We start from the raw sequence: 55,873 nt of genomic DNA, 5'->3' as shown, positions 1-55,873 counted from the left end.
GCCGTCGAAGGACGCCTTTCCGTCGTACGCCTTGAACTGAAGGGGCGCCTCGGGCGGAGCCACCAGGTAGCGCTCGGTCTTGCCGGACTCGGTCAGCAGCGCCCGCAGCTCGTCGGCGTAGTACTCCGCGAGCGTCTCCCGTTCGGCGGGCAGCACCAGCCGGTAGGGGTCGCCGCTCTCCTTCAGCTGTCCGGCCGCCGCCTCGATCAGCGGATCGGCGCCCGCGCGCGGTTCGACGCGCAGCACGACGGTGCCGCGTCTGCCGGGCGTGAGGGTCACGCCCTCGATCGCCTCCAGGGGCACACGGCGTTCCCCCAGGGCCTGGAAGAGCTTGGGTGTTCGAATCCCCCGTTCGTAGCGGATGAGCACGGAGTCGGACTCGAACTCCCAGGCGGCATGAAATCCGGCCAGTACGTCACCCATGCGGCTCATCGTATGCGGCACGAGCCTTCCCGTCCCCTCCCCGCGCAAACCGGAGTATCTGCGCCTCTACGCGCGTCCGGCCGCCGTCGCCGCGGACAAACCCGCCCGGCATGTGTCGTCTTCGTCGGCGCAGGCCACCGTGCGGTATGCGCCAACCCCGATCCCCGCGAAGTTCCGCAGGCTGTCCGTGCCGGGCACGAAGTAGCCGCTGTGCCCCTGGGCGTCCCGCGCGGACAGCACCCGTGCCCCGAAGCCGGCGGACACCGGATCGGCGCCGTGCCCGAGGCCGCCGACCTCCAGGTACGGCACGTCCTGGATCCAGTCGTCGGCGTCCCGCATCGCCCACACCCGGGCGGAGGTGTCCAGGCGGGAGGCGTTCTCGGCACGCATGCCGGGACTGCCGGCCACCGCTATGTCGCTCACCCGGCCGGGCAGCCGGTCGGCGGCGAGGCCGCACACCACGGAGCCGTAGCTGTGGCAGAAGAGGGAGACGGGGGCCTTGCCGGGCAGCGCGCGCAGCAGCGCGTTCAGACGTACGGCCCCGTGTTCGGCGCGGTTCGCGGTGGCCGCCTCCATGCCGAGCCCGCTGGGGGAGGTGTAGTCGGCCCAGGCGATCACGGCCGTGCCGGTGCCGGGGCTGGCCGCGCGCTCGGCCGCGTACAGCGACTCGGCCATGCCGACCGGCGCCGCGTACCTCTTGCGGTCGGTGCGCTGGAAGGTGAGCAGTTCGGTGTCCACGCCGGGCACGACCACGGAGACGCGGTCGGCGCGGTTCAGGTCGCCGAACACCTCGGCGACCTTGCCCGAGCCCGCCGGGTCGAAGGCGAGGATGTGCCGACCGGGGTCGAGCAGCGACTCGTAGTTGCGCACCCGCCGGCCGGCCTCGCGCTGCCCGGCCGGGGACAGATGCTCGTCGTGCGTGCGGGCGCGCTCGACCGACCGCGCCTTCTGCAGCGCGGAGCGGTTGGCGAGGTAGCGCAGCTGGACGGGGGCGCCGTTCATGTTGCCGACGGCCAGGGGGTACCGGTGGGCCAGGCTCGTGCGCTGCCAGGCGGTCAGCGAGGCGAAGAAGCGGGCCAGCCGGGCGGGTGCCGCCTGGGCGTCGGGCAGCCGCCGTCCGTCGATCCGGCCGTGCTCCCAGGCCGTGACCGACGCTTCGAGTGCCGTGGGGCCCCGCTGGTCGCGCAGGGCGGTCCAGCCGGTGGTCGCCAGCATCACGAACACCACGGCCAGGGCGAGCAGGGCGCGCCAGACGTTCAGCTGCGGGGAGGTGTCGAAGGAAGTCACTGGGAGGACACACTAGGAGAACGGGACGGTCTCGCGTGAATCCAGTGACACGGATCACGTTTCGGAGCGGTGCCAGTTCCCGGTGAGCGCGGGCGCCACCTGGTCGAGGTAAGCGGCCGTCAGATCGCGCAGGGCCGCCAGGCCGGCGTCGTCGCGCGCCGACCAGATCCGTTCGGTCACCCGCATCACCGCTCCGAAGACGGCCACGACCACGCGGGGCCGCGGGTCCGCGTCCAGGTCGAGCCCCTCGCGGGCCGCGATGACGCGGGCGATCCGCTCCTCCAGCTCCGTGGCGCGCCGCAGGTGGGCGGCGAGCAGCGCGGGCGTCGACTCGATCACCCGGTAGAAGCGCATGTGCAGCTCCAGCGGGACCAGCTGCTCGACGGCCTCGCCGATGGTGCCCCAGCTCTCCGTGAGGGCCAGGCGCAGCGCGTCCAGGGGCGCCTCCTCGGGCGGGCGGGCGAGCACGGCCTCCATGAAGTGCGACTCCGCGAGCCGTGCCACGAAGAACGCCGCGTCCTCCTTGGAGGCGAAGTAGCGGAAGAAGGTGCGCTGCGAGACGTCGGCGGCCTCGGCGATGTCGTCGACGGTCGTCTCCTCGTAACCGCGCTCGGTGAACAGTTCGAGGGCGGAGCGCAGCAGCAGGTCCCGGGTGCGCTGCTTCTTGAGTTCACGCAGGCCGGGACGGGAGGCCGCGGATGCCGCGGTCTCCGACGGCGGCGAGCTGCCGGCCACCTTCAAAAGTTCTCTCCTTCATACGGTTTGCGCAGTTCAGGCTATACGGGCGATGTCGTGTCAGTTACTGACCGGTGAATTGGTTTGTCAACTGTCAGTGGCTGTCATTAGCCTCAGCGGTATGACTAGTCAGACCACGCTCGGCAAGCCGGGGCCGGGTGACGGAGCACCGGCGGATTCACCGCCCGCCAAGGGATGGCGCGGCCATCCGTGGGTCACCCTCGTCACCGTCGCGGTCGGGGTCATGATGGTGGCCCTGGACGGCACCATCGTGGCGATCGCCAACCCCGCCATCCAGAACGATCTGGGCGCCAGTCTCGCGGACGTCCAGTGGATCACCAACGCCTACTTCCTCGCCCTCGCGGTCGCCCTGATCACCGCGGGCAAGCTCGGTGACCGCTTCGGCCACCGGCAGACCTTCCTCATCGGCGTGGCGGGCTTCGCGGTCTCCTCCGGTGCCATCGGACTGTCCGGCAGTATCGGGGCGGTCATCGTCTTCCGTGTCTTCCAGGGCCTGTTCGGCGCGCTGCTGATGCCGGCCGCGCTCGGCCTGCTGCGGGCCACCTTCCCGGCCGAGAAGCTCAACATGGCCATCGGCATCTGGGGCATGGTCATCGGCGCCTCCACCGCGGCCGGCCCGATCCTCGGCGGCGTGCTGGTCGAGCACGTCAACTGGCAGTCCGTGTTCTTCATCAACGTGCCGGTGGGCGTCGTGGCCGTCGTGCTCGGCGTCATGATCCTGCTCGACCACCGGGCCGAGAACGCGCCGCGCTCCTTCGACATCCTCGGCATCGTGCTGCTGTCGGCCTCGATGTTCGCGCTCGTCTGGGCGCTGATCAAGGCTCCCGAGTGGGGCTGGGGCTCCGGCCAGACCTGGCTGTACATCGGCGGGTCGGTGGTGGGCTTCGCCCTGTTCTCCGTCTGGGAGACCAAGGTCAAGGAGCCGCTGATCCCGCTGGCGATGTTCCGCTCGGTGCCGCTGTCGGCCGGTGTGGTCCTGATGGTCCTGATGGCCATCGCCTTCATGGGCGGCCTGTTCTTCGTCACCTTCTACCTGCAGAACGTCCACGGCATGAGCCCGGTCGACGCCGGTCTGCACCTGCTGCCGCTCACCGGCATGATGATCGTCGCCTCGCCGCTGGCCGGTGCGATGATCACCAAGGTCGGCCCGCGCATCCCGCTGGCCGGCGGCATGGCGTGCACCGCGGTCGCCATGTTCGGCATCTCCACGCTCGAGACGGACACCGGCAGCGGTGTGATGTCGATCTGGTTCGCCCTGCTGGGCCTCGGGCTGGCGCCCGTCATGGTCGGCGCCACCGAGGTCATCGTCGGCAACGCGCCGATGGAGCTCTCCGGCGTGGCCGGCGGTCTCCAGCAGGCGGCGATGCAGATCGGCGGCAGCCTCGGCACGGCCGTGCTGGGCGCCGTGATGGCCTCCAAGGTCGACAGCGACCTCCCGGGCAACTGGGCGGACGCGGGCCTGCCCGAGCTGACGCCGGAACAGGCGCACCAGGCGTCCGAGGCGGTCCGGGTCGGCGTTCCGCCGGTGGCGGAGGGCACCCCCGCCGAGGTCGCCGGGAAGATCGCGAACGTCGCCCACGACACCTTCATCTCCGGCATGAGCCTGGCCTCGCTCGTGGCCGCCGGGGTCGCGGTCGTGGCGGTGTTCGTCGCCTTCCTCACCAAGCGGGGCGACAACGCGGAGGCGGGCACGGGCGTCGGACACATCTGACCCGCGCCCATGAGGTGATCCGCGCCCCCGAGGTCCGCGGGCCCGCGCATTCCCGGCCCCGGCACCCTGGTTCGTCCATCAGGGTGACGGGGCCCGCGAACCCTCCCCTCCGCCGGACACCGCAGGTCACAGTGGGTCAAGTCCTCCGCAGGGCACGGAGGGCGAGAGGCTGCGGCGCGCTGCCGGAGGGGGGCGGCGCGCAGGCAGCACGTTCGAAGCAGGCATGACACGCCGTACGGGGGTACCCGAACTCCACGGAGAGTTCAGGGAGTTGACGATGGCGAGCTTCGGACAGGGATCGCGCAGGCACCCCCGCTCACGTGGCCGGACGTGGTCACGGACCGGGCCGGACCGCGCGACCCTCGCGATCGTGGGAGTCGTCTGCGCGGTCGCCGGTTTCTTCGCGCTGGGCATCGTTCTCGGCCCCGCGGCGATCGTCTGCGGCTGGCTCGCGATGGGCCGCAGCTGGGCGGGTTCCCGCCCGGTCCCGGCCGTGGTCGCCCTGGTCCTGGGAGCCATCGACACGCTCCTGGCGCTCATCGGGCTCATCGGAGCGACGACTCCGGGCTACGGCGTGTTCTAGGGCCGTACGGCGGCTTCACCTGTCGCCCGGATGTTCCCCACCCCCGCCCGTTACGGACGGGGGTGAGCCATGTACGGCACCGGCCGCCGTGGGACACGGCGGCCGGCGTCACGTCCTACGCGTCCCCGCCGGCCACTCCCGGGTCCGCCGCCCTCACGTCGAGCAGCCGGTACCGGTCGATCGCCTGCTTCAGCACCGACCGGTCGACCTTCCCCTCCCGCGCCAGCTCGCTCAGCACGCCCACCACGATCGACTCCGCGTCGATGTGGAAGAACCGCCGCGCCGCCCCCCGCGTGTCCGCGAAGCCGAACCCGTCCGCGCCCAGCGACTGGTACGTCCCCGGCACCCAGCGCGCGATCTGGTCCGGCACCGACCGCATCCAGTCGGACACCGCCACGAACGGCCCCTGCGCGCCCGCCAGCTTGCGGGTCACGTACGGGACCTGCTGCTCCTCCTCGGGGTGCAGCAGGTTGTGCTCCTCGCAGGCCACCGCCTCGCGCCGCAGCTCGTTCCAGGAGGTCGCCGACCAGACGTCGGCACGCACGTTCCACTCGTCGGCGAGGATGCGCTGCGCCTCCACCGCCCACGGCACCGCGACGCCCGACGCCATGATCTGCGCCGGGATCGAGCCGCCCGTGCCCTCGCTGAAGCGGTACACGCCCTTGAGGATGCCCTCGACGTCCACGTTCTCGGGCTCGGCCGGGTGCCGGATGGGCTCGTTGTAGACGGTGAGGTAGTAGAAGACGTCCTCGCCGTGCGGGTGCCGCTCGTCCCCGCCGTACATCCGGCGCAGCCCGTCCTTGACGATGTGCGCGATCTCGAACCCGAAGGCGGGGTCGTACGCCACGCACGCCGGGTTGGTCGAGGCCAGCAACTGCGAGTGGCCGTCCGCGTGCTGGAGGCCCTCACCGGTCAGCGTCGTACGGCCCGCGGTCGCGCCCAGGACGAAACCGCGCGCCAACTGGTCGCCCATCTGCCAGAACTGGTCGCCGGTGCGCTGGAAACCGAACATCGAGTAGAAGACGTACACCGGGATGAGCGGCTCGCCGTGCGTGGCGTAGGCCGAGCCCGCCGCGATCAGCGAGGCCGTGCAGCCGGCCTCGGAGATGCCGTCGTGCAGCATCTGCCCGTTCGGCGCCTCCTTGTAGGCGAGCAGCAGATCGCGGTCCACGGACTCGTACTGCTGTCCGAGCGGGTTGTAGATCTTCGCGCTCGGGAAGAACGAGTCCATGCCGAACGTGCGGTACTCGTCCGGCGCGATCAGCACGAACCGCTTGCCGATCTCCTTGTCCCGCATGAGGTCCTTCAGCAGTCGCACAAAGGCCATCGTCGTCGCGATGGACTGCTGACCCGACCCCTTCTTCACGGTCGCGTACGTCTTGTCGTCCGGCAGGGGGAGCGGCTTCGAGCGGACGACGCGGGTCGGCACGTACCCGCCGCAGCCCAGGCGCCGGTCGTGCATGTACTGCATCTCCTCGGTGTCCCGGCCCGGGTGGTAGTACGGCGGCGGACCGGACTCCAGCTCCTTGTCGGAGATCGGCAGGTGCAGCCGGTCGCGGAAGCGTTTGAGGTCGTCGACCGTCAGCTTCTTCATCTGGTGCGTGGCGTTGCGGCCCTCGAAGTTCGGACCCAGCGTCCAGCCCTTGATCGTCTTGGCCAGGATCACCGTCGGCTGGCCCTTGTGCTCCAGCGCCGCCTTGTACGCCGCGTAGATCTTCCGGTGGTCGTGACCGCCGCGGCCCAGGTGCAGGATCTGGTCGTCGGTCATGTTCTCGACCATCGCGCGCAGCCGGTGGTCGTCGCCGAAGAAGTGGTCGCGGATGTACGCGCCGGACTCGGTGGCGTACGTCTGGAACTGGCCGTCCGGGGTCGTGTTCATGCGGTTGACCAGCACGCCGTCGCGGTCCTGGGCGAGCAGCGGGTCCCAGGTGCGGTCCCAGACCAGCTTGATCACGTTCCAGCCGGCGCCCCGGAAGATCGACTCCAGCTCCTGGATGATCTTCCCGTTGCCGCGCACCGGGCCGTCCAGGCGCTGGAGGTTGCAGTTGACCACGAAGGTCAGGTTGTCCAGGCCCTCCCGGGCCGCGATGGACAGCTGGCCCAGCGACTCCGGCTCGTCCATCTCGCCGTCGCCGAGGAAGGCCCACACGTGCGACTTGGACGTGTCCGCGATCCCGCGCGCGTGCATGTAGCGGTTCATCCGCGCCTGGAAGATCGCGCCGATCGGGCCGAGGCCCATGGAGACCGTCGGGAACTCCCAGAAGTCCGGCATCGACCGCGGGTGCGGGTACGACGACAGCATGTGCGGCGCCTTGGACTTCTCCTGGCGGAAGCCGTCCAGGTGCTCCTCGCTGAGCCGGTCCAGCAGGTAGGCGCGCGCGTAGATGCCGGGGGAGGCGTGCCCCTGGAAGAAGACCTGGTCGCCGCCGTCGCCCTCGTCCTTGCCCCGGAAGAAGTGGTTGAAGCCCACGTCGTACAGCGAGGCGGAGGAGGCGAAGGTGGCGATGTGGCCGCCGACGCCGATGCCGGGCCGCTGCGCGCGCGAGACCATCACCGCCGCGTTCCAGCGGGTGGCGTTGAGGATCTTGCGCTCGATCTCCTCGTTGCCGGGGAAGAACGGCTCGCTCTTGGTCGGGATGGTGTTGACGTAGTCCGTGCTGCGCATCTCGGGCACGGCCACGCGCTTCTCGCGGGCCCGCTCGATCAGCCGCAGCATCAGGTACCGGGCCCGCTCCCGGCCGCGCTCGTCGACGGCGGCGTCGAGGGAGTCGAGCCACTCCTGGGTTTCCTCGGGATCGAAGTCAGGGACCTGACTCGGAAGGCCGCCAATGATGATCGGACTGCGATCACTGCGATCGGATGCGGAAGCCACGCTGTTCCTTCGCTGTCAGAGGGCCGTATTTCCGGTGCCTTGCCGGGTTTCCTACCGGGATTCTCTCCGGGTTCCTGCGCCGTTTCCCCCGCCGGTTCCCCATCGTGTACCTCGCGGGGGCGATCGTCATCTGTACCGTGGGGTAACCGGTTCTCCCGTGAGGATCGGGGGCACGTTCATTCGAGTCTCGTACCCACACATGGTTCCCAAATACGCAAACGGGGCAGATAGGTGTGGTGTACGTCACCTTCGGGCTGGACGGCATGGCTGGAGTTGCGACGACACGGCCGGGATCGTCACCGTTTCGGCGGTCCCAGACGCCGGGTACTTGCGCGATCCGTCCCGCCCGTGTGGACTACGGCCAAGCTTCGCGCACGCGCGTGGCTGAAGACATCTACCGAAACATGATCAGGAGGCAACCCGTGAGCGCGACCGCGGACCACGCGGAGGAGCGGACGAACCCTGCCGCCAGGCTGGGTTTCCAGCCCGGGCAGGTGGTCCAGGAGATCGGCTACGACGACGACGTCGACCAGGAGCTCCGCGAGGCCATTGAGGGCGCCGTCGAGGGCGAGCTGGTGGACGAGGACTACGAGGACGTGGCCGATGCCGTCGTGCTGTGGTTCCGTGACGACGACGGCGACCTGACGGATGCGCTGGTGGATGCCACCACGTACATCGAAGAGGGCGGGTCGATCCTCCTTCTCACGCCGAAGACCGGCCGTGACGGTTACGTCGAGGCCAGTGACATCTCGGAAGCCTCGACGACCGCCGGACTGACGGCGTCCAAGAGCGTCAGCGTCGGCAAGGACTGGAGCGGCAGCCGGCTGGCGACGCCCAAGGCCGCCAAGTCCAAGCGGTAGCCCGCCGGGCTCCGTGACACCCCGGACCCCGGACGGGCCGGCAGCCGACCGCTGTCGGCCCGTCCGCGGGTCCGCGACCGTCCCTGCGTAGGGTGTTTCCAGCGCATCACGGAAAACCTCCTGCTGAAGGGACGAACGGGACATGGCGATCCAGGTCGGCGACAAGGCCCCCGACTTCGAACTCAAGGACAACCACGGCAGGGCCGTCCGGCTGTCCGAGTTCCGCGGCCGGAAGAACGTCGTGCTGCTCTTCTACCCCTTCGCCTTCACCGGTGTGTGCACCGGCGAGCTCTGCGAGGTGCGCGACAACCTGCCGCAGTTCTCCGACCGTGACACCCAGGTGCTCGCCGTCTCCAACGACTCCATCCACACCCTGCGCGTCTTCGCCGAGCAGGAGGGCCTGGAGTACCCCCTGCTGTCCGACTTCTGGCCGCACGGCAACGTCTCGCGCGCCTACGGCGTCTTCGACGAGGACAAGGGTTGCGCCGTTCGCGGCACCTTCGTGATCGACCAGGAGGGCGTCGTGCGCTGGACCGTGGTCAACGGTCTGCCGGACGCCCGTGACCTGACCGAGTACGTGAAGGCGCTCGACGCCCTGTGACCGTCGCCCGCCGGGCCGACACCACGTGATTTGTCGGCTCCGGGGACTGCGGGGCGCGGGAACCCGTCACTAGGATCGACTCGTTGATCCGATATCCACGCACTACGGGGCACCCCGCCCCTGGACACCAATGGAGGACTCGTGGGAGTCAGCCTCAGCAAGGGCGGCAACGTTTCGCTGACCAAGGAGGCCCCCGGCCTGACCGCGGTCATCGTCGGTCTGGGGTGGGACATCCGCACCACCACCGGTACCGACTTCGACCTCGACGCCAGCGCGCTGCTGCTGAACAGCGGCGGCAAGGTCGCCAGCGACGCGCACTTCATCTTCTTCAACAACCTGAAGAGCCCGGACGGATCGGTCGAGCACACCGGCGACAACATCACCGGTGAGGGCGAGGGCGACGACGAGCAGATCAAGATCAACCTCGCCACGGTCCCCGCCGACATCGAGAAGATCGTCTTCCCGGTCTCGATCTACGACGCCGAGAACCGCCAGCAGTCCTTCGGCCAGGTGCGCAACGCGTTCATCCGCGTCGTCAACCAGGCCGGCGAGGCCGAGATCGCCCGCTACGACCTGAGCGAGGACGCCTCCACGGAGACCGCCATGGTCTTCGGCGAGCTGTACCGCCACGGCGCGGAGTGGAAGTTCCGCGCCATCGGCCAGGGCTACGCCTCCGGCCTGCGCGGCATCGCCCAGGACTTCGGCGTGAACGTCTGAGCGACTGTCTCGACACGTCCGGCGCCGCACGGTTTACGTGCGGCGCCGGACGCGCAGGAAACCCAAGAACCATCACCCGGGGAGGGACCATCACCATGGGCGTCACGCTTGCCAAGGGCGGCAACGTCTCCCTGTCCAAGGCCGCACCGAACCTCACACAGGTACTGGTCGGGCTCGGCTGGGACGCGCGTTCCACCACCGGAGCACCCTTCGACCTCGACGCGAGCGCACTCGTGTGCAGCAGCGGCCGGGTGCTCGGCGACGAGTGGTTCGTCTTCTACAACCAGCTCAAGAGCCCGGACGGCTCGATCGAGCACACCGGCGACAACCTCACCGGCGAGGGTGACGGCGACGACGAGTCGCTGCTGGTCGACCTCTCCAAGGTGCCGGCCCACTGCGACAAGATCGTCTTCCCGGTCTCGATCCACATGGCCGACGAGCGCGGCCAGACCTTCGGCCAGGTCAGCAACGCCTTCATCCGGGTCGTCAACCAGGCCGACGGCCAGGAGCTGGCCCGCTACGACCTCAGCGAGGACGCCTCCACGGAGACCGCGATGATCTTCGGCGAGCTCTACCGCTACCAGGGCGAGTGGAAGTTCCGTGCAGTGGGGCAGGGGTACGCGTCGGGGCTTCGGGGCATCGCTCTAGACTTCGGAGTCAACGTTTCGTAAAGCCGAGTACGGCGCGGGGGAGCCCCGTACACACACGATTGGGTAGCCAGTGCTTCTGAAAACCTTCGGCTGGTCGTTCGCGGTCACCGCGCTCGGCCTGGTCGCGGCGGTCTTCTACGGGGGGTGGACCGCCTTCGGCATCGTCGCGATCCTCTCCATCATGGAGATCTCGCTGTCCTTCGACAACGCGGTGGTCAACGCCGGGATCCTGAAGAAGATGAATGCCTTCTGGCAGAAGATCTTCCTCACCATCGGCATCCTCATCGCCGTGTTCGGCATGCGCCTGGTCTTCCCGGTCGTGATCGTGGCGATCAGCGCCCAGCTCGGGCCGATCGAGGCCGTCGACCTCGCGCTCACCGACAAGGACCGCTATCAGGAGCTGGTGACGGACGCCCATCCGTCGATCGCCGCCTTCGGTGGCATGTTCCTTCTGATGATCTTCCTCGACTTCATCTTCGAGGACCGGGACATCAAGTGGCTGGCCTGGCTGGAGCGTCCGCTGGCCAAGCTCGGCAAGGTCGACATGCTGTCGGTCTGCATCGCCCTGATCGTGCTGCTCGTCTCCGCGATCACCTTCGGCGCCCACGCCCACCAGCACGGCGGCGCCCATGCCGACAAGGCCGAGACGGTCCTGCTGGCGGGCATCGCGGGCCTGATCACCTACATGATCGTCGGCGGTCTCTCCGGCTACTTCGAGGACAAACTCGAAGAGGAGGAGGAACGGGAGCACGAGGAGGAAGAGGCAGCCGCGCGCACCGGCAAGCCCAAGTCGGCCGTCAAGCTGGCCGGCAAGGCCGCGTTCTTCATGTTCCTCTACCTGGAGGTCCTGGACGCGTCGTTCTCCTTCGACGGCGTCATCGGTGCCTTCGCCATCACCAACGACATCGTCCTGATGGCCCTGGGTCTGGGCATCGGCGCCATGTACGTCCGTTCGCTCACGGTCTACCTGGTCCGCCAGGGCACCCTCGACGACTACGTCTACCTGGAGCACGGCGCGCACTACGCCATCGGCGCCCTCGCCGTGATCCTGCTGGTCACCATCCAGTACGAGATCCACGAGATCATCACCGGTCTCGTCGGCGTCGCCCTGATCGGCTGGTCCTTCTTCTCCTCCGTGCGCCGCAACCGCGCACTGGCGGCGGCCGGGGGAGACGGCGACCAGAAGAAGGCGGAGGTCTCCTCCGGGGTGTGAAACCCCTGATCCCCGGGCCGGGCGCGCCCCCGGTGCGCCCGCACTCCTGGTGTGAACCCGGTCCGGACGAGGAACGCTCTGAGCGGGGCGGCCGACGAGGACGACTCCTCGGGGCCGCCCCGTCGGCGGTGACGCGAAGGTGGGGCGGGAATGGGCTTCCTGGACGGGCTGTGGCGCGGCCGCGAGTCCGAGTTCGACTCGGGCAGTGCGGCGACCAACTCCATACAGCTGACCAAACGGCACAGCCAGGTCTCCCTGACCAAGCAGGGCGCGGCGACCGGCAACCTCCGCATCAACCTCTCCTGGCGGATGCGGACCTCCGACATCTCGGGCACCCAGCGGGAGAGCCTGCTGCGGCACCCCTTCAAGGCGCTCAAGCCCCCCGAGGTCGTCGGCCACAGCCAGAGCATGGTCAACGTCGACCTCGACCTCGGCTGCCTCTACGAACTCCAGGACGGCACCCGGGGGGTGGTGCAGCCGCTCGGCGGCTTCCTGGGCGACGTCAACGCCCCGCCCTACGTCAAGCTCAGCGGCGACGACCGCTTCGGCTCGGCCTCCGGCGAGACGATCTACGTCAACCTCGACCACAAGGACGCCATCAAGCGCCTGCTGCTCTTCGCCTACATCTACGACCAGACCCCCGCCTTCGACCGGACCCACGCCATCGTCACGCTCTACCCGAGCAACGGCCCCCGCATCGAGATAGGCCTGGACGAACGCCATCCGCAGGCCCGGTCCTGCGCCGTGGTGATGATCGAGAACGTCAAGGACGAGATCCTCGTCCGCCGGGAGGTGAAGTTCGTCTACGGCTTCCAGGGCGAACTGGACCGGCTGTACGGCTGGGGCCTGCAATGGGGCCGGGGGCACAAGAGCAAGGCGGAGCGCTGAGCCCCGCCCGCACCGCCGCGGCCTGCCGCGGCCGAGCCCGGCCCGTGGCGGTTACCGGCCGACGAACTGCGGTCCCTGCGGGGGCAGCCGGAAGTCCGGATCGGGTGTACCGGTGACCGGTTGCGGATAGCCGTAGCCGGACTGCGCCCCGGTGACCCCGGCCGCCGCGGGCGCCTGCGGATACCCGTACCCCGGCCGCCCGGCGTCCGGCTGGGGGTAGCCGTAGGCGGGCGGGGCCGTCGGCGGCTGCTGCGGATAGCCGTACGCGGGCTGCGCCGGTACGCCGGTGGGCTGCTCCGGCGGCAGTGGCCGCGAGGTCTCCGGGAGGGGCTGCACGGCCGTCGGGTGGTCGGGGCCGACGGCCTGCGGAGCGGGCATGGACTGGGCGGGCGTGGGCTGCTCGGGTGTGGCCTGGGACGGTGCGGACGGGGCCGCCGGCGTCTGTTCGGGCCGAGGGGCCGAGATGGGGTCGTCCGCCCCCTCCGACTCGTCCACCGAGATGCCGAAGTCGGTCGCCAGGCCCTTGAGCCCGTTGGAGTAGCCCTCGCCCAGCGCCCGGAACTTCCAGCCGTCCCCGCGCCGGTACAGCTCGCCGCAGATCAGCGCCGTCTCCTGGCCGGTCTCCGGTGTGACGTCGAAGTAGGCCAGCGGCTCCGCGTCGGCCGCGGCGTCGTGCAGCAGGATGCGCAGCGACCGGACGTGTTCGAAGGGCACGCCGTCCGCCGAGGCGACCAGCAGGATGCGGCCCACGGAGGGCTCGACGCCGGACAGGTCCGTCTGGATGGTGTCGGTCAGGCCCTCGGCGACGCGCTTCTTGCCGAGCCGCCAGACCTGACCGGAGGGGTGCCGTGGCTGGTTGTAGAAGACGAAGTCCTCGTCGGAACGCACACGGTCGTCCGGCCCCAGCAGCAGCGCGGAGGCGTCGACGTCGGGGACCCCCTGCCCGGGAGTCCAGCGCAGCACGGCGCGTACCGTGGTGGCTTGCAGCGGGACGTTCGACCCCTTCAGCATCGCGTGCGTCATGTCGTCATCCTGCCCTCTCGGTCCTGGTCACGACAACGCGGGGGCGGGTACTCGGCCCGTGTCCGCCCGCCCCGGGTCGCCTTCGCCGACACGGCCGGGTTACCTGGAATTCATGCCCGGTGGGAACCTCCGACATGGATACCTACGTACTATTACCGGCCACCTTTCGACGATTCCAGGTCGCCCAGACACCGCGGGGGAGTTTAAATGCGTCATTTCGGACAGATAGCCCCTGATGTACGGAAGCGTCTCTTTCACCAGGAGCCCTGCTCCTTCACGGCGGACTCGCCGGCCAAGCTGCTGTCCGCGGCCCTGGGCGCCACGCTCTACAGCCCGGCCACCCGGCCGAGCCTCGCCGACGACATCCTGAAGCAGGGCGCGCGCGGACTGGTGTCGATGGTGCTGTGCCTGGAGGACTCGATCGACGACGCCGACGTCCCCGTCGGCGAGGCGAACCTCGTCCGTCAGCTCATGGACCTGGAGAAACGTTCCGACGGTGACGTCCCCCTGCTGTTCATCCGGGTCCGCACCCCCGAACAGATCCCCGACCTCGTACGGCGCCTCGGCCCCGCCGTCCGGCTGCTGTCCGGATTCGTGCTGCCGAAGTTCACCGAGGAACGCGGCATGCCCTTCCTGGAGGCGCTCGCCGCCGCCGAGGCCGGCAGCGGCCGCAGGCTCTTCGCCATGCCCGTGCTCGAATCCCCGGACCTGCTGTACCGGGAGTCCCGGGTGCAGACGCTGGAGGGCATCTTCCGCGCGGTCGACAAGTACCGGGACCGGGTGCTCGCCCTGCGGCTCGGCGTGACCGACTTCTGCTCCTCCTACGGGCTGCGCCGAGGCCCCGACATGACCGCCTACGACGTCCAGATCGTCGCCTCCGTGATCGCCGACGTGGTCAACATGCTCGCCCGCGCCGACGGCACCGGATTCACGGTGACCGGGCCCGTGTGGGAGTACTTCCGCGTCCAGGAGCGGATGTTCAAACCGCAACTGCGGCAGAGCCCCTTCCTGGAGGGGCAGGCCGTCGAACTGCGCCAGAAGCTCATCGAGCACTCCATGGACGGCCTGCTGCGCGAGATCTCCCTGGACCGGGCCAACGGCCTGCTGGGCAAGACCTGCATCCACCCCTCGCACGTGCTGCCCGTGCACGCGCTGTCCGTGGTCAGCCACGAGGAGTTCAGCGACGCCCAGGACATCCTGCGGCCCGAACGATGCGGCGGCGGCGTGATGAGGTCGGCCTACACGAACAAGATGAACGAGGTGAAGCCCCACCGCGCCTGGGCCGAGCGGACCCTGCTGCGCGCCGAGATCTTCGGGGTGGCGAACGAGGACATCGGCTTCGTGGAACTGCTCGCCGCCGGCCTGTCCGACTGAACGCCGGGCGACCGGACGCAAGCGATCCATGACCGACGCCGGGGCCCGTGCCGCGGCGGACAACGGGAGGCACGAGTACATGACCGACAGGGCGCACGCCGAGGGCCACGCCGAAGAGCGCGCCGGAGCCTGGTCCGGCAGCTGGGTCGCCGAGCGGCTCGGCGTCGAACTCACCGGCGACGAGGCGCTGACCGGCCTGCTGGGGCTCGCCCTGCGCCGCAACCCCAAGCGGGCGCACCTGCTCGTCTCCAACGTGCTCGGCAAACACGTCCCGCAGTCTCCCTCCGTCGTCTACGGCCACGGCGTCGCCCTCGGCCGACGCGTCCGCGACCTGCTCGGTGCCAAGGCCGCCGGACGCGCCGTCGTCCTCGGCTACGCGGAGACCGCCACCGGACTCGGCCACTCCGTCGCCGACGGCCTGGGTCCCGCCCCCTATCTGCACTCCACCCGCCGTCCGGTCACCGGAGTCGCCCGGGCGGGCGGCTTCGAGGAGTCCCACTCGCACGCGACCTCCCACCTCCTGCTGCCCGAGGACCCCGGGCTGCTGGCCGGGGACGGGCCGCTGGTCCTCGTCGACGACGAGTTCTCCACCGGCAACACGGTGCTCAACACCGTCCGCGCCCTGCACGAGCGCTATCCCCGCAAGCGGTACGTCGTGGTGGCCCTGGTCGACATGCGCTCGCCCGCGGACGCCGGCCGGCTGGACGACTTCGCCCGGGAGATCGGCGCCCGCGTGGACCTGGTGACCACCGCCTCCGGCACCGTCCGACTGCCCCCGGGAGTGCTGGAGAAGGGCCAGGAACTGGTCGCCCGCCACGAGACGGCGGCCACGGACCCGCTCACGGACCCGTCCGGTCGGGCCCCGGCCGCGGCGGCGTCCGGCACCGTCCGGCGCGTCGAGCTGCACTGGCCCCACGACGTGCCCGACGGCGGACGGCACGGCTTCACCGCGGCCCACCGGGCCCGGCTGGAGGCCGCCCTGCCCGCCATGGCGGCGCGGATCGCCGAGGCGCTGCCCGCCGGGGCCCGCCGCGTCCTCGTCCTCGGCTTCGAGGAACTCATGTACGCCCCCCTCCGTCTGGCCCGGGCACTGGAGCAGACCGTCGGCGGCGTCGCCGTGCGCTACTCCACCACCACCCGCTCTCCCGTCCTCGCCGTCGACGACCCCGGCTACGCCATACGCACCCGCTTGGTCTTCCCCGCGCACGACGACCCGGCCGACGGCCCCGGCGAGCGCTACGCCTACAACGTCGCGGGCGCCGGCTTCGACGCCGTCGTCGCCGTCGTCGACTCGGCCGCCGACACCCCCGCGCTGCACGCCCCGGACGGACTGCCGGCCCGGCTCGCCGCCCACGTCCCGCACGTCCTGCTCGCGGTCGTCCCGTCGTACGTCCCGACCGCCCCGCACGCCCCCGAAAGGCCCTCCATGCTGCCCGAGCCCCTGCGCGGCCCCGACTTCTCCTCGTACGCGCCCGACGAGGTCGGCTGGCTGCTCCAGGACCTCTCGGACGTGACGCTGGAGGCGCCGACCGAGGAGCGCGAGGAGGCGATCCAGCGCGGCGGCGCGCACTACGCGGAGTCGCTGCCCGTGGAGTACCAGCCCAGCGAGCAGTACCAGGAGCTGTTCCACGCGGCGCTGGAGACGTCCGCCGCGCGGCTGGCGCGCGCCGTCGGCGCCGTCACCGAGATCGTCCTCGCGGAACGCTCGCCCCGTCCGGTCCTGGTCTCCCTGGCCCGCGCGGGGACCCCCGTCGGCGTTCTGATGCGCCGCTGGGCGCGGTTCCGCCATGGTCTCGACCTCCCTCACTACGCCGTGTCGATCGTCCGGGGCCGCGGCATCGACGCCAACGCGCTGCGCTGGCTGGCCGGCCACCACGACCCCGCCGACGTCGTCTTCGTCGACGGCTGGACCGGCAAGGGCGCCATCACCCGCGAACTCGCCGCCGCCCTGCGCGCGTTCGAGGACTCCGACGGCATCACCGGCTTCGACCCGGAGATCGCCGTACTGGCCGACCCCGGCTCCTGCGTACGCACCTACGGCACCCGGGACGACTTCCTCATCCCCTCCGCCTGCCTCAACTCCACCGTCTCCGGCCTGATATCCCGCACCGTGCTCCGCGCCGACCTGGTCGGCCCGCACGACTTCCACGGCGCGAAGTTCTACCGCGAACTCGCCGGCGCCGACCTGTCACCGGCCTTCCTCGACGCCGTCTCCGCCCGCTTCCCCGAGGTCACGGACACGGTCGACGCGCAGGCGAAGGACCTCCTCTCCGCCGACCGCACCCCCACCTGGGAAGGCTGGGCCGCCGTCGAGCGCATCAGCGAGGAGTACGGCATCCACGACGTGAACCTCGTCAAGCCCGGCGTCGGCGAGACCACCCGGGTGATGCTGCGCCGCGTCCCGTGGAAGGTGCTGGCCCGGGCCGGCGCCGGCGCCGACCTGGACCACGTCCGCCTGCTGGCCGAGCAGCGGGGCGTTCCCGTGGAGGAGGTCGCCGACCTCCCGTACACCTGCGTCGGGCTGATCCACCCCCAGTACACGCGGGGCGCCACCGGCGCCGACGGCAAGGCGGTGACGCTCTGATGCCGGTGCTCGTCGCCAGCGACCTCGACCGCACGCTCATCTACTCCGCGGCCGCCCTCGGACTGACCATGCCCGACCTGAGGGCGCCCCGCCTGCTGTGCGTGGAGGTCTACGAGAGCAGACCCCTGTCCTACCTGACCGAGACGGCCGCCCACCTGCTCACCGACCTCGGCGACTCGGCCCTCTTCGTGCCCACCACCACCCGGACCCGCAAGCAGTACCAGCGGATCAACCTCCCCGGCCCGCCGTCGAAGTACGCGATCTGCGCCAACGGCGGCCACCTGCTGGTGGACGGCGTCTCCGACCCCGGCTGGCACGCCCGGGTGACCGCACGGCTGGCCGACGAATGCGCCTCGCTGGCCGAGGTCCGCGACCACCTGATGAACACCGCCGACCCGCTGTGGGTGCGCAAGCACCGGGTCGCCGAGGACCTCTTCGCCTACCTCGTCGTCGAACGCGACCTGCTGCCGCCGGACTGGGTGAAGGAACTCGCCGTGTGGGCGGAGAACCGCGGCTGGACCGTGTCCCTCCAGGGCCGCAAGATCTACGCCGTCCCCCAACCGCTCACCAAGAGCGCCGCCGTGCACGAGGTCGCCCGCCGCACCGGAGCCGAACTCACTCTCGCGGCCGGCGACTCGCTCCTCGACGCCGACCTGCTCCTGGCCGCCGACCGCGGCTGGCGTCCGGGCCACGGCGAACTGGCCGACTCCGGGTGGACGGCTCCGACGATCAGCGCCTTGCCCGAGCGCGGCGTCCTGGCCGGTGAGCGGATCCTCCGCGAGTTCCTGCGTGCGGCGGGCCCGGCTCGCTGAACCCGCCGTCCGGGTCCCCGGCACCGCCCCCGGTGCCGGGACCGCCGTCGTCGTCGGCCGGCGGCCGTGTGTCCTGCCGCCCGTCGTCTCCGCGGCCCCGCCGCCGGTGACCGGCGCCCGGCCGCAGCAGACGCATGACGACGAAGACCACCAGCGCCAGGGCGGCTGCCGCGAGGATCACCTTCGAGTAGGTGGAGGCGATGCCCGAGACCGTCGACCAGTTGTCCCCCAGCGCGTAGCCCGCGAGCACGAACACGGTGTTCCAGATCGCACTGCCCAGCGTCGTCAGGGCGAGGAAGACCGGCAGCCGCATCCGCTCCACGCCCGCCGGCACGGAGATCAGGCTGCGGAAGATGGGGATCATCCGGCCGAAGAACACCGCCTTGGTCCCGTGCCGGAGGAACCACGCCTCCGTCTTCTCTATGTCGGACACCTTCACCAGCGGCAGCTTCCCCGCTATCGCCACCGTGCGGTCCCGGCCGAGCAGGGCACCGATTCCGTACAGGGCGAGCGCGCCGATCACCGACCCCGCGGTCGTCCACAGCAGGACGGCGATCAGGTTCATCCGGCCGGAGCCGGCCGCGAATCCGGCGAGCGGCAGGATCACCTCGCTCGGCAGGGGAGGAAAGAGATTCTCCAGAGCGATGGCGAGACCGGCGCCGGGGGCACCGAGGGCGTCCATGAGGTCGTTGATCCACTGCGGTGCCGCACCGCTGTCCGCGGCCGACTGCGCTGCGAGGGCTGTCATGAGGGCCACGCTAGAAAACCGCGGCTGAAGGGACCCTGAGGAAGACCGCACGATCGGCCGCACACCGCGGGCGGGAAGCGCGGTGCGGCGGGGTCGGCCTCATCACCTGGACCCTGGGCGTCCCGGGCAGGCTTCTGCTGGACGGCATACGCGACCCCGGTTCACTGGTCCTGGGCAGTCTGGGCGGCTCGTTCCGCGGGTTCCTCGCCGGGCGGGGAATATGCGGCGTGGCCGGCAGCTGACCGAGCGGCCTCAGCCGCAGCAGCCGCCACCGCAGCAACCCCCGCCACCGCCGCCGCCCGACGACGGTGCCGGCGCGGAGGCCGAGCCGCCGACCGCGACCGTCGACAGCAGCTTCACCGTGTCGTCGTGGCCCGCCGGGCAGGCGGCCGGAGCCGAGGACTCGGCCATCGGACGGCTCAGTTCGAAGGTGTCGCCGCAGCTGCGGCAGCGGTACTCGTAGCGAGGCATGCGCACAGATTAACCGCCACCGGTCGGCTGAGGGTCCTGGTTCTCCGACGGTCCTGGTCGCCCGATGAAGTCCCGGTCGCCCGACTCCGGTGATCAGTGCCCGGCGCCGCGCTCCTCGCGGATCTGCGTGACCACGTGGGCCACCGTCTGCCGGACCGCTTCCGTCTCCGTCAAAAAGTGCCAGTAGTCGGGGTGCCGGCCCTCCAGCGTGGTGATCGCCCGTTCCAGCCGGGCCACGGCGTCGTCCAGGGGGCGCGCATGACGGGGCTCGGGAGTGTTGCGTCCGGCCATGGCCAGGCGCTGGGCGTCGCGGATGGCGAAGCGGGTGCGCTCGATCTCCTGCTGCGGGTCCTTCTGCACGGCGTTCAGCCGCCGCAGCCGGTCGCCGGCCGCCGAGACGGCCTCGTCGGTCGAGTTCAGCAGCGCCCGTACCGTCGACAGCAGGGCGGTGGCGTCGGGCCAGCGCTGTTCGTCGCGGGCGGTCTGCGCCTCGGCCAGCTTCCGCTCGGCCTGCCGTACCGATTCGGCAGCCTGCTCCGGCACGTGCTGGAGGTCCTGCCAGCAGGCAGCGGTGAACCGGCGCCGCAGCTCGCTGAGCACCGGCTCCACCTGTTCGGTGCGGGTGGTCAGCGCCTGGGCGCGGGTGCGCAGGGAGACCAGGCGGTGACCGATCTCGGCGGCGCGCTCGGGCAGCCGTTCCGCCTCGGCGCGGACCGCCTCGGCCTCGCGGGTGACCCGTTCGGCCCGCTCGAGCGTCTGGGGCACTCCGTGCTGTCCCGCGCCCTGGTTCAGCCGGGTCAGCTCCGGACCGAGGGTGGCGAGACGGGTGGCGAGGTCGTCCGCCTTCAGCCCGGAGCCACGCGCGGCGTCCAGGGCGTTGGAGGCGGCGAGCAGGGCCTGCCGGGCACGCTCGACGACGGGTGCCAGCCGGGCCAGCTGGGTCTCGGCCTTGCCGAGGAGGGGGCCGAGGCCCTCGGCGAAGCGGTCCAGTTCCTGTTTGACCCGGCCCAGCTCGGTCTTGGCGGCGGTGAGTTCGGTGCGGGCGCGGGAGGCGGCCGATGCCTCCAGGTCGTCCCGGTCCAGGTCGTGGGCGTCGACGGCGCTGATGTACTGGCGGCTGACCTCGTCGATGCGCCGGCCCAGCGCCTCGAAGTCGGAGACCGCGCGCCGGGCGGCGGGGGAGGAGTCGACGGCCGCGATCGTCTCTATCGAGATCCGAAGGTCCCGCTGGGCGGTGTCCAGTTCGTAAAAGGCGGCGGCCGCGTCGTCCTTCGCGGTCTGGGCCTCGGCCCGCTGGCTCTCGGCCCGCCCGCCGAACCAGCGCCGGGTGCCGCCCCCGGCGAACGCCGCGGGCAGCGCCAACACGGCGAGCAGGGGCAGACCCATCAGGGTGAGCGTGTCACGGACCGCGCCCCTGCGGCGCCGGCGGGAGCGGTGCGGCAGGCGCCGGGCGCGCGCGACCATCGGCGAGTACGGCTGCGATGGTGTCGCCGTCACATCCCTCTCCCGTGTCGTCCGTCCTGCCCGGGTTCATTCTCCCACCCGTTAGGGACGAACACACGGGCCGGTCAGTTCGCGGTTCGGACGGTGATTCTGCCGTCACCGGACCGGGCGTCCACCACATGCGCGCTGCTGTCGTCGGTGGGCACGGACACGTCGACCGAGCCGTCACCGGTGTCGGTGGACACCTTGTACGTGGCCCGGGGCAGCGAGATCGTCACGGAGCCGTCGCCGGTGCGGGACTCCACCTGGTCCGGGACGGTGCCCAGTTCCAGCCGGACCGAGCCGTCGCCGGTGTGCGCCCGCACCCGGCGGGAGGTGACCGCGGCACGTACGGAACCGTCGCTGGTCCGCAGTTCCAGCGGCCCGGAGGAGTCGGTGACGTGCACGGAGCCGTCGCCGGTACGGATGTTCAGCGCGTCCTCGAACCCGCTCGCCCGCACGCTGCCGTCCCCGTCCTTCACCTTGACGGCGACGCCGCGCGGCACCTCGACGCGGTGCTTGGCCGCGCAGTCGGCGACCACACCGGAGCAGTGCATCCGCAGCACCAGCCGGTCGCCGTCCATCCTCCAGGTCACCTCGGGATCCGAGCCGACCGCGACCGAGCCGGAGAACCACCGTGTGACCTCGATCTTCCCGGCCGGGTGATCGTCCGAGGCGACGATCTCCAGGGCGGAGTCGTCGGAGTCGACGGTGAGCGTGCGGCCCTGGAGGGCGAAGGACCGGTGCTCGGGCTCCTTGTCGTCCGAGGCGGAGGCGCAGGCGCTCAGGCCCGCGACGAGGACGGCGACGGCGCCGACGGCGGTGAACGCGCGGACGGGAACGGTACGGGCGGGCATGGCGGTCTCCCCCTGGGACGGACGACGAGGTGCCGCACCCGGGGCCTGCCGCGGTGGGCGGAGACCTGCTCGATGAGGCTCTTCGACCGTACGGAGCACGGGCCCCCGGCGGGATCCGGGCCGCTACCGGATCGGGGGTGGGGTTAACCCCCGGAGCGCGGCGCCCACGCGTTTGCCGGGCCGCGTCCCGGGCCATGTAGGCTGTCGACTCGTCCTGGGTGCGTAGCTCAGGGGTAGAGCGCCTGCCTTACAAGCAGGATGTCGGCGGTTCGAAACCGTCCGCGCCCACCAGGAACGGCGTCGTCGCCGGTGCGCAAGGCCCCCGGAGAGCTTCCGGGGGCCTTACGCGTGCGGTCGTTCCCCACGCGCCCTCGAACGCCTCGACGGGCGCGACGGCAGCGCGTCGGCCGTGCTCACGAGTCCTGCCCGGGTGACGCTCCTCAGGCGTCCCCGGGCGGGGACTTCGGCAACGGTGCCTCATGGGCGTGCTTCAGCTCCGAGCGGGCGCTCATCTGGTCGGGGCCGGTCATCTCCGACCAGTAGCGATGGGTGCTGACGAACACGGCCAGCTCGCGCTCGCGCCGACGGAGCTTCTCGACCTCGGCCTGCTCGTCCTCCGACCAGCCCGGGGAGGCCGGGCGCTCGACCTTCCGCCAGCCGTTGTCGTCGCTGAACCCGTCGAGCGGCTCGACAGACCAGGGAAGTCTCTTCAGCAGGGCCGACAGCTCGGCCCGGACCTGATGCAGTTCCTCCTGACCGGCGAGGAGATCACTGGGAAAATCATAGGTCGTAGCCACGTGCCAATGATACGCCTGTTCGATTTTGAGGCGCGCGTTCCCTTCAGTGGTTCACGCGAACGAGTGGCCCCGCGAACCGGCCCCACTGTCAGACCCCTGCCCTACCGTGAAAGACATGGACGGCGTGGACGGGCGGGGAGCGCGCCGCTTCCGGCGCGGTCTGCCGAGGAGCCGGGTGCACGCTGCTCGGGCAGGTCGATTTCGAGTATCCGAAGGGCCACTGGAGCGGGTCGAACGACTGGTGGGTGGACCTGGAGAGGGGAGAGTGACGTCATGTGCCGCAGCATCAAGACCCTGCGTCCACCCGTGCTGGCCGAGGAGGCCACCGAGGACGAGATCAGGGCCGCCGCCCTTCAGTACGTACGCAAGATCTCCGGATTCCGTGCGCCGGCCGCGCACAACCAGGAGGTCTTCGACCGCGCCGTCGACGCCGTCGCCGAGGCCACGTCCGAGCTGCTGGCCGGTCTGGAGATACGGGGAGGCGCCGGAGCGCGACGGGCTTCCTGACGCCCGACGGTGACTCCGCACGGCCCGCGGCCCGGCCTGTCGCTACGAGGCTGGTGCCGCTGCGAGGCTTGCGGCGCCGCGGGACCTCCCCGCCACGTCGCTTCCCCGCCCCAGGGCCTCCGCCGCCCGCGGCGCTACGACGCCTCCGCGGTCAGCGGGGCTACGACGCCTCCGTCGTCCGGGGCTGGCGGCGCATCAGGTACGCCGCTCCGGCCCCCGCGCCGAACAGCGCCACCAGCGACACGCCCGTCGCCAGCCAGGTCGTGCCCAGCCACTGGCCGCCGAAGTAGCCGAGGGCGACGCTGTACGCGGCCCAGGCCAGTCCGGCCAGCGCCGACCAGGGGAGGAACTCGCGGATCCGGCGATGCGCCGCGCCGGCGACGAGCGAGACGACCGAGCGGCCGGCCGGGGCGAAACGGGCCAGGACGACGAGGGCACCGCCGCCGCGGGCCAGCGCGCCGCCGAGACGTTCCTGCGCGGTGGTCAGCCGCCGGGAACGGGCGATCGCGCGGTCCAGCCGTGCCCCGCCGCGCCAGGCGAGGCGGTAGACGGCCAGGTCGCCGACGACGGAGGCGGTCGCCGCGCAGAGCGTGAGGACGAGGATGTCGGGAACGTCCTGCGGGACCCGCCCGGCTGCCGCCGCTCCCGACCCCGCGGCCGCCGCCGTCGCCGCCGTGATCACGAGGACACCGCTGGGCAGCACCGGCAGGAAGATGTCGAGGAGCACCGAAACGGCCACCAGCGCATAGATCCAAGGGCTGCTGACCAGCGACCCGATACTTCCCAGACCTTCGACCACCACAACTCCCCGATATTCCCCCGTGGGCCGGGCCATGCCGCGAGAGGCGGGGACGGCAGGAGCGACCGATGACAGCCATACAGCGTACGCCCGGGGTGTGACAGAGGGTTCACAGGGGGCTTGTGTGATCGACGCACGGCGTTCACACGCGCGACAGCGGTGCCTCCGCGTCCGGGCGGCACCGCTGTCGGGTCCTGCGGGAGGGGCCGTGGGGAACCGGGGGCGGAATCCCGGAAACCCCGTGGCGGTCGGATCAGGCCGCGACCGGCGTCTGCCGCTCCGGGGCGGACTCCTCCCGCTCGGACGTGCGCCGGGCGAGGAGCCGGTCCAGGCCGAAGGCCCCGGAACCGGTGAAGGCGAGCAGCAGGAAGGCCCAGCAGAACATGGCGGGGGCCTCGCCGCCGTTCTCCAGCGGCCACAGGGCGCCCGGCTGGTGCACCTTGAAGTACGCGTAGGCCATGGAGCCGGAGCAGATGACCGCCGCCGGCCGGGTGCCGAGGCCCAGCAGGACGAGGCCGCCGCCGACCAGTTGGATCACGGCCGCGTACCAGCCCGGCCAGGTGCCGGCGTCGAGCGTGCCGCCCGATCCCGCGGCGCCGCCGAGGACGCCGAAGAGGGAGGCGGCGCCGTGGCAGGCGAAGAGCAGGCTGACCACGATGCGGAACAGGCCGAGTACGTAGGGCTGGGTACTGGCGCTGTTGAGGCGTCCGGGCATGGGGGAGTGCTCCTTCGGTCGGCCGGCCGGGGCGGGCCGGTGGGGGACGGAACCGAGTGGGCTGCCCACGTTAGGTGAGCCTAATGAGTGCTTGCAAGTTCAACATTTCGCCATAGCCTGACGTGCAGTCACCTGCCCGCCGTTGCCCCCGGGCCAGGTGGGAGCGCTCCCACGCTCGCGGTGCGACCCGCGAACGTGACTCGATTCATACCCCGCCCCGCCCCCGTCCCATGCCGGACGAGCCGGTCCCTGTTCGGCAGCGGACCGGCTCGTCCCCGGCTACGCCAGCTCCCGGTCCGTGACCGTCCGCAGTGCGGTCGTCCCGTCCCGGCGCGCCCGGGCCTGTTCCAGCCGCAGCCGCGCCGACCTCCCCCGCAGGGTCAGCGTCATGATCTGGTTGCCGAACCAGGGCCCGCCCGTCCGGCGCCAGCTCACCGCCGGGGGCGCGCAGCGTCCGTGCCGGGCGATCCACCGCCCCAGGGCACGCGCCGGGGCGCTCCAGCCGAAGCGGAAGCCGAGGCGGATCGAGAGCGGCACGGAGTTGTGGACGGGGGAGCAGGTCAGCTGGGCCACCCGCGCGTCCGGTGCCCGCCCCGGCCACGAGGGCTCGGCCACGTAGGCGTGGTGGACGTCGCCCGAGAGCACGCTCACCGTCGCGGGTGCCCCCGGCCCGGTACCGGCCTCGGCGATCAGGTCGCCGAGGGCGTCGAAGGACGAGGGGAACGCGGACCAGTGCTCCAGGTCGGCCCCGCGCCGTATCCGTTCCCCGAGCCGCGCCCAGCGCGCGCCCCGTTCGCCGCCGCACATCGCGGCGTTCCACGTCTCCACGTCGTGCACCAGGTGGGGCAGCAGCCAGGGCAGGGAGGTGCCGATCAGCAGGTGGTCGTACGCGCCGCGGCCGTCGCCGCCCCCGCCCTCGTCCCGCCCGTCCAGGACCTGTTCGCGCAGCCACGCGGCCTCGCCCGGGTCGAGCATCGTACGGCGGTCCTCGTCCAGCACGCGGGCCGCGCGGGAGTCGACCATCACGAGCCTGGTGCGTCCGAAGTCGCGCCGGTAGCTCCAGCGGACGGAGGCCGGATCGGCGTCGGCCCGTGCGGCGAACTCCCGCAGGGCGTCGGTGCCGTCGGGCGCTTCGCGGACGGCCGTGTACAGCGGGTCGGCGGCCAGTTCGTCCGGGGAGAGGTTGCCCAGTTGCTGGTACACCCAGTACGACATCAGCCCGCTCAGCAGCCGCTCCTGCCACCAGTCGGTGGCCCGCATGTCGGCGAGCCAGGCGGCGGAGGTGTTCCAGTCGTCGATGACGTCGTGGTCGTCGAAGATCATGCAGCTGGGCACGGTGGACAGCAGCCAGCGCACCTCGGGGTCGAGCCAGGACTCGTAGTAGAGGCGGGTGTACTCCTCGTAGTCGGCGACCTGGTCACCGGGAGGCCGCTCCAGGTCGCGGCGGCCCGCGATCCACCGACGCGTGGCGTCGGAGACCTCGTCGGCGTACACCTGGTCGCCGATCAGCAGCAGCACGTCGGGGCGGGCGCCCCCGGGGTCGGCCGCGACGCGTGCGGAGAGGGTGTCCAGGGCGTCCGGGCCCACCGGGTCCTTGCCGCCGGCCGGTGGCGCCGCCCAGCGGCAGGAGCCGAAGGCGACGCGCACGCCGTCCTCGTCCGTGGGTGTGGCGATCACCGAGGGCGGGAAGCGGGAGTCCGGCAGCGGCCACACGGGCGTGCCGTCGAGGAACACCTCGTACTCCGTCGCCGTACCGGGGGTCAGGCCGCCGACCGGCACCAGGGCGTAGTGGTGGTCCGCGATCCGGAAGCCGGGGGCCGTGCCGCGGGCGCCGTCGGCGCAGCGCACCTCGGCCGTGCAGGGGCCGTCCGTCTCGACCCAGACGGTCGCGCGGGAACCGTCGGTGTACCTCAGCAGTGGCCCCAGGCGCAGTTCCGCCATGATGATCCTCTCCTTTGTCGCCCCGTACGGTACGGGGCGACAATGGCCGGTGGGGAGGGTCCGCGCCGAACGGACGGCGGGCGGGGGCGTCAGCAGTTCGCGAGATAGCCCTGCAGGGCGGACTTCTCCGCCGAGTCGACCGAGAGGTCGTAGTAGTACTTCACCTGCACCCAGGCGCGTACGTACGTGCAGCGGTAGGCGCTGCGCGAGGGCATCCAGGTGGCCGGGTCCTGGTCGCCCTTGGCCTGGTTGACGTTGTCGGTGACGGCGAGGAGCTGGGGCCGGGTCAGGTCGTTGGCGAAGGACTGCCGCCGCGAGGTGGTCCAGGAGTCGGCGCCGGAGTCCCACGCCTCGGCGAGCGGCACCAGGTGGTCGATGTCGACGTCGGAGGAGGCGGACCAGGTGGCGCCGTCGTAGGGGGAGTACCAACTGCCGCTGGTGGCGGCGCAGGAGGAGTCGGTGACGACGTTCGTGCCGTCGCGCTTGAGGATGGTCTCGCGGGTGTTGCAGGTGCCCGACTGCGTGATCCAGTGCGGGAAGAGGTCGCGGTCGTAGCCGGTGCGGTCCTCGGTGGCCACCGTGAGGGAGGCGAGGTAGGTGCGGGCGGTGGCCGCGCTGACCGGGGTGGGGAGGGCGGCGGAGGCGGCCGGGCCGTTGAGGAGCCCGGCGGAGGCTATGAGTCCGGTGAACGCGGCGAGGAAACCGAGCCGTCGACGCGCGTAGAACTTCGGCATGCGAACTCCCTTGGGATGTGGGGGTGTTGGGGCGCGGGCAGGGGAATGCTCGCGACGCCGCATGGCGTACGGGTGTGCGGACGGTTAGAAGTTAGTGACGTGTGCATGGCACGTCTAGGAGTGCGGCGAGACTCGTGACACGCGTCGGGCTCAGGCGCGGCGGGACCTTCGGCCCTCGGCGCCGCCCCGGGGTTCGCGTACTATGGACGGCGCAGAAGGGGAGTAGCTCTTCGCCGGACCGTCGACATACTGCTCAGCTCGTCTGAGCCGGCGCCCGGAGGCAGGACTCGTACGCGGGGCCGGCCAGCGAGACCTTCGGCAAGCAGTGCACGCCCGTGCCGTACGGCAGGGGTGGATCAGTGTGCTGCCGTGCCGAGGTGTCGCGTGTCGCGGGGATCGTGAGGTCCGCGCAATCAGCACTCTCGGTGGGGTGGCCCCGACCGATTGAGGAATCTTGATCAGCCTGACCGTGACGGCGCTCGTCTTCGGTGTCGTCTTCCTCGCCGAACTGCCCGACAAGACCGCGCTCGCCGGCCTCGTCCTTGGCACCCGCTACCGCGCCTCGTACGTCTTCGCGGGCGTGGCCGCCGCCTTCCTGCTGCACGTCGTGCTCGCGGTCGCGGCCGGCAGCGTGCTGACCCTGCTGCCCCAGCAGATCGTGCACGCGGTGACCGGGGTGCTGTTCCTGGGCGGCGCCGCCGTGCTGCTGATGAAGAAGGACGACGAGGACGAGGAGATCCGCAAACCGCGGGACCAGTCCTTCTGGAAGGTCGCCGGGGCCGGCTTCATGCTCATCCTGGTCGCCGAGTTCGGTGACCTGACGCAGATCATGACGGCCAACCTCGCGGCCCGCTACGACGACCCGCTCTCCGTCGGCCTCGGCGCGGTGCTCGCCCTGTGGGCGGTGGCCGGGCTCGGCATCGTCGGTGGAAAGGCCCTGATGAAGCGGGTGCCGCTGGGGCTGATCACGAAGATCGCGGCGGTGCTCATGCTGGGTCTCGGCGTGTGGAGCCTGTGGGAGGCGATCGCCGGCTGAGCGACGGTCGCCGGGTTTCGGCGGTTCCGGTCGGCGGGTGCCGGTGGCGCGAACCCCGGTCTGTTTTGTACCGTGGATGAACAAAGTGGCTCCCGCCCGCTCTCCCTGACCGGCGGGCGGGGCCGCCTTGTTCCCTCCCCGCGCCTTGGAGTCTGCCGATGACGGCCACCACCACCGTTCTGCCCGCCCGTGCCCTGCTGCTCGACATGGACGGCACCCTCGTCAACTCGGACGCCGCCGTGGAGCGCGTCTGGCGGCGCTGGGCCGACCGGCACGGGCTGGACGGCGACGAGGTCATGAAGGTCGTCCACGGACGGCAGGGCTACGCCTCGATGGCGCTGCTGCTGCCCGACCGGCCCATGGAGCAGAACCACGCCGACAACGCGCGCATGCTCGCCGAGGAGACCGCCGACACCGAGGGCGTCGTCGCGATCCCCGGCGCGCCGGACTTCCTCGCCTCGCTGCGCGGTCTGCCGCACGCGCTGGTGACCTCGGCCGACGTGGCGCTGTCCACCGCGCGGATGGCCGCCGCCGGGCTCGCGCAGCCGGACGTCCGGGTCACCGCCGAGTCGGTCGGCGCGAGCAAGCCCGACCCGGAGGGCTTCCTCAAGGGCGCCGCCGAACTGGGCGTCGCCCCCGCCGACTGCATCGCCTTCGAGGACTCCGGCGCCGGCATCGCGGCCGCGCGCGCCGCCGGGATGCGGGTCGTCGGGGTCGGGCCGCGCGCCGCGTTCCACGGGCCGGACGTGGTCGTGGAGGACCTGACGCGGGTACGGGTCGAGGCCGACGCGGACGGCATCCTGCGCCTGCACATCGGCTGAGGGCGCCTGCCGGGTCCGTGAGCCCACCTCGGCTGACGCCGCCCGCCGAGGACCCCAGGCCCTACGGCTCCCGCGTCTCCGACTCCAGCCTGCGGCGGGTGTCCGGGCCGTAGACGCCGGCCCCGTCGGTGCGTATGCCGCGCTCCCACTGGTACTGGCGGACGGCGTCCTCGACCTGGCGGTCGAAGTTGCCGTCGAGGTCGCCCCAGTACATCCACTTCTCTTTCAGGCGTTGCTGGAGCTCCACGACCTCCGGGCCCTGGTCGCCGCGCTGCAGCGTGGGGCCGACGCCGGAGTCGCCGTCGTCCTCGTCCTCGGGCTCCTGCGAGGCGTCGGCGTCCGGCGCGGTCGTGCTGTGCGTCGGCTCGGCCGACCGGGACGGTGTGGGCGAGGCGCTCGACGCCGACGGGGACGGTGCGGCCGAAGCGCTCTCCTCGCCCGACGGGGAGGCGGACGCGGAGGCGGAGGGGGACGCGGAGGGCGAGGGCGCGGCGGACGACGCGCTCGGTTCCGCGCTCGGCGCGGCCTCGCTGGTCGACGGGTCCGGCACGCTCGCCCGGACCTCGTCCGGCAGCGCCCCGTCCCGCGACGGGGTGTCGTACGAGAACAGCCCGCTCGCGAATCCCGCCGCGCCGATCACGACCACGACCGCTCCGGCGGCACTCAGCAGCACGCCCTTGCGCCGCCTCCGCGGTGGCCGGCCGCCGCCGTCCGTGCCCCCCGTCCCCGGGTCCGCCCGGGGGAGGGGTGCGGTGGCGGAGGTCTCGAACAGGCGCAGGTCGCGCGTGCTGGGCGAGCCGGTCGACGGGGCCAGGGGCGTCGGCAGCGCGGAGGTCGCCTCCGTGCCCCCGTCGGGCGAGCCGGCACCGGAAGCGGCGGCGGAGCCCGCACCGGCTCCAGAACCCGCACCGGCTCCGGCGTCGACGGCCCGCAGTGCCATGGTGGCGTCCGGGTCGGACACCGGCGACGCGGACTCCACGGGGGGCGCGGGCGACGCGGGCGCGGCCAGGTGCTCCGCGGGCCCGCCGGACGCGTCGGGCGGGTCCGGGGCCTCCCCGGCGCCGTCCAGCTCGACGTACGGCCGTATGCGCAGCGGGTCGAAGTCCTCCGCCGCCGCTGCCTGGGCCGTGCGGGCGTCGCGCAGGGCGTCGGACGCCCTGGTGCCGCAGGCGCAGGACGGGGTGTTGTCCGCCGCCCTGGGTGCGCCGCACTCCGGGCATGGGGCCCCCGCAGGCCGCTCCTGCGACGGCTCCTTGTGCTGATCCACGCGTTCGTCCCTCCCCTCGCGACTCCCCTCGCGAACTCCAGAGATTATGCAGATCTTCTCCACACTTCGGCGCACACGCCCCCGGAATGTCGGCTTCCCGGAGGACTGAAACGGCCATAACCGGTCACACCGACCGGGATGGGCAGTGCGCGTCGACACCCGTGAGGGTCATGACACCTGTGGAGGTCGCGATGGCCGAAGATGTGCGCGAGGCGAGGGAGCCGGACCCGGCGGGGCCCGCGGCACCCGGCGAGCGGGAGCAGGTCTCCAGCGGCGTGCTCGTCTCCATCGGAGCCCTGCTCCTCGGCATGCTGCTCGCCGCGCTCGACCAGACCATCGTGTCGACCGCGCTGCCGACCATCGTCAGCGACCTGGGGGGCCTGGAGCACCTGTCCTGGGTGGTCACCGCCTATCTGCTGGCGGCCACCGCCGCTACCCCGCTGTGGGGCAAGCTCGGCGACCAGTACGGACGCAAGAAGCTGTTCCAGCTGGCGATCGGGATCTTCCTGGTCGGTTCCGCGCTGTGCGGCATCGCGCAGGGCATGTCGGAGCTGATCGCCTTCCGCGCCCTCCAGGGGCTGGGCGGCGGCGGGCTGATGGTGCTGTCGATGGCGATCGTCGGCGACCTGGTCCCGCCCCGCGAACGAGGCCGCTACCAGGGGCTGTTCGGGGCGGTCTTCGGTGCGACCAGCGTGCTCGGGCCGCTGCTCGGCGGGGTCTTCACCGAGCACCTCAGCTGGCGCTGGGTCTTCTACATCAACCTGCCCATCGGCGTCGTCGCGCTCGCCGTGATCGCGGCGGTCCTGCACATTCCGCGCCGCACCACCCGGCACGTCATCGACTACCTCGGCACCCTGCTCATCGCCTCCGTCGCCACCTGCCTGGTCCTGGTGGCCTCGCTCGGCGGCACGACCTGGGCCTGGGGCTCCCCGCAGATCATCGGCCTCGCGGTGCTCGCGGTCGTCCTGGCCGCCCTCTTCGTGGCCGTGGAGCGCAGGGCCGCCGAGCCCGTCCTGCCCCTCAAGCTCTTCCGCGTCCGCACCTTCACGCTCTCCGCCGTCATCAGCTTCGTCATCGGCTTCGCGATGTTCGGCGCGATGACCTACCTGCCGACGTTCTTGCAGGTCGTGCGGGGCGTCACGCCCACCATGTCCGGTGTGTACATGCTGCCGATGGTGTTCGGCCTGCTGCTGTCGTCGACCGTCTCCGGGCAGATCGTCAGCCGTACCGGCCGCTGGAAGGTGTTCCCCGTCGCGGGCACCGCCGTCACCACCCTCGGACTGCTCCTGCTGCACCGGCTCGACGAGAACAGCTCCACCGCCGAGGTGAGCGCCTACTTCTTCGTCTTCGGCCTGGGCCTCGGCCTGGTGATGCAGGTCCTCGTCCTCATCGTGCAGAACGCCGTCCCCTACGAGGACCTGGGCGTCGCCACCTCCGGCGCGACCTTCTTCCGGTCCATCGGCGCGTCGTTCGGCGTGGCCATCTTCGGCACGGTCTTCGCGAGCCGCCTCGGCACCCAGCTCACGGACGCCTTCCGGGGCGCCGCCCTGCCGCCCGGCGTCTCCGTGGACACCCTCAAGGCCGACCCGCGCGGCATCGGCGCCCTGCCGCCCGCGCTGCGCCCCGAGGCGATCCACGCCTACGCCTCCTCCATCACCGACGTCTTCCTGTACGCCGCCCCCGTCGCCCTCGTCGCCTTCCTGCTGGCCTGGTTCCTCAAGGAGGACCGGCTGCGCGGCTCGGTCACGGCGCCGGACGCCGCCCAGACCCTCGCGAGCAACCCGGTGGAACGCTCCTCGCACGACGAGGTGTGCCGTGCCCTGTCGGTCCTCGGCACCCGGGAGGGCCGCCGGGAGATCTACCGCAGGATCACCGCGCGGGCCGGCTACGACCTGCTGCCCGCGTCGAGCTGGATGCTGCTGCGGGTCAGGAAGTACGGCCGGGTCGAGCCGGCCCAGCTCGCGGAGCGCAGCCCGGTCCCGCTGGCCACCGTGATGGCCGCCGCCCGCCAGGTCGAGGAGCGGCACCTGGCCGTCCGCGAGGGCCCCGACCTGGTCCTCACCGGCCGGGGCCGGGAGGTCGCCGAACGGCTGGCGCTGGCCCGCGAGGACTCCCTCGCCGAGCTGCTCGGCGACTGGTGGGGCCCGGACCGCCCGACCGACCTGGTGCGGCTGGTGCGGGAGCTGACCGGCGAACTGTGCGGCTCGGAGCGGGAGCGCCCGCACGAGGGACGTACGCCCGCACGGGCGGGCTGAGCGCTCCCGGGAGCCGCCCGGGAGCCCTCCGACGAGCCCTGTTCCGAGAGCCGTCTCAGGACTCCCGGCGCAGCGCCTTGTGGAACCAGTGCTCGGCGTACGGGCTCTCGTTGTACGCCTCGGTCTCGGTGTAGCCGAGGCGTGCGTACAGGGCGCGGGCCTCGACGAGGTCGCCCCGCGTGTCGAGGACCATGCGGCGGGCCCCGAGCGCCCGTGCCGCGTCCTCGGCGGCCCGTACGAGCAGCGCGGCGCCGCCCCGGCCGCGCATCGCGCCGTACAGGAACACCCGGGTCAGCTCGGCGGTGGTGGCGTCCAGCAGCCGTACGCCCGAGGTGCCGGCCGGTTCACCGCCGTAGCGCGCGACCAGCAACTGCCCCCGGGGCGGCACGAGGTCGGCGCCGGGGTACGCGGCGATCTCCCGCTCCAGCTCGGCCGGGTCGGTGGAGCGCCCCTCGTACAGCTGGTACCAGCGGTCGCTCACCTCCGTGTAGTACGCACGCCAGAGGGCGGTGGCTACGGGGGAGTCGTACGGTTCCGGGGCGACGGTCCAGGTCATGACGGGCATTGTCGGCGGGGGACCGGTGCGGTGGGCAAGCGTATTTTCCCACCGGTGTGCCGTCGGCGCACGCGGTGCGCCGTTTGAGCGCGGACTGCGGGGCAACACGAACGGCGAACCGGCCCGCTCGGAGAGCCGGCAGGCCGAAGAACCCGGAAGGCACTCATGTCCACAGGCGTGATCATCGCTTTGATCGTGGTCGTGGCGGCCGTGCTCGTCGTCGCGGCCGTCCTTGCCCTGCGCGCACGGGGCCCCCAGCACGGCGGAAGCCTGAAGCGGCGCTTCGGGCCCGAGTACGACCTGGCCGTGGCCCGGCACGACGGCGACACCAAGGCCGCGGAGCGGGAACTGGCCGAACGGGTGCGGCGACACGGGTCGCTGCGCACCCGGCCCCTGGAGCCCGCCGAGCGCGAGCGCTTCGAGGCGCGCTGGGCCGCGGCCCAGGAGCGCTTCGTCGACTCCCCGCGCGAGGCGGTCGGCGAGGCGGACCGGCTGCTCGCGGAACTGGCCGCCGCGCGGGGCTTCCCGGACGGCGGACAGTACGAGGAGCAGCTCACGGCGCTGTCCGTGCACCACGCCCACCATGTCGAGGGCTACCGCCGCGTGCACCGCGTGACGCACGCGCGCGTGGACGAGGCGGAGGGCGGCGGTGCGGGCACGGAGGAGATGCGCGCGTCCATGGTCGAGGCCCGCGCGCTGTTCGAGGCCCTGGTACGCCCGGGCCGCCACGACGCCGGGCGGCAGCGGGCCGGTACGGAAGCCGGCGAACCGGCTCCCGCCGCCCCCGCACCCCACGAGCCCCACGCGTGGTCGCTCGGCAAGCGCCGACCGAAGGAGAGCTGAAACGATGCCCGACATGGCAGGCGAACCCGGCCGCGACACCGCGGTCGAGCCCGGCACCCCCGCCGAGCCCCAGCCCGGCACCACCGCCGAACCCGGCACGACCGCTCGGCGCGACACCCCCGCCCGGTCCGACGCCGGGACTACCGCCCGCTCGGAGCCCGGGATCACCGCCGAGTCCGAGGCCGGCACCCCCGCCGAGCACCAGCCCGGCACCACCGCTCGACGCGGCACCCCCGCCCGGTCCGACGCCGGGACTACCGCCCGGTCCGAGACCGGGAGCACCGCCGCAGTGCCTCCGGCGGCCACCCCGGCGGACGCCTCCGCCCCCGCCTCCACCTCAGCCTCCGCCCCCGCGTCGGCCGTCGGGCCGCTCCTGCCGGCCGATGAGCTGGACCGGCTCGGTCAGCGGCTGCACCGCGCGGTGGCCGGGTTCGTCGACGCGCCACGCGCTTCCGTCGAGGAGGCCGACCGCGTCCTGGAGGAGGTCGCCGCCCGCTTCACGGACGCCGTGACCCACCACCGCCGCACCCTGCGCACCGCCTGGCAGGAGGCCGGACCGGACAGCGGCGCGCCGAGTACGGACACCGAGCAGCTCCGCCTGGCCCTGCGGGACTACCGCGAGCTGGCGGACCGCCTGATGCGCGTGTGAACCACGGGCGTCACCCCGCCGCCCGGCCCTCCCGCCACCGCCGTACGACCTCTTCGACGTCGTAGGGCTTCAGACCCAGCGGAGGGCCGGGCGGCGGCTTGAACATGACGTCGCGGATCTTGACGTTGATCTCCTCGACGATGCGGCGGACCACCCGCTCCGACGGCGCCTTCGCCGCCGCCTCCAGGGCGTCCTCCGCCTCCTTGCGCAGGGCCAGCGTGGGCGGCAGCACGGAGAAGCCTTCGCGGGCCATCTTCCGCTTGACCCACCACAGTTCGTCGTAGGTGCTGTCCATCTCGCTGGGCAGGGGCTTGCCCACGCCGGGCAGGTCGGCGAACTCGCCGCGGGCGTCGGCGTCTCGAATCTGTTTGTCGACCCAGGACTCGAAGTCGACGCCGGGTGGCTTTCGCTCGGTCATGACCCCATTGTGCCGGACACCACTCCACCGGTCGATCTATCATGCGGCGGCGACAAGCCAACGGACCCGAAGGAGCGCACCGTGCTCGAACTCACCATGGCCGCCGTCACCGCGGCGGACGCGGGCGCCACGGCCGGCATGCAGATGGCCGACGCGCCCAGCGAGCCGGACGCGGTGCTGCGGGTGGGCAGGGACAGGTCCGTGTGCCGGCTGTCGACGCCGGACGACTGGCTGTTCGTCTCCCGGGTCCACCTGGAGTTCCGGTGCGGCCAGGACGGCACCTGGCGGCTGACCTGGCTCCGCGGCTCCCAGCCCGACCCCTCCTGCGAGGTCCGGCTGACCGTCGCCGGACACGCGCAGGCGCAGCCCATGCCGTACGGCGGCACCGTGCCGCTGCCCAGGGGCGGCAGCGGCGAGGTGGTGGTCCAGGACCGCGCGGAGCCGCGCAGCGTCAACGTCGGCTTCTACCACGAGGTGTAGGCCCCGCCCGCGTTCAGGGCAGCACGCGCGCCAGCGCGAACCCGTCGTACCCCTTGCCGCCGACCGTCTGGAGCGCGGTGCCGCTGAGCCGGGGATGGCTGCCGATCAGCTCGATGGCGGCGCGGGTGCCGCGCACGTCGCCGGCACTGTCGCCGGCGTCGGCCACCCGGCCGCCGCGGACCACGTTGTCGAGGACGATCAGGCTGCCGGCGCTGGTGAGTCTCAGGGCCCACTCGAGGTAGTGCGGGTTGTTGCCCTTGTCGGCGTCGATGAAGACCAGGTCGAAGGGCGGCGGGTTCTCGTCGGCGAGCTTCGGCAGGGACTCCAGGGCCGGGCCCACGCGTACGTCGACGAGGGCGTCGAGGCCGGCCCGGGCGATGTTGCGGACGGCGACCTCCGCGTGCCGGGCGTTGTACTCCAGCGTGACCAGCCGGCCGTCGGCGGGCAGGGCGCGGCCCAGCCAGATGGTGCTGTAGCCGCCGAGGGTGCCGATCTCCAGGACGGTGCGGGCGCCCTGGAGCTGAGCGAGGAGCTGGAGGAGCTTGCCCTGGTTGGCGGTGACGTTCACCGGCGGCAGCCCGGCGGCGTCACTCTCCCTGCGGGCGGCCGCCAGGGCCTCGTCGTCGGGTGCGAGGTGGCTGATGAAGTAGGTGTCGACGTCGTCCCAGAGCTGCGACTCGCTCATGCGGGGCCTCCTGCGGCAACGGTGCGGCGGAAGAGAAGTCCCGCTCTTCCGCGAGTCTGACCCATCACCCCGGCAGTCTGGCAGAGCGGCCCGGGGGTCGCAGGCGAAGCGCGACGGTTCCGGCCGCTCCGGGCTACTTACGTTCCTCGACCGCCGGTGCCGAGCCCGGCAGCGGGCGTCCCGCCGACTCCGTCATGAACCACACCGCCACGCCGCCGACCACGGCCGCGGCCATCATGTAGTACGCGGGCATCATCATGTTGCCCGTCGCCCCGATCAGCGCCGTCACCACCAGCGGCGTCGTCCCGCCGAACAGGGACACCGAGACGTTGAAGCCGATCGACAGCGAGCCGTACCGCACCCGCGTCGGGAACAGCGCCGGCAGCGCCGACGGCATCGAGGCCGTGAAACACACCAGCAGCAGGCCCAGCGCGGCCATGCCCAGCGCCACCGCGAGCAGGCTGCCCTGGCGGATCAACAGCAGCGCGGGGACGGACAGCAGCAGGAAGCCCGCGCAGCCCGCGGCGATCACCGGCCGCCGCCCGACCCGGTCGGTGAGCGCGCCCGCGAACGGCTGGACGACCATCATCAGCGCCATCACGGCCAGCACCACCAGCAGCCCGTGCGTCTCGTCGTACTTCAGCTCGCTGGTCAGGTAGCTCGGCATGTACGACAGCAGCATGTAGTCGGTGACGTTGAAGACCAGCACCAGGCCGACGCAGAGCAGCAGCGCCCGCCACTGACCGGTGACCATCTCCCGCAGCGGCACCTTGCGCCGCGTCGTCTCCGCCTTCTCCACCTCGGCCGCGAACGCCGGCGTCTCCTCGAGGCGCATCCGCAGGTACAGCCCGACGATGCCCATCGGCCCGGCGATCAGGAACGGGATCCGCCAGCCCCAGGACATCAGGTCGCCGTCCGACAGCAGCGCCGTCATCAGCGTCACCAGACCGGCGCCGCCGATGTACCCGGCGAGCGTGCCGAACTCCAGCCAGCTCCCCAGGAACCCGCGCCGCCGGTCCGGCGCGTACTCGGCGATGAACGTGGACGCGCCCGCGTACTCACCGCCGGTGGAGAAGCCCTGCACCAGCCGCGCGGCCAGCAGCAGCACCGGCGCCCAGACGCCGATCGTGGCGTACGACGGGATCAGGCCGATGGCGAACGTGCCCGCCGCCATCATGATCATCGTCACGGCGAGCACCTTCTGCCGCCCGACCCGGTCCCCGAGCGGACCGAAGACCATGCCGCCCAGCGGCCGGACCAGGAACGCCGCCGCGAAGGCGCCGAACGTGGAGAGCAGCTGCGCGGTCGGGTTGCCCGACGGGAAGAAGACCTTGCCCAGCGTCACGGCGATGTAGCTGTAGACGCCGAAGTCGAACCACTCCATCGCGTTGCCCAGCGCCGCCGCCTTGACGGCGCGCCGGACGAGCGCGGGATCGGTGGCGGTGGGCGCGCCGGCGGCACGCGGGACGGGGGCGGGGGCCGTACGGGACGGAGGAGCAGCGGCGACGGGGGCGGCCGACAAAACTACGCTCGCCTACTTTCGACGGGGACAGGGACGGAGGCGGGAACGCCACGACCCGCACGGCGGCGCTGTCGCCGGGCCGGAAAGAACCCGCGGCTCTCGGCCACGGGCGGAAAAGCGACCATAGGCGCTGATGCGCCGCTTACGCCCGGTATGCTTTTCGTTGCACAGTGCACCAAAAAGGCGTCCACGCAGGGCACATGCGCGTGCCGCGCGCCGTCCGTCCCTCCGCGAGCTGTGATCCTTCTCGCTCCCCGGAGCAAAAAGCGGGCGGCTGTCAGGTTGAGAGGGGGGTGCTCGCGTCTCCCTCCGGGGGTGGTGCGAGCCTCATAGGGTTCGCAGGGACGACACACCGCGTACACGAACGCGGTACGTACGGTACGTACGGACGTGACGAACGGGGCGGAGGCCGACGAGGCGTGGCGAATGCGGAGCACAGTGGGCGACCGGCGGAGTCCTTCGGAGCCTCGGCCGCCGACGCGACCAGAGCACGACTGCGCGTCGCACGCCTCGGCCTGTGGCTGATCGCCGCCGTCCTGGCCGTACGACAGGTGGCCGCGGTCCTCGGCACACCGCGCGGGGAACGGCTGACGGACCTGGAGACCTGGGTCGGCGAGCACGGCGTCCTGCACGTGGAGGGGTCCCTCTACGACTCCACGCAGTTCACCGGCACCCCGTTCGTCGGCCTCGTCCTCAAACCCTTCACCCGCGCCGCCGAGCAGGCCCTCGGCTGGGGCTGGACCTTCGGCTCGCTGCTGCTGGTCGTCGCCCTCGGCCTGGTCGCGGCCCGCGCCCTGCCCCGGCCGGTCGGACGCCGTACGGCGCTGCTGGCGGCGCCGGTCGCCATCAGCCTGCTGATGCTGTCGCTGCCGGTGCGCAACGCGTTCTGGCTCGGCCAGACCAGCATCATCCCGGTCCTCCTCGTCCTCCTCGGCTGCTTCGCCGTGCGCGGGGCCCAGGGCGACCGGGTGGGCGGCGTGCTGATCGGTGTCGCCGCCGCCTTCCAGCCGACCGTCCTCCTCTTCGTCCCGCTGCTGTGGTTCACCGACCGCAGACGCGCCGCCGTGACGACCGGGATCACGTTCGTCGCCTGCACGGCCGTCGCCTGGGCGGCCATGGCGCACGATTCCTACACGTACTGGGTGCACCACATGGCCGGCGTCGGCCTGGGCGGCGAGGCCGACGACCTCGCCAACCAGTCGCTGCACGGCGCCCTGCTCCGCCTCGGCCTCAACGGCCCGCTGGAGATCGCCCTCTTCCTGCTGCTCGGCGCGGCCGTCGCCGTCCTCGCCCTGCGCCGCGCCGTGCGCTACGCCCGCGACGGCCAGCTGCTGCTCGCGGTCGCCGTCACCGGCTGCGCGGCCGTCGTCGTTTCCCCGGCCACCTGGCAGCACCAGCTGCTGTGGGTGCTGCCCGCGGTCGTCGGCCGGGTCGGCAAACGGGCGTCCGACCGGCTGGTGTGGCCGGTCGCCGTCGTCCTGGTGATGACGCTGCCCGCGAAGATGATGCTGCCGAACATGGCCGCCCTGTACCCGCTGCGGGACAACGTCGTGCTGCTCGCCGCGCTGGCCGCCGCCGTCGCCGTGCCCTTCCTGCCGCGCACGTCGCCGTACTTCGGGATGCCGGTCCCGACGGCCTACGCGCCGCCGGTCCCGACCCGCTTCAAGCACGTCCCGCTGCTGCCGTTCCTGCGCCGGGTCCTCACCCGCCCCAACCTCCTCCTGGAGCTGCTCCTCATCCGGGTCACCTACGCCGCCTACTCCCAGGTCCGCCTCGCGGCGACCGGCGGCAGCAACTCGGCGGGCCGGGCGCGCGCCGAGGAGCACGGGACGCAGATCCTCGACATCGAGCGCTTCCTGCACATCGACATCGAGCACGCGATCAACCACGCGGTGGTCGAGGTCGGCTGGCTGCGGGACTTCTTCGACTTCTACTACACGTCGTTCCACTTCATCGTCCCGCTGACCGTCCTCGGCGTCCTGTACTGGCGCCGCCCGGTCGACTACCGCTGGGCCCGCGCCTCCCTGGGCTTCGCCACGCTGCTGGCCCTGGTCGGCTTCTGGCTCTACCCGCTCGCCCCGCCGCGGCTGATGCCGGGGCTCGGGATCATCGACACCGTGCACGGCGTGCAGGACTTCACCAAGCCGGACTACGGCACGCTGACGCACCTCACCAACCAGTACGCGGCGATGCCGTCGCTGCACTTCGGCTGGTCGCTGTGGTGCGGGGTGGTGATCGCGATCATCGCGCCGAGGGTGTGGATGAAGGCCCTGGGCCTGCTCCACCCGCTCTTCACGGTCTCGGCGATCGTGGCGACCGGCAACCACTGGGTCCTGGACGCGGTGGGCGGCGCGGCGGTGGTCGCGGCGGGCTTCGGGCTGACGTACTGGTTCCAGGGCCCGCGGGCCAGGACGGTCACGGCGGTGGCGGCGGCCAGGACGGCCGCGGAACCGGCGGCGGACGTCAGCAGCGGTCCCCCGGCCCCGGCGAAGGACCGTACCGGGAGCTGATCCGGTACTCGCCCGGCGCCTCCACGGTCAGCCGGGTGAACTCGCCCTCCTGCGCGAGGCACCCGCCGTCGCTGCGCAGCCACGGCGACCAGGCGACCCGCACGGTCACCGCGCCGGGCCTCGCCACCCGCAGGACGAGGTCGGCGGGGGAGGTGGTCACGACGGTGCCGGGCGCGGAGGCGAGCGGTACGGCGTCCCGCACCCGGTAGACCTGCCAGTGCGCGTCCCGCCAGACGGGCTCCAGCCACTCGGGCCGCAGCTCCGGGTCCCGCACCAGCGCCGCCTCGGCCTCGGCGGGGCCGTCCGGCTTGCCGGCCGGGAGGACGACGAAGCCCACCGCCCAGCGGTCCAGCCACTCCCGGTAGGTGGCCGCGGAGAAGGTGCCGTCGTAGAAGAGGCGCCCGCGTTCCACGTCCAGCTGCCGGTTCCAGCCGCGGGCCAGGTTGACGTGCGGCGCGAGCAGGGTGGCCTCGCGGTGGTTGCGGGCGGGCACCACCTCCACCCGCGTCCGGTCGGCGCCGAGCCCCTTCAGGGCGCCCACGACACCGTCCGCGTTCGCCGCCCAGGCCGGGACGACGGTGGACACCTTCAGATCGTCGACGGTCTTCTTGCCCACCCACCCGGCGGAGTAGACGAGCGCGCCGGCCAGCAGCCCCGACAGCAGCCGCCGCGACCGCGCCGCGGTGAGCGCGGGAGGAGCGGAGAGCAGCGCGGCCAGCAGCACGGCGGGCGCGAACAGCTCCGCGAACCGCTCGACGTTGGTGCCGACCGGCGAGGCGATCAGATACGTCAGCACGGTCCCGAGCGCGTAGACGGCCCCGCTCCACCGGGCGACCCGCCAGGTACGCGGGGCCAGCACGGTGACGGCGAGGCCGAGCAGGACCGGCGGCCATATGCGGCCCGCCGGCATGGGCTGCTCCCCGGTGAAGGGGAAGAACAGCGTGGTCACCCCGACGACGGCGGCCGGGGGTATGAGCAGCACGAGGGCCCGCCGCCAGTCCCGTACCAGCAGGAAGGCCGCCCCCACGACGGCCAGGAACAGCCCGGCCACCGGTGACGCCATCGTGGCGAGCGCCGCGTACCCGGCGGCGAGCCACAGCCGCCGCTCCCGCACCAGCGGCACGCAGGCGGCCAGCGCGAGGGCGATGCCGAGCGCGAAGGTGGTCCGGCCCGAGGCGACGTCGCACCACAGCGCGAGGGAGGCGAGCAGCGCGGGCCACCCGGGCCGTCGCACCCCGCACCGCGCCATCAGCACGGCCGCCAGCCAGGAGGCGGCGAGACCGGACACGACCGTGACCGTGCGCACGCCCACCAGTGCCATCAAGTACGGTGAGAAGACGCTGTAGTTGGCGGTGTGCGCCCCGCCGTACCAGAACAGCCCGTACGCCGAACCCCCGTGCCGCGAGACGAAGTCCGCCCACGCCTCCTGCGCGGCGAGGTCACCGCCGCCCGTGGCGAGAAGCGCCCACCACACCACGTACAGCGGGATGGTGGGCAACGTGGCGAGCAGCGGCACGCGATGCCGGTGTCCGAAGTCGCGCAGGGCGTCGCTCGGACGTCTGTCCCGACGCCGTTCGGGCCGGAGGACGGTGAGTTCGGCAGGGGCCACGGTCGGGGGGTTCCGTTCGGCGTCGTCGGGGGTGCCCGGTATGGACACACGTGCGAAGACGATAAATCGAACAGAAAAGTTGGCCCGGACCGGGGCCGAGGAGGGCCCCGGCGCTCCTAGCCGAGGGACTCCTGCGACGGTACGACGACGCCGTACATGTCGGCGACGGTGGCGAGGGCGCTGTGGTGCACCTGGTGGGCGTCGAGTTCGGTGTCCGCGACCGGCAGCGCGCGGGTGGCGCAGGCGTCGGCGACGACCGTGGGGCGGTTGCCGCGCAGGAAGGCGCCCTGGGCGGTGAAGGCCACACACATGTGGGTCATGAAGCCGACGACGACGAGGTCGTTGTTGCCGGCCGCGTCGACGTGCTCACCGAGGTCGGTGCCGAAGAACGAGTCGGGCGCCTTCTTGGTGACGACGGGTTCGCCGTCGGCCGGTGCGACGCTCGGGTGGATCTGCCCGATCTCGGCCCGGAGGTCGTACGGGCTGCCCTCGCCGCCGTCGTGGACGACGTGGATGACCTTGGCGCCTTCCCGGCGGGCGCGGGCCAGCAGCCGGGCGCCCGCGTCCAGCGCGGCCTGCCAGCCGTCGAGTTCCATCACGCCGGTCGTGTAGGTGTTCTGGTAGTCGACGAGGACCAGCGTGGAGTCAGCGAGCTTGGCGGGGGTGTCGTCGAGCCCGCTGAGGCGGCGCAGCGTGGTTCTGGGCATGGGAACTCCCTGGTGTCGTTCGGGGCGGTGCGGTGACTGATCGACCCGCGGCTACGACGCTAGGGCCGGTCATGCGATGTCGGCAATGTCGTCTAACCTGCAGATACCGACATGACCGCGCGACCGTGGGAGATACCCGTGAACTCCGTCGGACGACTGATCGTCGTCGTGCTCTTCGAGGGCGTCGACCTGCTCGACGTCACCGGACCCCCGGAGGTGTTCTCCCTCGCGCGGCGCGAGACGGAGGACGCGGCGGGCTACGAGGTGGTCCTGGCCGCCGGGACCACGGACCCGGTCACCACCGCCGCGGGTGTCCGCGTCCTGCCCGACGCCACCTTCGACGACCTGTCCGGGCGGCGGATCGACACCCTGATCGTGCCCGGCGCGGTCGAGATCGACGGCCGGCGCCGGGTCCGGGCGCTCACCGACCCCGTCGTGGTCGAGTGGGTGCGGCGCCTCGCGGCACGGACCCGGCGGGTCACCTCCGTCTGCGTCGGGGCGCATGTGCTGGCCGCCGCCGGGCTGCTCGACGGCAAGCGCGCCACCACGCACTGGTCGACCGCGCGGCAGCTCGCCGACGAGCATCCGGACGTCGAGGTCGACGCCGACCCGATCTTCATCCGCGAGGGCGACGTGTGGACCGGCGCGGGCATCAGCTCCTGCCTCGACCTCTCCCTGGCCCTCGTCGCCGACGACCTCGGCGAGGCGGTGGCGCTGCGGGTGGCCCGGCAGCTGGTGATGTACCTGAAACGGCCCAGTGGGCAGAGCCAGTTCAGCGTCCCGCTGGAGCAGGTCGCCACCACCCGGCGCGTCGAGGACCTCCGCCACCACATCATGCGCAACATCGCCGCACCGCTCACCGTCGCCGAACTCGCGGACCACGCCCACGTCAGCGACCGGCAGCTCACCCGCATCTTCAAGACCGAACTCGGCACGACCCCGTACGCCTACGTCGAGTCGGCACGTGTGGAAGCGGCACGCCAGCAGCTCGAATCCACCGACGCGACCCTGGAACGCGTCGCCTCCGCCTGCGGTTTCGGCACCGTCGACACCCTGGTCAGAGCCTTCCGCCGCAGACTCGACACGACCCCGACGGAGTACCGCCGCCGGTTCCGGACGAGCGTGAGCGCCCACCGCTAGCCCGGCCGTGCCACAGGAAGGCGGGAAGGGCGTGTTCGCGGTCCTCAGTCGATGCAGAACTCGTTGCCCTCGATGTCCTGCATGGGGATGCACGCGTCGTTGCCGTCGTACAGCGTTCGCACGTGTACCGCGCCGAGCGGGACCAGGCGCGCGCACTCGGCCTCAAGGGCGGCGAGGCGCTCCTCGCCCACGAGACCGGTGCCCACCCGCACGTCGAGATGCAGCCGGTTCTTGGCGGCCTTCCCCTCGGGAACGCGCTGGAAGTACAGTCGCGGGCCCACGCCCGAGGGGTCGATGCAGGCGAACCACGCGTCCCGCCGCTCAGGTGGCAGCGAGCGGCGGTAATCGTCCCAAGTGCCGAACTCCGCCGGTGGCGGCGGGACGACGTACCCCAGCACCTCGCACCAGAATCGGGCCAGGCGCTCGGGTTCCGCGCAGTCGAAGGTGACTTGGAACTCCTTGATCGACGTCATCGGGCCACCATAGGGGCGCGTGCGCTCACCGTCGGCCGGTTTTCCGCTACGACGGGCGGCTCACCTCGTCGGACTTCTCGAACGTGACCGGCGTCTCGAAGGCCGCCCTGCGGGTCGCGCGGCGCAGTGCCTTCAGGACCGGGGTGCCGAGGGCGAGGGTCAGGACGACCGTCATGGCGGCGCGGCCACCGTCCCAGCCCAGCGACGTCGCCAGGCAGTAGGCGAGGAAGCGGGCCAGGTTGTCCGCGATCGACGCGTCCGGGTCGAAGGCGATGTTCGAGGCGAGGGTGTTCATGAAGGTCCAGCCCGCCAGGTTCATCACCGTGCCGTAGGCGAAGGCCGCCAGGAAGCCGTACGCCGCCAGCATCAGCAGTTCCGCGCGGCCGCGCAGGCGGTCGGGGCCCGGCAGCAGGCCCGCGCCCATCGTGAACCAGCCCATCGCCAGCATCTGGAACGGCATCCACGGCCCCACCCCGCCGGTGAGCAGCGCGGACGCGAACATCGTGACCGAGCCGAGGACGAAGCCGAAACCGGGGCCGAGGACCCGGCCGCTGAGCACCATGAGGAAGAACATCGGCTCCAGGCCCGCCGTCCCCGCGCCGATGGGGCGCAGGGCCGCGCCCGCCGCCGCCAGCACGCCGAGCATCGCCACGGCCTTCGGGCCCAGCACCGACTCCGAGATCGTCGCCGCCACCACCGCCACCAGCAGCACCAGCAGGCCCGCGAACAGCCACGGCGCGTCCTGCGCGTGCGCGTTGAGCGAGGCGTCCGGCGGGGCCAGGAAAGGCCACCCGAAGCCCGCCACGCCGACCGCGCTGACCAGTACGAGGGCGGCGACCGAGCGGGGGCCGAGGCGCACGGCGCGGGCCTGGCGCTGGGGAGGGGAGGCGCCGGTCACGACAGGGCCTCCCGTACCTGTGCCACGGTCAGCCACTTGCGCGGCGCCAGCACCTTGGCGACCTGCGGCGCGTAGGACGGGGAGGCCACCACCACGTCCGCCGCCGGGCCGTCGGCGATCACCTCTCCGTCGGCGAGCAGGACGACGCGGTGGGCCAGCTCGGCGGCCAGTTCCACGTCGTGCGTGGCCAGCACGATCGCGTGGCCCTCGGCGGCCAGACCGCGCAGGATGCGGGCCAGGCGGGCCTTCGCCGCGTAGTCCAGGCCGCGCGTCGGCTCGTCCAGGAGGAGGAGCGGAGGGCGGGCGGTCAGGACGACGGCCAGGGCCACGGTGAGGCGCTGGCCCTCGGAGAGGTCCCGGGGGTGGGTGTCGTCCGTGACGCCGGGGAGCAGCTCTGTGAGCAGGGCGCGGCAGGTGCCCGGGGCCGCCTCCGCGTCCCGGTCGGCGGCCGCGCACTCCGCGGCGACCGTGTCGGCGTACAGCAGGTCGCGCGGCTCCTGCGGGACCAGGCCGACGCGCCGTACGAGGTCGCGCGGCGCCGTGCGGTGCGGCACGGCGTCCCCGGCGCGGACCGAACCCGCCGACGGTTCGACCAGGCCGACGAGCGCCGAGAGCAGGGTCGACTTCCCGGCGCCGTTGCGGCCCATCAGGGCGACCGTCTCGCCGGGGGAGACGGTCAGGTCGACGTGGCGCAGGGCCTGGACACCGTCGCGGCGCACGGCGAGGGAACGCACCTGGGCGGCGTACGGGCTGGGGCCCGAGGTGGTCTCCGGGAGTTTCCGGCGGCGGCGCCAACGGGAGGTGACGGGGCGCGCGGCGGGGGGCGCCGGGAGCGGGGCGGACGGCGGCGGGGTGTGGTCCGGGATGTCCCGGCCGGCCAGGCGGTCCCGCAGCGGAGCCGCCCGGCGGCGCGCGTCCCGGATCGTCAGCGGCAGCGGGGACCAGCCCGCCAGCCTGCCCAGGCCCACCACCGGCGGGTACACCGGGGACACCGCCATCACGTCCGCCGGGGCGCCGATGATGGGCGCCGCACCGGGGGCCGGGAGCAGGACGACCTGGTCGGCGTACTGGACGACCCGCTCCAGGCGGTGCTCGGCCATCAGGACCGTCGTACCGAGGTCGTGGACCAGGCGCTGGAGGACGGCCAGGACCTCCTCGGCGGCGGCGGGGTCCAGGGCGGAGGTCGGCTCGTCCAGGACCAGGACGTCCGGGTGCGGGGTGAGGACCGAGCCGATGGCGACCCGCTGCTGCTGGCCGCCGGAGAGCGTGGCGATCGGGCGGGACCGGAGGTCGGCCAGGCCCAGCAGGTCGAGGGTCTCCTCGACGCGGCGGCGCATCACGTCCGGGGCCAGGCCCAGGGACTCCATGCCGTAGGCCAGTTCGTCCTCGACGGTGTCCGTCACGAAGTGGGACAGCGGGTCCTGGCCGACCGTGCCCACCACGTCGGCGAGTTCGCGCGGCTTGTGGGTGCGGGTGTCGCGGCCGGCCACGGTGACCCGGCCGCTCAGCGTGCCGCCGGTGAAGTGCGGGACGAGGCCGCCGACCGCGCCGAGGACGGTGGACTTGCCGACGCCGGAGGGACCGGCGAGCAGGACCAGTTCGCCCTCCGGGACCTCGAAGTCCACGTGCCGGACGGTGGGTTCGGCCGCACCGTCGTACGTGACCGACACGTCCTCGAAGCGGATCACGACGGCTCCTTCACGGCGGTCTGCGCGGATGTCTGCGCGGCGGTCTCGGGTGCGGGGGTGATGAACGCCGGGAGCAGGCCGACGAGTACGGCCGCCGCGGGCCACAGCGGGAGGGACGGCGCGACCAGGGGGACCACGCCCGGGTGCAGTGCCGCCGGGTCGCGGGCGGCGGCGAGGAACAGGAGCGCCGCGACCGTCGCGCCGGAGGCGGTGACCAGCCAGGCGCGGGCGTCCCAGCGGTCGGGACGGTAGCGGGTGCGGACCGTGCGCCGGCCGCCGAGCCACAGGCCCGCGAGTGCGGCGGCGACACCGGCCAGGAGCACGGGGACGCCGTACGTGCCGCCCGCCGCGGTCAGCAGTCCGTACGTGCCGGCGCAGACACCGAGCAGGCCGCCCAGGGTGAGGGCGGCGGTGGTCCGGCGGACCCGGGCCGGGACCCGGGCGGTACGGCCGTAGCCGCGGGCGTCCATCGCGGCGGCGAGGGCGACGGAGCGTTCCAGGGCGCCCTCCAGGACGGGGAGCCCCACCTGGAGCAGGCCCCGGACGCCGTGGTCCGGGCGGCCGCGCAGCCGGCGGGCGGCGCGCAGGCGCTGGACGTCCGCGATGAGGTTGGGCGCGAAGGTGAGGGCCACGACGACGGCGACGCCCATCTCGTACAGCGCGCCGGGGAGGGACTTGAGGAGGCGGGAGGGGTTGGCGAGGGCGTTCGCCGCGCCGACGCAGATGAGGAGGGTGGCCAGCTTCAGCGCGTCGTACAGCGCGAAGGTGAGGCCCTCCGCGGTGACCCGGCCGCCGAGACGGACGCCCTGCGCCCAGTCGGGGAGGGGGACTTCGGGGAGGGTGAGGAGGGTGTGGGTGCCGGGGACGGGGGAGCCGAGGACGGTGGTGAACAGGAGGCGGATGAGGAGGACGGCGAGGGCGAGTTTGACGAAGGCGCCGTAGGAGCGGGACCAAGGGGCGTGCGGGCGGCGGGTGATGACGACGTAGGCGGAGACGGTGATGAGGAGGGCGAGGAGGAGCGGGTTGGTGGTGCGGGTGGCGGCGGTGCCGAGGGCCAGGGCCCAGAGCCACCAGGCGCCGGGGTGGAGGGTCTCGCGGCGCCGGCGGGGGGTGGGGGCGCTTGCCGGCGCTGACAGGGTGCCTCCCCCGGAGGGGGTCCCCCCAGCGGCACGACTGCCCGCAGGGGGAGCGGCACAATGGCCCGCAGGGTTAGCGGGTTGCATTCCTGCGCCGCCTTGCCTGCCAGGTTGCCGCGCCGGCCAGGGCCGCCACGACGGCTATGCCCGCGTAGAGGCCGACCGACGGGCCTTCGTCGTCCTCCGCGGTGCCCGGGGCGGCCGTGGGCTTCGCGCTCTGCTGCTGTGACACCTGTTCCCCGCAGCCCGACTTCGGGTAGCCCGCGATCGCGCACAGCAGGGCGTTGGTGTCGTAGCGGAGGGGGCCGGCGACGGCGGCCAGGGCGTCGGCCGCCGTCGCGTCGGGGGAGACCTGCGCGCAGGCCGTGCGCGGGGCGGGCGGGGTCTCGCCGGACGGGGCGTCGGGTGCCGTGCCGAAGTCGAGGACCAACGCCACCCGTTTCTTGCCGTCCTCGGCCGGGGTCTTCGCGCAGATCGACGCGAAGTCCGCCGTGCCGCGCGGTCGGGCCGCGTCGCCCGAGTTCTCGCTCACCGCGAAGCGGAAGCCCTGCACATCGCCGTCGGAGGGGCGGACCAGGGACGGGCCCTGGGTGGCGTAGACCCACTTCCCGCCGTCGCGGTCCCAGAAGGACCAGTAGCGGTACCCGGCGGCCTGCGCCTGGCCCGCGGTCCCGGTCAGCAGGACCGCGGCCAGGAAGAGGAGGACGAGGCGGCGGGTGGTCACGGCTGCTGCTTCTTGTTGCGGTTGCTGAGCAGGAAGCCGATGCCGATGCCGAAGACCAGGCAGACGCCGACGAACCACCAGACGCCGAACGGGGAGTCGTCGTCCTTCTTCTCGTCCGACTTCTCGTCCGCGTTCGCGGACGCGTTGTCCTTCGCCGTCGCCCCCTGCGGAGCCGGTCCCGTCGCGTTCAGCTTCTCCACCAGGTCGGTGCCCCCGAAGTCGCGCGGGTCGGTGCCCGTGGCGTGGGCGGCGAAGATCAGCTGGGCGTAGGCGGCGGGACCGCTCTGCGCGGCCCACTTCGCGGCGTTCTTCTTCAGCCAGGCCAGCGGCTCGGCCGCCTTGTCCGCGCCGCCCTGCGCCGCGAGGGCGACGACGGCGTCAGCGGTGTTGCCGTAGTCGGGCTGGTCGGCGGAGCCGCCGAGGGCGGAGACCAGGTGGCCGTCCTTGGCGAGCGTGTCGGTGAGATACGCGGCGGCGTTGGCGGCGGCGCGCTCGCGGGTGGGCTGGCCCGCGTCGGCGCACGAGGCGGCGTCGGCCTTCTCACCGGCCTCGGCGACCAGGCCCTTGCCGAGCGCGCCGAGGACACCGGCGGCGGTCGCGTCCGCGTTGGCGAGCAGCTTGCCGTCCTTGTCTGGCTGGAAGGCGAAGGCGCCCGCGCCCTTGTCCTTCGCACAGGGCAGGGCGAACGTCAGCAGGGCGTCGTACGGGGACGCGCCGCCCTTCTCGACGTCCTCGGGGTTCGTCTCGGTAGCGGTCAGGGCGCCGATGACGACGGAGGTGGAGTTGGCGTCACTGGGAGTGCCGGGGCTGTAGCCCCAGCCGCCGTCCTTGTTCTGCACGGACTTCAGCCAGCCCAGGGCGTCCTCGATCACGTCGCCGTGCCCGCCGACGGCCCAGAGCGCCTGGACGGCGGCGGCCGTGTTGTTGGTGTCGATCGGCGTCTTGGCGTCGCAGGACTTGGCCGGGTCGGCGCGGAAGGGGGCGAAGGCGCCGTTCGCGCACTGCTGATCCGTGAGCCACTTCACGGCCGTCGAGGACGGGACCACGCCCGCCGTGTCCTGCGCGAGCAGCGCGAGGGACTGGCGCCAGACACCGTCGTACTGGGGGTCGGTGGTCCCGTACAGCCCGGACGGTGCGGACGCGGACGGGGAGGCGGACGGTGACGGATCGGCGGCGGCCGCGGGTGCGGTGGCGGCGCCGATCACGGCTATGGCGGCCAGAGCCGCGGCGCTGCTGCGACGGCGGACGTTCATGATCGGCGGGTGCCTTTCCCTGTGCGGGGCCCGGCAGCACGGGGCACCCCCGGCGGCTCGGCCCCGTATGCCTCGACGGTGCCCGCGCACCGGCGGGCGCCGGGCACGTGAGCCGGTCACATCCGTGCGGGGCAGTCCGGCTCACCGGCCGGGAGCCTCAAGGGGCTCGGCGGGCGGCTCACGGTTGCGGGTCAGCGCCGGAATTGCACCGGCTTCCCCCCGTACGGGTGATGACGACGCCGCCACTTTACCCGCCCCCCGGGGCCGGGCCGAGGGGCGGCCGGACGGGAGGAGCGGCCGGGGGATACGTTCCCGGCATGCGCACGGGGAGACTGATCGGGGCGGGGCGCACGGCCGACGTGTACGAGGCCGGTGCGGGGTGGGTGCTGCGGCGCGACCGGGAGGGCGTCGGGGACGCGGTGGCCGAGGGCGCGGTGATGGAACACGTACGGGCGCACGGCTACCCGGTGCCACGGGTGCGGCCTTCCGACCCGGAAGCGCCGGAGACGGACCCGCGCAGGGACCTGGTCATGGAGCGGCTGACCGGGCCGACGATGCTGCGGGCCTGCCTGGACGGGGCGTTGACGCCCCAGGACGCCGGCGGCATGCTCGCGCGGTTGCTGCGGCTGCTGCACCAGGTGCCCCCGTACCGCTCCGCCGGCCCGGGCGTGCGCGTCCTCCACCTGGACCTGCACCCGGACAACGTGATCCTCACGGCCGACGGGCCCCGGGTGATCGACTGGTCCAACGCCGAGGAGGGCGACCCCGGTCTGGACTGGGCCACGTCCGCGGTGATCCTCGCCCAGGTGGCGGCCGTCGGCGGCCCGATGGCCGAGCCCGCCGGAGTCATGCTGGCCGCGCTGCTCGCCGATCCGTCCGCCCTCACACCGGACGGTCTCGCCGAGGCGCTGCGGCGACGGGCAGCCAACCCCACCATGGGTCCGCAGGAGGTGGCGGCGCTGCCCGCGGCCGAGGAGCTGATCCGCTCCCGCCTGGGGTGAACCGCGGGGGCGGACGGCGGGGGTGAAGGGCGGGAGTGGACGGCGGGGGTGAAGGGCGGAAGCGGACGGCGGGGGTGGACGGCGGCGGCCCTCAGCGGTGCGCGGCCTCCTCGTCCCGCCCGGCCTCGGTCAGGTCGATCAGCCGGCACACCGTCTCGATGTCCACCCGTACCTGGGCCAGGGAGGTACGGCCGGCGAGCCAGGTGATCAGGGTCGAGAGCCAGGTGTGCTCGACGACCCGGACCGCCGACAGCTGCTCGGCGGTCGGGTTCTCCAGGCCGCCCATCGCGTCCAGGATGATCGCCGTGGTCTGCCGCGAGACCTGGTCGACCTCCGGGGAGACGCTGCGGTCGGCGAAGGTCAGGGCGCGGGCCATCGCCTCGGCCAGCCGGGGCTCGCGCTGCAAGGCGCCGAAGGCCCGCATCAGGGTCTGCGCCACCCGGTCCGCGGCCGTCTCGCCGGTGGGCGGGCTCTTGCGCAGGGTGCCGTGCAGCCGCTCCAACTGGTCGTGCATGGTCGCGACCAGCAGGTGCACCTTGGACGGGAAGTACCGGTACAGCGTGCCGAGGGCGACCTGCGAGGACTCCGCGACCTCCCGCATCTGCACCGCCTCGAAGCCGCCCCGGCAGGCCAGCTGCGCGGTCGCGTGCAGGATGCGGCGGCGGCGCTCCCGCTGCCGCTCGGTCAAGGGCGGTGCGGAGGAGCGGTGCGCCGGACCGGATGCCTCCGCCGCCTGGCCCGGGTGGTCCACCTCGCTCACCTTCTCCCCCGTGGCGTGAATCACCTGATCCACTCGTCACAGCCCGGCTACCTGCCGGTAGATTCGAAGCCGCTGACGATCAAGTCTGAAACTTGTTCTAGATTAACCTCCCGACGTAGTGTCGCGGGACAGCGCAGTGAGAAGGGGGCCCAGAGTGACCGCCGAGGCCAGTCAGAGGGGTCCCCGTCCGGAGCCCGCCGCCGACGGCTCGCCACCGCTGCGCATCGCACTCCTCACCTACAAGGGGAACCCGTTCTGCGGCGGCCAGGGCGTCTACGTCCGCCACCTCTCCCGCGAACTGGCCCGCCTCGGCCACCGCGTCGAGGTCATCGGCGCCCAGCCCTATCCCGTCCTGGACGTCCTGGACGGGCGCGAGGACCGGCTGTCCCTCACCGAGCTGCCCAGCCTCGACCTCTACCGCCAGCCCGACCCCTTCCGCACCCCGAAGCGCGGCGAGTACCGCGACTGGATCGACGCGCTCGAGGTCGGCACGATGTGGACCGGCGGCTTCCCGGAGCCGCTGACGTTCTCGCTGCGCGCCCGCCGCCATCTGCGGTCCCGTCGTGGCGACTTCGACGTCGTGCACGACAACCAGACCCTCGGCTACGGCCTGCTGGGCGACGTGGGCGCACCCCTCGTCACCACCATCCACCACCCCATCACCGTCGACCGGCAGCTGGAACTCGACGCCGCGGACAGCCGCAAGCGCCGCTACTCCGTGCGCCGTTGGTACGCCTTCACCCGGATGCAGAAACGCGTCGCGCGCCGCCTGCCCTCCGTGCTCACCGTCTCCGGCACCTCCCGCCAGGAGATCGTCGACCACCTCGGCGTGCGGGACGACCGCATCCACGTCGTCCACATCGGTGCCGACACCGACCTGTTCTCGCCCGACCCGTCGGTGCCCCGGGTGCCGGGCCGGATCGTGACGACGTCCAGCGCGGACGTGCCGCTCAAGGGCCTGGTCTTCCTCGTCGAGGCGCTCGCGAAGGCGCGCACCGAGCATCCCCGGGCCCACCTCGTCGTCGTCGGCAAGCGGCCCGCCGAGGGGCCCGTCGCCCAGGCGATCGAGCGCTACGGCCTCGAAGGCGCCGTCGAGTTCGTCAAGGGCATCTCCGACGCCGAACTGGTCGACCTGGTGCGCTCGTCGGAGGTCGCGTGCGTGCCGTCGCTGTACGAGGGGTTCTCGCTGCCCGCCGCCGAGGCCATGGCGACCGGCACGGCGCTGCTCGCCACCACCGGCGGGGCGGTCCCCGAGGTCGCCGGACCCGACGGGGAGACCTGCCTCGCGGTGCCGCCGGGCGACGCCGACGCGCTGGCCGCCGGGCTGAACCGGCTGCTGGGCGACCGCGAACTGCGGGTCAGGCTCGGCGCCGCCGGACGTGAACGCGTACTGCGGCACTTCACCTGGGCGCGCGCCGCCGAGGGCACCGTCGCCCGTTACCGCGAGGCCATCGGCTCCGCCCCCACGACCACCCCGAGGATCGTGCCCGCGACCCCGACCACCAGTGACACCGGCGTCTACCCCGAAAGCAGGGCCACGTGCTGACCGTCGACTTCTCCCGGTTCCCGCTCGCCCCGGGCGACCGCGTCCTGGACCTCGGCTGCGGCGCCGGCCGGCACGCGTTCGAGTGCTACCGGCGCGGGGCCAGGGTCGTCGCGCTGGACCGGAACGCCGAGGAGATCCGCGAGGTCGCCCAGTGGTTCGCCGCGATGGAGGAGGCCGGTGAGGCCCCGGCCGGCGCCACCGCCACCGCCATGGAGGGCGACGCCCTGGCCCTGCCCTTCCCGGACGAGTCCTTCGACGTCGTCATCATCTCCGAGGTGATGGAGCACATCCCCGACGACAAGGGCGTCCTCGCCGAGATGGTCCGCGTCCTCAAGCCCGGCGGGCGCATCGCGATCACCGTGCCGCGCTACGGCCCCGAGAAGGTCTGCTGGACCCTCTCCGACGCCTACCACGAGGTCGAGGGCGGCCACATCCGCATCTACCGGGCCGACCAGCTCCTCGCCCGCATCCGCGAGGCCGGGCTCAAGCCGTACGGCACCCACCACGCGCACGCGCTGCACTCGCCGTACTGGTGGCTGAAGTGCGCGTTCGGCGTCGACAACGACAAGGCGCTGCCGGTGCGGGCGTACCACAAGCTGCTGGTGTGGGACATCATGAAGAAGCCGCTGGCCACCCGGGTCGCCGAGCAGGCCCTGAACCCGCTGATCGGCAAGAGCTTCGTGGCCTACGCGACCAAGCCGCACCTGCCGCCGGTGGACGCCGCGTGACGACCTCGCGCTCGCCCCGCACTCCCCGTACCGAACACCTGGTCCTGCCCGGCGTCCTCACCGAGGCCGAGGCCGCCGCGACCGTCCGCGGCATCCTCGCCGTCCAGCGCGAGGACGGCGCCATCCCGTGGTTCCGCGGACACCACCTCGACCCGTGGGACCACGTCGAGGCCGCCATGGCCCTGGACACGGCCGACGAGCACGAGGCCGCCGAGCGGGCGTACGCGTGGCTGGCCCGGCACCAGAACCCCGACGGCTCCTGGTACGCCGCCTACGCCGACGGGGACTTCGCCGACGTCACCGACCGCGGCCGGGAGACCAACTTCGTCGCCTACGTCGCGGTCGGCGTCTGGCACCACTACCTCGCCACCGGCGACGACACCTTCCTGGAGAGGATGTGGCCCGTCGTCCACGCGGCGGTCGAGTTCGTGCTGCGCCTCCAGCAGCCCGGCGGACAGATCGGCTGGCGCCGGGACGACGACGGCACCGACACCACGGACGCGCTGCTGACCGGCAGTTCCTCCGTCCACCAGGCGCTGCGCTGCGCGCTCGCCATCGCCGAGCAGCGCGAAGAGCCGCAGCCCGACTGGGAGTTGGCGGCGGGCGCGCTGCGGCACGCCATCCGCCGCCACCCGGAGCGGTTCCTGGACAAGGACCGCTACTCGATGGACTGGTACTACCCCGTGCTGGGCGGCGCGCTGACCGGCACGGAGGCCAGGTCACGCATCCAGGAGAGCTGGGACCGTTTCGTGGTCCCGGGCTTCGGCGTGCGCTGCGTCGTCCCCAACCCGTGGGTGACGGGCGGCGAGTCGGCCGAACTCGCGCTCGCCCTGTGGGCGGTGGGGGAGTCGGACCACGCCCTGGAGATCCTCCAGTCCATCCAGCACCTGCGGGACGCGGACAGCGGCCTGTACTGGACGGGCTACGTCTTCGATGACGACGCCATATGGCCCCGCGAGCTGACCACCTGGACGGCCGGTTCGCTGCTGCTCGCCGTCGCCGCGCTCGGCGGGCACGAGGCCACCTGCCAGGTCTTCGCGGGCGACCGGCTGCCCAGGGGACTGGACCCGGACTGCTGCGTCTGAGCGGCCGGGCCCGGGGTCAGTGACGGCCGAGACGATTGGCGACGGCGTGTCCGACGAAGAGGTAGACGACCGCGGCCAGTCCGTAGCCGGCGACGACCCGGGCCCAGTCCTCGTCGAAGGTGAAGAGGTCGTGCGACCAGCCGGCCAGCCAGTTGGCCGCGTCATGGACGAACTGCACCAGGTCGTTGGCCCGGTTGGCGTCCAACAGGTACATCAGGATCCACAGGCCGAGTATGAAGGCCATGATGTCCGCGACGATCGCGATGGCCCGGCCGGCGGAGGTGGAGCCGTGGTATCTAGACATGCCTTCCGTATGGCCCCGCAGGCCCGGAGGAAACCTGTGCCGACGGCCCCCCGTCCGGAACCGGTTCCGGACGAGGGGCCGTTGAGGTGTCGGCGGCGTCGGCGCGATCAGCCGCGCTGGATGCCCGAGGTGTCCTGCAGGACGCCGCGACGGCCGTCCTGGGTCTGCGCGACCAGGTTGGCGCCGCGCTGCTCGACGGCCAGGTACCAGGTGCCCGGCGCCAGCTCGGCGATCGGCGTCGGGGAGCCGTCCTCCGCGAACAGCGGACGCGGCACCGGCACGGCGAACCAGAACGGGGAGAAGTCCCCGGCCGGCTGGGCCTGCGCCTGCTGCGGTGCCTGCGGCTGACCGGGCTGGGGCTGACCGGGCTGGGG

Annotated in this window: 54 protein-coding genes and 1 tRNA gene (2 of these 55 running past the window's edge); 25 read left to right on the top strand and 30 right to left on the bottom strand. The window is 72.5% G+C overall.

Going from position 1 to position 55,873, the window contains the following annotated elements:
• From BZZ08_RS05485 to BZZ08_RS05475, 3 genes are all read right to left on the bottom strand, one after another.
• Positions 1-423, bottom strand: partial view of a DUF4429 domain-containing protein gene (locus tag BZZ08_RS05485; RefSeq protein ID WP_104630981.1) — the start only. It extends 453 nt beyond the left edge of the window; only the first 423 of its 876 coding nucleotides appear in the window; the start codon lies at positions 421-423; its stop codon lies off the left edge, out of view.
• Positions 424-489: 66 nt separating this feature from the next.
• Entirely contained in the window at positions 490-1,710 is a 1,221-nt protein-coding gene (locus BZZ08_RS05480; RefSeq protein ID WP_104630980.1) for an alpha/beta hydrolase family protein, read from the bottom strand.
• 54 nt (positions 1,711-1,764) lie between these two features.
• Entirely contained in the window at positions 1,765-2,451 is a 687-nt protein-coding gene (locus tag BZZ08_RS05475) for a TetR family transcriptional regulator (protein ID WP_104630979.1), read from the bottom strand.
• A gap of 115 nt (positions 2,452-2,566) precedes the next feature.
• On the opposite strand from BZZ08_RS05475, the gene BZZ08_RS05470 reads away from it, so the two are divergent.
• Both BZZ08_RS05470 and BZZ08_RS05465 read left to right on the top strand, forming a co-directional pair.
• The gene (locus BZZ08_RS05470; protein WP_104630978.1) at positions 2,567-4,177 is read left to right on the top strand and encodes an MFS transporter; all 1,611 of its coding nucleotides are present in this window, start codon (positions 2,567-2,569) and stop codon (positions 4,175-4,177) included.
• Positions 4,178-4,454: 277 nt separating this feature from the next.
• Positions 4,455-4,760 (top strand): small hydrophobic protein, encoded by a 306-nt coding sequence (locus BZZ08_RS05465; protein ID WP_104630977.1) that lies wholly within the window; start codon positions 4,455-4,457, stop codon positions 4,758-4,760.
• Positions 4,761-4,875: 115 nt separating this feature from the next.
• Here BZZ08_RS05465 and aceE read toward each other — a convergent pair whose 3' ends face one another.
• Positions 4,876-7,632, bottom strand: a complete 2,757-nt coding sequence (gene aceE, locus BZZ08_RS05460) for a pyruvate dehydrogenase (acetyl-transferring), homodimeric type (protein WP_104630976.1) — start codon at positions 7,630-7,632, stop codon at positions 4,876-4,878.
• A 422-nt stretch (positions 7,633-8,054) separates the two neighbouring features.
• Here aceE and BZZ08_RS05450 point away from each other — a divergent pair, with 422 nt between their 5' ends.
• The 6 genes from BZZ08_RS05450 to BZZ08_RS05425 all read left to right on the top strand — a co-directional run bounded on the left by BZZ08_RS05450 (position 8,055) and on the right by BZZ08_RS05425 (position 12,561).
• On the top strand, positions 8,055-8,492 hold the full coding sequence (locus BZZ08_RS05450; RefSeq protein WP_007449195.1) for a DUF3052 domain-containing protein: 438 nt from the start codon (positions 8,055-8,057) through the stop codon (positions 8,490-8,492).
• Between the two features lie 142 nt (positions 8,493-8,634).
• Positions 8,635-9,093: a peroxiredoxin gene (locus BZZ08_RS05445; protein ID WP_104630974.1), complete on the top strand. Its 459-nt coding sequence runs from the start codon at positions 8,635-8,637 to the stop codon at positions 9,091-9,093.
• Positions 9,094-9,234: 141 nt separating this feature from the next.
• On the top strand, positions 9,235-9,810 hold the full coding sequence (locus tag BZZ08_RS05440; RefSeq protein ID WP_003976436.1) for a calcium homeostasis/redox stress adaptation protein: 576 nt from the start codon (positions 9,235-9,237) through the stop codon (positions 9,808-9,810).
• Positions 9,811-9,905: 95 nt separating this feature from the next.
• Positions 9,906-10,481 carry a TerD family protein gene (locus BZZ08_RS05435; protein WP_003976437.1) on the top strand — a complete coding sequence of 192 codons (576 nt, stop codon included), beginning with the start codon at positions 9,906-9,908 and terminating at the stop codon, positions 10,479-10,481.
• Positions 10,482-10,530: 49 nt separating this feature from the next.
• Complete coding sequence (locus BZZ08_RS05430) at positions 10,531-11,673, top strand: DUF475 domain-containing protein (RefSeq protein ID WP_104630973.1); 1,143 nt, start codon at positions 10,531-10,533, stop codon at positions 11,671-11,673.
• Between the two features lie 150 nt (positions 11,674-11,823).
• A complete protein-coding gene (locus BZZ08_RS05425) occupies positions 11,824-12,561 on the top strand; it encodes a TerD family protein (protein WP_104630972.1) in 738 nt (245 codons plus the stop codon).
• 51 nt (positions 12,562-12,612) lie between these two features.
• Here BZZ08_RS05425 and BZZ08_RS05420 read toward each other — a convergent pair whose 3' ends face one another.
• Positions 12,613-13,584, bottom strand: coding sequence for a TerD family protein (locus tag BZZ08_RS05420; protein ID WP_104630971.1), 972 nt, complete (start codon positions 13,582-13,584; stop codon positions 12,613-12,615).
• Positions 13,585-13,791: 207 nt separating this feature from the next.
• Here BZZ08_RS05420 and BZZ08_RS05415 point away from each other — a divergent pair, with 207 nt between their 5' ends.
• From BZZ08_RS05415 to BZZ08_RS05405, 3 genes are all read left to right on the top strand, one after another.
• Positions 13,792-14,958: an HpcH/HpaI aldolase/citrate lyase family protein gene (locus tag BZZ08_RS05415; RefSeq protein WP_104630970.1), complete on the top strand. Its 1,167-nt coding sequence runs from the start codon at positions 13,792-13,794 to the stop codon at positions 14,956-14,958.
• Between the two features lie 79 nt (positions 14,959-15,037).
• Complete coding sequence (locus tag BZZ08_RS05410; RefSeq protein ID WP_104631021.1) at positions 15,038-17,542, top strand: phosphoribosyltransferase; 2,505 nt, start codon at positions 15,038-15,040, stop codon at positions 17,540-17,542.
• Positions 17,542-18,354 (top strand): HAD family hydrolase, encoded by an 813-nt coding sequence (locus tag BZZ08_RS05405; protein WP_104630969.1) that lies wholly within the window; start codon positions 17,542-17,544, stop codon positions 18,352-18,354. The genes BZZ08_RS05410 and BZZ08_RS05405 overlap by 1 nt, the downstream gene beginning before the upstream one ends.
• On the opposite strand, the gene BZZ08_RS05400 is transcribed toward BZZ08_RS05405, so the two are convergent.
• From BZZ08_RS05400 to BZZ08_RS05380, 4 genes are all read right to left on the bottom strand, one after another.
• A complete protein-coding gene (locus tag BZZ08_RS05400; protein ID WP_198601299.1) occupies positions 18,272-19,102 on the bottom strand; it encodes a DedA family protein in 831 nt (276 codons plus the stop codon). The two genes, BZZ08_RS05405 and BZZ08_RS05400, sit on opposite strands and share 83 nt — an antisense overlap.
• A 252-nt stretch (positions 19,103-19,354) precedes the next feature.
• Positions 19,355-19,573 carry an FmdB family zinc ribbon protein gene (locus BZZ08_RS05390; RefSeq protein WP_011028303.1) on the bottom strand — a complete coding sequence of 73 codons (219 nt, stop codon included), beginning with the start codon at positions 19,571-19,573 and terminating at the stop codon, positions 19,355-19,357.
• Between the two features lie 93 nt (positions 19,574-19,666).
• Positions 19,667-21,070 (bottom strand): hypothetical protein, encoded by a 1,404-nt coding sequence (locus BZZ08_RS05385; protein WP_104630968.1) that lies wholly within the window; start codon positions 21,068-21,070, stop codon positions 19,667-19,669.
• A 71-nt stretch (positions 21,071-21,141) separates the two neighbouring features.
• Positions 21,142-21,912, bottom strand: coding sequence for a DUF4097 family beta strand repeat-containing protein (locus BZZ08_RS05380; protein ID WP_104630967.1), 771 nt, complete (start codon positions 21,910-21,912; stop codon positions 21,142-21,144).
• A gap of 216 nt (positions 21,913-22,128) precedes the next feature.
• Here BZZ08_RS05380 and BZZ08_RS05375 point away from each other — a divergent pair.
• Positions 22,129-22,203: transfer RNA gene (locus BZZ08_RS05375), tRNA-Val, on the top strand.
• Positions 22,204-22,352: 149 nt separating this feature from the next.
• Here the strand turns inward: BZZ08_RS05375 and BZZ08_RS05370 are convergent.
• Positions 22,353-22,709, bottom strand: a complete 357-nt coding sequence (locus BZZ08_RS05370) for a hypothetical protein (RefSeq protein WP_104630966.1) — start codon at positions 22,707-22,709, stop codon at positions 22,353-22,355.
• Positions 22,710-22,982: 273 nt separating this feature from the next.
• Here BZZ08_RS05370 and BZZ08_RS05360 point away from each other — a divergent pair, with 273 nt between their 5' ends.
• Positions 22,983-23,216: a DUF2277 domain-containing protein gene (locus tag BZZ08_RS05360; RefSeq protein ID WP_104630965.1), complete on the top strand. Its 234-nt coding sequence runs from the start codon at positions 22,983-22,985 to the stop codon at positions 23,214-23,216.
• Positions 23,217-23,376: 160 nt separating this feature from the next.
• Here the strand turns inward: BZZ08_RS05360 and BZZ08_RS05355 are convergent, their stop codons facing one another.
• The 4 genes from BZZ08_RS05355 to BZZ08_RS05340 form a co-directional block, all read right to left on the bottom strand.
• Positions 23,377-24,051 carry a DedA family protein gene (locus tag BZZ08_RS05355; protein ID WP_198601298.1) on the bottom strand — a complete coding sequence of 225 codons (675 nt, stop codon included), beginning with the start codon at positions 24,049-24,051 and terminating at the stop codon, positions 23,377-23,379.
• A gap of 217 nt (positions 24,052-24,268) precedes the next feature.
• Positions 24,269-24,730 carry a DoxX family protein gene (locus BZZ08_RS05350; protein ID WP_104630964.1) on the bottom strand — a complete coding sequence of 154 codons (462 nt, stop codon included), beginning with the start codon at positions 24,728-24,730 and terminating at the stop codon, positions 24,269-24,271.
• Positions 24,731-25,009: 279 nt separating this feature from the next.
• Positions 25,010-26,671: an alkaline phosphatase D family protein gene (locus tag BZZ08_RS05345; protein WP_104630963.1), complete on the bottom strand. Its 1,662-nt coding sequence runs from the start codon at positions 26,669-26,671 to the stop codon at positions 25,010-25,012.
• An 89-nt stretch (positions 26,672-26,760) separates the two neighbouring features.
• Complete coding sequence (locus BZZ08_RS05340) at positions 26,761-27,405, bottom strand: HNH endonuclease family protein (RefSeq protein ID WP_104630962.1); 645 nt, start codon at positions 27,403-27,405, stop codon at positions 26,761-26,763.
• 454 nt (positions 27,406-27,859) lie between these two features.
• Here BZZ08_RS05340 and BZZ08_RS05335 point away from each other — a divergent pair, with 454 nt between their 5' ends.
• A complete protein-coding gene (locus BZZ08_RS05335) occupies positions 27,860-28,441 on the top strand; it encodes a TMEM165/GDT1 family protein (RefSeq protein WP_104630961.1) in 582 nt (193 codons plus the stop codon).
• Between the two features lie 158 nt (positions 28,442-28,599).
• The gene (locus BZZ08_RS05330; protein ID WP_104630960.1) at positions 28,600-29,262 is read left to right on the top strand and encodes an HAD-IA family hydrolase; all 663 of its coding nucleotides are present in this window, start codon (positions 28,600-28,602) and stop codon (positions 29,260-29,262) included.
• 61 nt (positions 29,263-29,323) lie between these two features.
• On the opposite strand, the gene BZZ08_RS05325 is transcribed toward BZZ08_RS05330, so the two are convergent.
• Complete coding sequence (locus tag BZZ08_RS05325) at positions 29,324-30,529, bottom strand: peptidoglycan-binding domain-containing protein (RefSeq protein WP_104630959.1); 1,206 nt, start codon at positions 30,527-30,529, stop codon at positions 29,324-29,326.
• Positions 30,530-30,720: 191 nt separating this feature from the next.
• Between BZZ08_RS05325 and BZZ08_RS05320 the strand changes: the two genes are divergently transcribed.
• Positions 30,721-32,784 carry an MDR family MFS transporter gene (locus tag BZZ08_RS05320; protein WP_104631018.1) on the top strand — a complete coding sequence of 688 codons (2,064 nt, stop codon included), beginning with the start codon at positions 30,721-30,723 and terminating at the stop codon, positions 32,782-32,784.
• Between the two features lie 55 nt (positions 32,785-32,839).
• Here the strand turns inward: BZZ08_RS05320 and BZZ08_RS05315 are convergent, their stop codons facing one another.
• Positions 32,840-33,340: a GNAT family N-acetyltransferase gene (locus tag BZZ08_RS05315; RefSeq protein ID WP_104630958.1), complete on the bottom strand. Its 501-nt coding sequence runs from the start codon at positions 33,338-33,340 to the stop codon at positions 32,840-32,842.
• Between the two features lie 165 nt (positions 33,341-33,505).
• Between BZZ08_RS05315 and BZZ08_RS05310 the strand changes: the two genes are divergently transcribed.
• Positions 33,506-34,183 carry a hypothetical protein gene (locus BZZ08_RS05310; RefSeq protein ID WP_104630957.1) on the top strand — a complete coding sequence of 226 codons (678 nt, stop codon included), beginning with the start codon at positions 33,506-33,508 and terminating at the stop codon, positions 34,181-34,183.
• 4 nt (positions 34,184-34,187) lie between these two features.
• A complete protein-coding gene (locus BZZ08_RS05305; protein WP_104630956.1) occupies positions 34,188-34,832 on the top strand; it encodes a hypothetical protein in 645 nt (214 codons plus the stop codon).
• 10 nt (positions 34,833-34,842) lie between these two features.
• Here the strand turns inward: BZZ08_RS05305 and BZZ08_RS05300 are convergent, their stop codons facing one another.
• Positions 34,843-35,250, bottom strand: a complete 408-nt coding sequence (locus BZZ08_RS05300) for a DnaJ family domain-containing protein (protein WP_104630955.1) — start codon at positions 35,248-35,250, stop codon at positions 34,843-34,845.
• Positions 35,251-35,331: 81 nt separating this feature from the next.
• On the opposite strand from BZZ08_RS05300, the gene BZZ08_RS05295 reads away from it, so the two are divergent.
• Positions 35,332-35,730 carry a hypothetical protein gene (locus BZZ08_RS05295; RefSeq protein WP_104630954.1) on the top strand — a complete coding sequence of 133 codons (399 nt, stop codon included), beginning with the start codon at positions 35,332-35,334 and terminating at the stop codon, positions 35,728-35,730.
• Positions 35,731-35,743: 13 nt separating this feature from the next.
• On the opposite strand, the gene BZZ08_RS05290 is transcribed toward BZZ08_RS05295, so the two are convergent.
• Positions 35,744-36,415 carry an O-methyltransferase gene (locus BZZ08_RS05290; RefSeq protein ID WP_104630953.1) on the bottom strand — a complete coding sequence of 224 codons (672 nt, stop codon included), beginning with the start codon at positions 36,413-36,415 and terminating at the stop codon, positions 35,744-35,746.
• Positions 36,416-36,548: 133 nt separating this feature from the next.
• The gene (gene proP, locus BZZ08_RS05285) at positions 36,549-37,937 is read right to left on the bottom strand and encodes a glycine betaine/L-proline transporter ProP (protein WP_104630952.1); all 1,389 of its coding nucleotides are present in this window, start codon (positions 37,935-37,937) and stop codon (positions 36,549-36,551) included.
• A 419-nt stretch (positions 37,938-38,356) separates the two neighbouring features.
• Here proP and BZZ08_RS05280 point away from each other — a divergent pair, with 419 nt between their 5' ends.
• On the top strand, positions 38,357-40,447 hold the full coding sequence (locus BZZ08_RS05280) for a bifunctional glycosyltransferase 87/phosphatase PAP2 family protein (RefSeq protein ID WP_198601297.1): 2,091 nt from the start codon (positions 38,357-38,359) through the stop codon (positions 40,445-40,447).
• Here BZZ08_RS05280 and BZZ08_RS05275 read toward each other — a convergent pair.
• The gene (locus BZZ08_RS05275) at positions 40,401-42,056 is read right to left on the bottom strand and encodes a hypothetical protein (protein WP_104631017.1); all 1,656 of its coding nucleotides are present in this window, start codon (positions 42,054-42,056) and stop codon (positions 40,401-40,403) included. The two genes, BZZ08_RS05280 and BZZ08_RS05275, sit on opposite strands and share 47 nt — an antisense overlap.
• Positions 42,057-42,172: 116 nt before the next feature.
• Positions 42,173-42,763 carry a cysteine hydrolase family protein gene (locus BZZ08_RS05270; RefSeq protein WP_104630950.1) on the bottom strand — a complete coding sequence of 197 codons (591 nt, stop codon included), beginning with the start codon at positions 42,761-42,763 and terminating at the stop codon, positions 42,173-42,175.
• A gap of 138 nt (positions 42,764-42,901) precedes the next feature.
• Between BZZ08_RS05270 and BZZ08_RS05265 the strand changes: the two genes are divergently transcribed.
• On the top strand, positions 42,902-43,903 hold the full coding sequence (locus BZZ08_RS05265) for a GlxA family transcriptional regulator (protein ID WP_198601306.1): 1,002 nt from the start codon (positions 42,902-42,904) through the stop codon (positions 43,901-43,903).
• A 44-nt stretch (positions 43,904-43,947) separates the two neighbouring features.
• On the opposite strand, the gene BZZ08_RS05260 is transcribed toward BZZ08_RS05265, so the two are convergent.
• From BZZ08_RS05260 to BZZ08_RS05235, 6 genes are read right to left on the bottom strand one after another with little or no spacing between them, the layout of a single operon-like run.
• Positions 43,948-44,376 (bottom strand): VOC family protein, encoded by a 429-nt coding sequence (locus tag BZZ08_RS05260; protein WP_104630949.1) that lies wholly within the window; start codon positions 44,374-44,376, stop codon positions 43,948-43,950.
• A gap of 46 nt (positions 44,377-44,422) precedes the next feature.
• Positions 44,423-45,274, bottom strand: a complete 852-nt coding sequence (locus tag BZZ08_RS05255) for an ECF transporter S component (RefSeq protein WP_104630948.1) — start codon at positions 45,272-45,274, stop codon at positions 44,423-44,425.
• Positions 45,271-46,962, bottom strand: a complete 1,692-nt coding sequence (locus BZZ08_RS05250; RefSeq protein ID WP_104630947.1) for an ABC transporter ATP-binding protein — start codon at positions 46,960-46,962, stop codon at positions 45,271-45,273. The genes BZZ08_RS05255 and BZZ08_RS05250 overlap by 4 nt, the downstream gene beginning before the upstream one ends.
• Positions 46,959-48,185: an energy-coupling factor transporter transmembrane component T gene (locus BZZ08_RS05245; protein ID WP_241965384.1), complete on the bottom strand. Its 1,227-nt coding sequence runs from the start codon at positions 48,183-48,185 to the stop codon at positions 46,959-46,961. The genes BZZ08_RS05250 and BZZ08_RS05245 overlap by 4 nt, the downstream gene beginning before the upstream one ends.
• On the bottom strand, positions 48,172-48,822 hold the full coding sequence (locus tag BZZ08_RS05240; RefSeq protein WP_104630946.1) for an SCO2322 family protein: 651 nt from the start codon (positions 48,820-48,822) through the stop codon (positions 48,172-48,174). The genes BZZ08_RS05245 and BZZ08_RS05240 overlap by 14 nt, the downstream gene beginning before the upstream one ends.
• A complete protein-coding gene (locus tag BZZ08_RS05235) occupies positions 48,819-50,075 on the bottom strand; it encodes a prenyltransferase/squalene oxidase repeat-containing protein (protein ID WP_104630945.1) in 1,257 nt (418 codons plus the stop codon). The genes BZZ08_RS05240 and BZZ08_RS05235 overlap by 4 nt, the downstream gene beginning before the upstream one ends.
• 317 nt (positions 50,076-50,392) lie before the next feature.
• On the opposite strand from BZZ08_RS05235, the gene BZZ08_RS05230 reads away from it, so the two are divergent.
• Positions 50,393-51,076 (top strand): phosphotransferase, encoded by a 684-nt coding sequence (locus BZZ08_RS05230; protein ID WP_104630944.1) that lies wholly within the window; start codon positions 50,393-50,395, stop codon positions 51,074-51,076.
• Between the two features lie 91 nt (positions 51,077-51,167).
• On the opposite strand, the gene BZZ08_RS05225 is transcribed toward BZZ08_RS05230, so the two are convergent.
• On the bottom strand, positions 51,168-51,827 hold the full coding sequence (locus tag BZZ08_RS05225; RefSeq protein ID WP_241965386.1) for a TetR family transcriptional regulator: 660 nt from the start codon (positions 51,825-51,827) through the stop codon (positions 51,168-51,170).
• A gap of 163 nt (positions 51,828-51,990) precedes the next feature.
• On the opposite strand from BZZ08_RS05225, the gene BZZ08_RS05220 reads away from it, so the two are divergent.
• From BZZ08_RS05220 to BZZ08_RS05210, 3 genes are read left to right on the top strand one after another with little or no spacing between them, the layout of a single operon-like run.
• The gene (locus tag BZZ08_RS05220; RefSeq protein ID WP_104630943.1) at positions 51,991-53,382 is read left to right on the top strand and encodes a glycosyltransferase family 4 protein; all 1,392 of its coding nucleotides are present in this window, start codon (positions 51,991-51,993) and stop codon (positions 53,380-53,382) included.
• Positions 53,376-54,110: a class I SAM-dependent methyltransferase gene (locus tag BZZ08_RS05215; protein WP_104630942.1), complete on the top strand. Its 735-nt coding sequence runs from the start codon at positions 53,376-53,378 to the stop codon at positions 54,108-54,110. The genes BZZ08_RS05220 and BZZ08_RS05215 overlap by 7 nt, the downstream gene beginning before the upstream one ends.
• Positions 54,107-55,195 carry a prenyltransferase/squalene oxidase repeat-containing protein gene (locus BZZ08_RS05210; protein ID WP_104630941.1) on the top strand — a complete coding sequence of 363 codons (1,089 nt, stop codon included), beginning with the start codon at positions 54,107-54,109 and terminating at the stop codon, positions 55,193-55,195. Before BZZ08_RS05215 ends, BZZ08_RS05210 begins: the two co-directional genes overlap by 4 nt.
• 16 nt (positions 55,196-55,211) lie before the next feature.
• On the opposite strand, the gene BZZ08_RS05205 is transcribed toward BZZ08_RS05210, so the two are convergent.
• Entirely contained in the window at positions 55,212-55,499 is a 288-nt protein-coding gene (locus BZZ08_RS05205; RefSeq protein ID WP_104630940.1) for a hypothetical protein, read from the bottom strand.
• 107 nt (positions 55,500-55,606) lie between these two features.
• Positions 55,607-55,873, bottom strand: the 3' portion of a protein-coding gene (locus BZZ08_RS05200) for a DUF5336 domain-containing protein (RefSeq protein WP_104630939.1). 612 nt of this gene lie beyond the right edge of the window; 267 of the gene's 879 nt are visible here — the last part of the coding sequence; the start codon falls outside the window, past its right edge; the stop codon is at positions 55,607-55,609.

It is taken from the genome of Streptomyces sp. MH60, from assembly GCF_002939385.1.
In the GTDB taxonomy this organism is placed as follows: domain Bacteria; phylum Actinomycetota; class Actinomycetes; order Streptomycetales; family Streptomycetaceae; genus Streptomyces.
Note: the sequence above shows the minus strand (reverse complement) of the source record. Positions and strands in the feature narration are given on the sequence as shown.

What these genes read in the sequence shown, in the direction of transcription:
- BZZ08_RS05415 (WP_104630970.1), top strand. Translation starts at nt 13,792, where the DNA reads ATGCGTCATTTCGGACAGATAGCCCCTGATGTACGGAAGCGTCTCTTT.
- BZZ08_RS05465 (WP_104630977.1), top strand. Translation starts at nt 4,455, where the DNA reads ATGGCGAGCTTCGGACAGGGATCGCGCAGGCACCCCCGCTCACGTGGC.
- BZZ08_RS05320 (WP_104631018.1), top strand. Translation starts at nt 30,721, where the DNA reads ATGGCCGAAGATGTGCGCGAGGCGAGGGAGCCGGACCCGGCGGGGCCC.
- BZZ08_RS05445 (WP_104630974.1), top strand. Translation starts at nt 8,635, where the DNA reads ATGGCGATCCAGGTCGGCGACAAGGCCCCCGACTTCGAACTCAAGGAC.
- BZZ08_RS05340 (WP_104630962.1), bottom strand. Translation starts at nt 27,405, where the DNA reads ATGCCGAAGTTCTACGCGCGTCGACGGCTCGGTTTCCTCGCCGCGTTC.
- BZZ08_RS05260 (WP_104630949.1), bottom strand. Translation starts at nt 44,376, where the DNA reads ATGACGTCGATCAAGGAGTTCCAAGTCACCTTCGACTGCGCGGAACCC.
- BZZ08_RS05310 (WP_104630957.1), top strand. Translation starts at nt 33,506, where the DNA reads ATGTCCACAGGCGTGATCATCGCTTTGATCGTGGTCGTGGCGGCCGTG.
- BZZ08_RS05245 (WP_241965384.1), bottom strand. Translation starts at nt 48,185, where the DNA reads ATGCAACCCGCTAACCCTGCGGGCCATTGTGCCGCTCCCCCTGCGGGC.
- BZZ08_RS05205 (WP_104630940.1), bottom strand. Translation starts at nt 55,499, where the DNA reads ATGTCTAGATACCACGGCTCCACCTCCGCCGGCCGGGCCATCGCGATC.
- BZZ08_RS05420 (WP_104630971.1), bottom strand. Translation starts at nt 13,584, where the DNA reads ATGACGCACGCGATGCTGAAGGGGTCGAACGTCCCGCTGCAAGCCACC.
- BZZ08_RS05330 (WP_104630960.1), top strand. Translation starts at nt 28,600, where the DNA reads ATGACGGCCACCACCACCGTTCTGCCCGCCCGTGCCCTGCTGCTCGAC.
- BZZ08_RS05345 (WP_104630963.1), bottom strand. Translation starts at nt 26,671, where the DNA reads ATGGCGGAACTGCGCCTGGGGCCACTGCTGAGGTACACCGACGGTTCC.
- BZZ08_RS05355 (WP_198601298.1), bottom strand. Translation starts at nt 24,051, where the DNA reads ATGGCCCGGCCCACGGGGGAATATCGGGGAGTTGTGGTGGTCGAAGGT.
- BZZ08_RS05410 (WP_104631021.1), top strand. Translation starts at nt 15,038, where the DNA reads ATGACCGACAGGGCGCACGCCGAGGGCCACGCCGAAGAGCGCGCCGGA.
- BZZ08_RS05230 (WP_104630944.1), top strand. Translation starts at nt 50,393, where the DNA reads ATGCGCACGGGGAGACTGATCGGGGCGGGGCGCACGGCCGACGTGTAC.
- BZZ08_RS05380 (WP_104630967.1), bottom strand. Translation starts at nt 21,912, where the DNA reads ATGCCCGCCCGTACCGTTCCCGTCCGCGCGTTCACCGCCGTCGGCGCC.
- BZZ08_RS05300 (WP_104630955.1), bottom strand. Translation starts at nt 35,250, where the DNA reads ATGACCGAGCGAAAGCCACCCGGCGTCGACTTCGAGTCCTGGGTCGAC.
- BZZ08_RS05270 (WP_104630950.1), bottom strand. Translation starts at nt 42,763, where the DNA reads ATGCCCAGAACCACGCTGCGCCGCCTCAGCGGGCTCGACGACACCCCC.
- BZZ08_RS05470 (WP_104630978.1), top strand. Translation starts at nt 2,567, where the DNA reads ATGACTAGTCAGACCACGCTCGGCAAGCCGGGGCCGGGTGACGGAGCA.
- BZZ08_RS05390 (WP_011028303.1), bottom strand. Translation starts at nt 19,573, where the DNA reads ATGCCTCGCTACGAGTACCGCTGCCGCAGCTGCGGCGACACCTTCGAA.
- BZZ08_RS05435 (WP_003976437.1), top strand. Translation starts at nt 9,906, where the DNA reads ATGGGCGTCACGCTTGCCAAGGGCGGCAACGTCTCCCTGTCCAAGGCC.
- BZZ08_RS05315 (WP_104630958.1), bottom strand. Translation starts at nt 33,340, where the DNA reads ATGACCTGGACCGTCGCCCCGGAACCGTACGACTCCCCCGTAGCCACC.
- BZZ08_RS05400 (WP_198601299.1), bottom strand. Translation starts at nt 19,102, where the DNA reads ATGACAGCCCTCGCAGCGCAGTCGGCCGCGGACAGCGGTGCGGCACCG.
- BZZ08_RS05305 (WP_104630956.1), top strand. Translation starts at nt 34,188, where the DNA reads ATGCCCGACATGGCAGGCGAACCCGGCCGCGACACCGCGGTCGAGCCC.
- BZZ08_RS05290 (WP_104630953.1), bottom strand. Translation starts at nt 36,415, where the DNA reads ATGAGCGAGTCGCAGCTCTGGGACGACGTCGACACCTACTTCATCAGC.
- BZZ08_RS05235 (WP_104630945.1), bottom strand. Translation starts at nt 50,075, where the DNA reads ATGAACGTCCGCCGTCGCAGCAGCGCCGCGGCTCTGGCCGCCATAGCC.
- BZZ08_RS05360 (WP_104630965.1), top strand. Translation starts at nt 22,983, where the DNA reads ATGTGCCGCAGCATCAAGACCCTGCGTCCACCCGTGCTGGCCGAGGAG.
- BZZ08_RS05405 (WP_104630969.1), top strand. Translation starts at nt 17,542, where the DNA reads ATGCCGGTGCTCGTCGCCAGCGACCTCGACCGCACGCTCATCTACTCC.
- BZZ08_RS05425 (WP_104630972.1), top strand. Translation starts at nt 11,824, where the DNA reads ATGGGCTTCCTGGACGGGCTGTGGCGCGGCCGCGAGTCCGAGTTCGAC.
- BZZ08_RS05350 (WP_104630964.1), bottom strand. Translation starts at nt 24,730, where the DNA reads ATGCCCGGACGCCTCAACAGCGCCAGTACCCAGCCCTACGTACTCGGC.